The 55931-nt window shown below is 50.7% G+C and carries 57 protein-coding genes, 1 other RNA gene and 2 pseudogenes (2 of these 60 cut by a window edge); 34 read left to right on the plus strand and 26 right to left on the minus strand.

What is annotated here, in order from left to right:
- The 9 genes from alsK to EX31_RS21600 form a co-directional block, all read left to right on the plus strand.
- Positions 1-733, plus strand: the 3' portion of a protein-coding gene (gene alsK, locus EX31_RS21560) for an allose kinase (protein WP_037036691.1). Its footprint begins 212 nt before the window's first position; 733 of the gene's 945 nt are visible here — the last part of the coding sequence; its start codon lies off the left edge, out of view; it ends in the stop codon at positions 731-733.
- On the plus strand, positions 730-1662 hold the full coding sequence (gene rbsK, locus EX31_RS21565) for a ribokinase (protein ID WP_037036693.1): 933 nt from the start codon (positions 730-732) through the stop codon (positions 1660-1662). The genes alsK and rbsK overlap by 4 nt, the downstream gene beginning before the upstream one ends.
- A 379-nt stretch (positions 1663-2041) precedes the next feature.
- Complete coding sequence (locus EX31_RS21570) at positions 2042-2362, plus strand: hypothetical protein (protein ID WP_013576771.1); 321 nt, start codon at positions 2042-2044, stop codon at positions 2360-2362.
- A gap of 265 nt (positions 2363-2627) precedes the next feature.
- Positions 2628-3029, plus strand: a complete 402-nt coding sequence (locus EX31_RS21575; RefSeq protein WP_037036695.1) for a hypothetical protein — start codon at positions 2628-2630, stop codon at positions 3027-3029.
- 162 nt (positions 3030-3191) lie between these two features.
- Positions 3192-4064: a carbohydrate ABC transporter permease gene (locus EX31_RS21580; protein WP_037036696.1), complete on the plus strand. Its 873-nt coding sequence runs from the start codon at positions 3192-3194 to the stop codon at positions 4062-4064.
- Complete coding sequence (locus EX31_RS21585) at positions 4054-4953, plus strand: carbohydrate ABC transporter permease (RefSeq protein ID WP_037036698.1); 900 nt, start codon at positions 4054-4056, stop codon at positions 4951-4953. Before EX31_RS21580 ends, EX31_RS21585 begins: the two co-directional genes overlap by 11 nt.
- Positions 4954-4964: 11 nt before the next feature.
- Positions 4965-5792, plus strand: coding sequence for a phosphodiesterase (locus EX31_RS21590; RefSeq protein ID WP_037036700.1), 828 nt, complete (start codon positions 4965-4967; stop codon positions 5790-5792).
- A complete protein-coding gene (locus EX31_RS21595; protein ID WP_197060755.1) occupies positions 5792-6898 on the plus strand; it encodes an ABC transporter ATP-binding protein in 1107 nt (368 codons plus the stop codon). Before EX31_RS21590 ends, EX31_RS21595 begins: the two co-directional genes overlap by 1 nt.
- The gene (locus tag EX31_RS21600; RefSeq protein WP_037036703.1) at positions 6891-8198 is read left to right on the plus strand and encodes an ABC transporter substrate-binding protein; all 1308 of its coding nucleotides are present in this window, start codon (positions 6891-6893) and stop codon (positions 8196-8198) included. Before EX31_RS21595 ends, EX31_RS21600 begins: the two co-directional genes overlap by 8 nt.
- A 44-nt stretch (positions 8199-8242) precedes the next feature.
- Here EX31_RS21600 and EX31_RS21605 read toward each other — a convergent pair whose 3' ends face one another.
- Complete coding sequence (locus tag EX31_RS21605) at positions 8243-8851, minus strand: HD domain-containing protein (protein WP_013576764.1); 609 nt, start codon at positions 8849-8851, stop codon at positions 8243-8245.
- A gap of 338 nt (positions 8852-9189) precedes the next feature.
- Here EX31_RS21605 and EX31_RS21610 point away from each other — a divergent pair, with 338 nt between their 5' ends.
- A complete protein-coding gene (locus tag EX31_RS21610) occupies positions 9190-9840 on the plus strand; it encodes a PAQR family membrane homeostasis protein TrhA (RefSeq protein ID WP_037036705.1) in 651 nt (216 codons plus the stop codon).
- A gap of 61 nt (positions 9841-9901) precedes the next feature.
- On the opposite strand, the gene EX31_RS21615 is transcribed toward EX31_RS21610, so the two are convergent.
- Positions 9902-11194, minus strand: coding sequence for a lysine N(6)-hydroxylase/L-ornithine N(5)-oxygenase family protein (locus EX31_RS21615; protein WP_013576762.1), 1293 nt, complete (start codon positions 11192-11194; stop codon positions 9902-9904).
- 155 nt (positions 11195-11349) lie between these two features.
- On the opposite strand from EX31_RS21615, the gene EX31_RS21620 reads away from it, so the two are divergent.
- Entirely contained in the window at positions 11350-12231 is an 882-nt protein-coding gene (locus EX31_RS21620; RefSeq protein WP_037036707.1) for a PhzF family phenazine biosynthesis protein, read from the plus strand.
- Here EX31_RS21620 and EX31_RS21625 read toward each other — a convergent pair whose 3' ends face one another.
- Positions 12232-13101: a LysR family transcriptional regulator gene (locus EX31_RS21625; protein ID WP_037036709.1), complete on the minus strand. Its 870-nt coding sequence runs from the start codon at positions 13099-13101 to the stop codon at positions 12232-12234.
- Between the two features lie 195 nt (positions 13102-13296).
- Here EX31_RS21625 and EX31_RS21630 point away from each other — a divergent pair, with 195 nt between their 5' ends.
- The 3 genes from EX31_RS21630 to EX31_RS21640 are packed head-to-tail and all read left to right on the plus strand — an operon-like array spanning position 13297 to position 17024.
- Complete coding sequence (locus tag EX31_RS21630; protein ID WP_037036712.1) at positions 13297-14499, plus strand: M20 family metallopeptidase; 1203 nt, start codon at positions 13297-13299, stop codon at positions 14497-14499.
- A 42-nt stretch (positions 14500-14541) separates the two neighbouring features.
- Positions 14542-15336: a transporter substrate-binding domain-containing protein gene (locus tag EX31_RS21635; protein WP_037036714.1), complete on the plus strand. Its 795-nt coding sequence runs from the start codon at positions 14542-14544 to the stop codon at positions 15334-15336.
- Positions 15337-15338: 2 nt separating this feature from the next.
- Entirely contained in the window at positions 15339-17024 is a 1686-nt protein-coding gene (locus tag EX31_RS21640) for a M28 family peptidase (RefSeq protein ID WP_037036716.1), read from the plus strand.
- Here the strand turns inward: EX31_RS21640 and EX31_RS21645 are convergent.
- On the minus strand, positions 17008-17562 hold the full coding sequence (locus EX31_RS21645) for a helix-turn-helix domain-containing protein (RefSeq protein ID WP_037036718.1): 555 nt from the start codon (positions 17560-17562) through the stop codon (positions 17008-17010). The two genes, EX31_RS21640 and EX31_RS21645, sit on opposite strands and share 17 nt — an antisense overlap.
- A gap of 86 nt (positions 17563-17648) precedes the next feature.
- On the opposite strand from EX31_RS21645, the gene EX31_RS21650 reads away from it, so the two are divergent.
- The 3 genes from EX31_RS21650 to EX31_RS21660 all read left to right on the plus strand — a co-directional run bounded on the left by EX31_RS21650 (position 17649) and on the right by EX31_RS21660 (position 19951).
- Positions 17649-18170 (plus strand): GNAT family N-acetyltransferase, encoded by a 522-nt coding sequence (locus EX31_RS21650; protein WP_037036720.1) that lies wholly within the window; start codon positions 17649-17651, stop codon positions 18168-18170.
- Positions 18171-18266: 96 nt separating this feature from the next.
- Entirely contained in the window at positions 18267-19364 is a 1098-nt protein-coding gene (gene ada / locus EX31_RS21655) for a bifunctional DNA-binding transcriptional regulator/O6-methylguanine-DNA methyltransferase Ada (RefSeq protein WP_037037460.1), read from the plus strand.
- Positions 19365-19417: 53 nt separating this feature from the next.
- The gene (locus tag EX31_RS21660) at positions 19418-19951 is read left to right on the plus strand and encodes a GNAT family N-acetyltransferase (protein ID WP_013576753.1); all 534 of its coding nucleotides are present in this window, start codon (positions 19418-19420) and stop codon (positions 19949-19951) included.
- 53 nt (positions 19952-20004) lie between these two features.
- On the opposite strand, the gene EX31_RS21665 is transcribed toward EX31_RS21660, so the two are convergent.
- The 7 genes from EX31_RS21665 to gatZ all read right to left on the minus strand — a co-directional run bounded on the left by EX31_RS21665 (position 20005) and on the right by gatZ (position 26286).
- Positions 20005-20709, minus strand: coding sequence for a GNAT family N-acetyltransferase (locus tag EX31_RS21665; RefSeq protein WP_037036722.1), 705 nt, complete (start codon positions 20707-20709; stop codon positions 20005-20007).
- Between the two features lie 121 nt (positions 20710-20830).
- Positions 20831-21685: a tagatose bisphosphate family class II aldolase gene (locus EX31_RS21670; protein ID WP_037036724.1), complete on the minus strand. Its 855-nt coding sequence runs from the start codon at positions 21683-21685 to the stop codon at positions 20831-20833.
- A 4-nt stretch (positions 21686-21689) separates the two neighbouring features.
- Entirely contained in the window at positions 21690-22739 is a 1050-nt protein-coding gene (locus EX31_RS21675) for an alcohol dehydrogenase catalytic domain-containing protein (protein ID WP_037036726.1), read from the minus strand.
- A gap of 45 nt (positions 22740-22784) precedes the next feature.
- Positions 22785-24152, minus strand: a complete 1368-nt coding sequence (locus EX31_RS21680) for a galactitol-specific PTS transporter subunit IIC (RefSeq protein ID WP_037036727.1) — start codon at positions 24150-24152, stop codon at positions 22785-22787.
- A 3-nt stretch (positions 24153-24155) separates the two neighbouring features.
- Positions 24156-24440 carry a PTS galactitol transporter subunit IIB gene (gatB, locus tag EX31_RS21685; protein ID WP_013576748.1) on the minus strand — a complete coding sequence of 95 codons (285 nt, stop codon included), beginning with the start codon at positions 24438-24440 and terminating at the stop codon, positions 24156-24158.
- Positions 24441-24515: 75 nt separating this feature from the next.
- Positions 24516-24998 carry a PTS galactitol transporter subunit IIA gene (gene gatA, locus EX31_RS21690; RefSeq protein ID WP_037036729.1) on the minus strand — a complete coding sequence of 161 codons (483 nt, stop codon included), beginning with the start codon at positions 24996-24998 and terminating at the stop codon, positions 24516-24518.
- A complete protein-coding gene (gene gatZ / locus EX31_RS21695; RefSeq protein ID WP_037036731.1) occupies positions 24991-26286 on the minus strand; it encodes a tagatose-bisphosphate aldolase subunit GatZ in 1296 nt (431 codons plus the stop codon). Before gatZ ends, gatA begins: the two co-directional genes overlap by 8 nt.
- A 278-nt stretch (positions 26287-26564) precedes the next feature.
- On the opposite strand from gatZ, the gene EX31_RS21700 reads away from it, so the two are divergent.
- Positions 26565-27347 (plus strand): DeoR/GlpR family DNA-binding transcription regulator, encoded by a 783-nt coding sequence (locus tag EX31_RS21700; RefSeq protein ID WP_013576745.1) that lies wholly within the window; start codon positions 26565-26567, stop codon positions 27345-27347.
- Between the two features lie 190 nt (positions 27348-27537).
- Here the strand turns inward: EX31_RS21700 and EX31_RS21705 are convergent, their stop codons facing one another.
- From EX31_RS21705 to EX31_RS21725, 5 genes and pseudogenes are all read right to left on the minus strand, one after another.
- Positions 27538-28317 (minus strand): ABC transporter substrate-binding protein, encoded by a 780-nt coding sequence (locus tag EX31_RS21705; RefSeq protein ID WP_037036734.1) that lies wholly within the window; start codon positions 28315-28317, stop codon positions 27538-27540.
- Between the two features lie 353 nt (positions 28318-28670).
- Complete coding sequence (locus EX31_RS21715; protein WP_037036738.1) at positions 28671-31553, minus strand: glycosyl hydrolase family 18 protein; 2883 nt, start codon at positions 31551-31553, stop codon at positions 28671-28673.
- A 278-nt stretch (positions 31554-31831) separates the two neighbouring features.
- A pseudogene (locus EX31_RS25615) lies at positions 31832-31967 on the minus strand (helix-turn-helix transcriptional regulator); the annotation flags it as partial.
- Positions 31968-32384: 417 nt separating this feature from the next.
- The gene (locus EX31_RS21720; protein ID WP_037036741.1) at positions 32385-32915 is read right to left on the minus strand and encodes a rhodanese family protein; all 531 of its coding nucleotides are present in this window, start codon (positions 32913-32915) and stop codon (positions 32385-32387) included.
- Complete coding sequence (locus EX31_RS21725) at positions 32912-33229, minus strand: ArsR/SmtB family transcription factor (RefSeq protein WP_037036743.1); 318 nt, start codon at positions 33227-33229, stop codon at positions 32912-32914. Before EX31_RS21725 ends, EX31_RS21720 begins: the two co-directional genes overlap by 4 nt.
- A 352-nt stretch (positions 33230-33581) precedes the next feature.
- On the opposite strand from EX31_RS21725, the gene EX31_RS21730 reads away from it, so the two are divergent.
- A complete protein-coding gene (locus EX31_RS21730) occupies positions 33582-33929 on the plus strand; it encodes a DUF6404 family protein (RefSeq protein WP_013576740.1) in 348 nt (115 codons plus the stop codon).
- 331 nt (positions 33930-34260) lie between these two features.
- On the opposite strand, the pseudogene EX31_RS26480 reads toward EX31_RS21730, so the two are convergent.
- The 3 genes and pseudogenes from EX31_RS26480 to smpB form a co-directional block, all read right to left on the minus strand.
- Positions 34261-34665, minus strand: a pseudogene (locus EX31_RS26480) (integrase); the annotation flags it as partial.
- Between the two features lie 98 nt (positions 34666-34763).
- Positions 34764-35127, minus strand: a transfer-messenger RNA (tmRNA) gene (gene ssrA / locus EX31_RS25620).
- Positions 35128-35176: 49 nt separating this feature from the next.
- Complete coding sequence (gene smpB / locus EX31_RS21740; RefSeq protein WP_013576739.1) at positions 35177-35659, minus strand: SsrA-binding protein SmpB; 483 nt, start codon at positions 35657-35659, stop codon at positions 35177-35179.
- A gap of 156 nt (positions 35660-35815) precedes the next feature.
- On the opposite strand from smpB, the gene EX31_RS21745 reads away from it, so the two are divergent.
- Together EX31_RS21745 and EX31_RS21750 are read left to right on the plus strand one after the other, a co-directional pair.
- Complete coding sequence (locus EX31_RS21745) at positions 35816-36250, plus strand: type II toxin-antitoxin system RatA family toxin (protein WP_013576738.1); 435 nt, start codon at positions 35816-35818, stop codon at positions 36248-36250.
- A complete protein-coding gene (locus tag EX31_RS21750; protein ID WP_037036745.1) occupies positions 36243-36527 on the plus strand; it encodes an RnfH family protein in 285 nt (94 codons plus the stop codon). The genes EX31_RS21745 and EX31_RS21750 overlap by 8 nt, the downstream gene beginning before the upstream one ends.
- Positions 36528-36603: 76 nt before the next feature.
- On the opposite strand, the gene bamE is transcribed toward EX31_RS21750, so the two are convergent.
- From bamE to nadK, 3 genes are all read right to left on the minus strand, one after another.
- The gene (gene bamE / locus EX31_RS21755; protein WP_015690323.1) at positions 36604-36948 is read right to left on the minus strand and encodes an outer membrane protein assembly factor BamE; all 345 of its coding nucleotides are present in this window, start codon (positions 36946-36948) and stop codon (positions 36604-36606) included.
- Positions 36949-37060: 112 nt separating this feature from the next.
- The gene (gene recN / locus EX31_RS21760; protein WP_013576734.1) at positions 37061-38722 is read right to left on the minus strand and encodes a DNA repair protein RecN; all 1662 of its coding nucleotides are present in this window, start codon (positions 38720-38722) and stop codon (positions 37061-37063) included.
- Between the two features lie 96 nt (positions 38723-38818).
- The gene (gene nadK, locus EX31_RS21765; protein ID WP_013576733.1) at positions 38819-39697 is read right to left on the minus strand and encodes an NAD(+) kinase; all 879 of its coding nucleotides are present in this window, start codon (positions 39695-39697) and stop codon (positions 38819-38821) included.
- 137 nt (positions 39698-39834) lie between these two features.
- Here nadK and grpE point away from each other — a divergent pair, with 137 nt between their 5' ends.
- Positions 39835-40422, plus strand: a complete 588-nt coding sequence (gene grpE / locus EX31_RS21770; RefSeq protein WP_013576732.1) for a nucleotide exchange factor GrpE — start codon at positions 39835-39837, stop codon at positions 40420-40422.
- 60 nt (positions 40423-40482) lie between these two features.
- On the opposite strand, the gene ung is transcribed toward grpE, so the two are convergent.
- The gene (gene ung, locus EX31_RS21775; RefSeq protein ID WP_037036748.1) at positions 40483-41163 is read right to left on the minus strand and encodes a uracil-DNA glycosylase; all 681 of its coding nucleotides are present in this window, start codon (positions 41161-41163) and stop codon (positions 40483-40485) included.
- Between the two features lie 339 nt (positions 41164-41502).
- Here ung and grcA point away from each other — a divergent pair, with 339 nt between their 5' ends.
- Complete coding sequence (gene grcA / locus EX31_RS21780) at positions 41503-41886, plus strand: autonomous glycyl radical cofactor GrcA (RefSeq protein ID WP_013576730.1); 384 nt, start codon at positions 41503-41505, stop codon at positions 41884-41886.
- Positions 41887-41978: 92 nt separating this feature from the next.
- Here the strand turns inward: grcA and srmB are convergent, their stop codons facing one another.
- Positions 41979-43307 carry an ATP-dependent RNA helicase SrmB gene (gene srmB, locus EX31_RS21785; protein ID WP_037036750.1) on the minus strand — a complete coding sequence of 443 codons (1329 nt, stop codon included), beginning with the start codon at positions 43305-43307 and terminating at the stop codon, positions 41979-41981.
- Positions 43308-43550: 243 nt separating this feature from the next.
- Here srmB and EX31_RS21790 point away from each other — a divergent pair, with 243 nt between their 5' ends.
- Positions 43551-44210, plus strand: a complete 660-nt coding sequence (locus EX31_RS21790; protein ID WP_231576112.1) for a tRNA1(Val) (adenine(37)-N6)-methyltransferase — start codon at positions 43551-43553, stop codon at positions 44208-44210.
- Between the two features lie 63 nt (positions 44211-44273).
- Here EX31_RS21790 and nadB read toward each other — a convergent pair whose 3' ends face one another.
- Positions 44274-45875, minus strand: coding sequence for an L-aspartate oxidase (gene nadB, locus EX31_RS21795; protein ID WP_015690322.1), 1602 nt, complete (start codon positions 45873-45875; stop codon positions 44274-44276).
- Positions 45876-46089: 214 nt separating this feature from the next.
- Between nadB and rpoE the strand changes: the two genes are divergently transcribed.
- From rpoE to rseC, 4 genes are read left to right on the plus strand one after another with little or no spacing between them, the layout of a single operon-like run.
- Positions 46090-46665, plus strand: a complete 576-nt coding sequence (gene rpoE / locus EX31_RS21800; RefSeq protein WP_013576726.1) for an RNA polymerase sigma factor RpoE — start codon at positions 46090-46092, stop codon at positions 46663-46665.
- A gap of 30 nt (positions 46666-46695) precedes the next feature.
- The gene (gene rseA, locus EX31_RS21805) at positions 46696-47343 is read left to right on the plus strand and encodes an anti-sigma-E factor RseA (protein WP_013576725.1); all 648 of its coding nucleotides are present in this window, start codon (positions 46696-46698) and stop codon (positions 47341-47343) included.
- On the plus strand, positions 47343-48293 hold the full coding sequence (gene rseB, locus EX31_RS21810; RefSeq protein ID WP_013576724.1) for a sigma-E factor regulatory protein RseB: 951 nt from the start codon (positions 47343-47345) through the stop codon (positions 48291-48293). Before rseA ends, rseB begins: the two co-directional genes overlap by 1 nt.
- 48 nt (positions 48294-48341) lie before the next feature.
- Positions 48342-48818: a SoxR-reducing system protein RseC gene (rseC, locus tag EX31_RS21815; RefSeq protein WP_037036752.1), complete on the plus strand. Its 477-nt coding sequence runs from the start codon at positions 48342-48344 to the stop codon at positions 48816-48818.
- A gap of 60 nt (positions 48819-48878) precedes the next feature.
- Here the strand turns inward: rseC and EX31_RS21820 are convergent, their stop codons facing one another.
- Positions 48879-49697 (minus strand): hypothetical protein, encoded by an 819-nt coding sequence (locus EX31_RS21820; protein WP_013576722.1) that lies wholly within the window; start codon positions 49695-49697, stop codon positions 48879-48881.
- Between the two features lie 424 nt (positions 49698-50121).
- On the opposite strand from EX31_RS21820, the gene lepA reads away from it, so the two are divergent.
- The 6 genes from lepA to pdxJ form a co-directional block, all read left to right on the plus strand.
- Positions 50122-51921 carry a translation elongation factor 4 gene (gene lepA / locus EX31_RS21825; RefSeq protein WP_037036754.1) on the plus strand — a complete coding sequence of 600 codons (1800 nt, stop codon included), beginning with the start codon at positions 50122-50124 and terminating at the stop codon, positions 51919-51921.
- 28 nt (positions 51922-51949) lie between these two features.
- Positions 51950-52927 carry a signal peptidase I gene (gene lepB, locus EX31_RS21830; protein ID WP_013576720.1) on the plus strand — a complete coding sequence of 326 codons (978 nt, stop codon included), beginning with the start codon at positions 51950-51952 and terminating at the stop codon, positions 52925-52927.
- A 211-nt stretch (positions 52928-53138) separates the two neighbouring features.
- Positions 53139-53819, plus strand: coding sequence for a ribonuclease III (gene rnc / locus EX31_RS21835; RefSeq protein ID WP_015698392.1), 681 nt, complete (start codon positions 53139-53141; stop codon positions 53817-53819).
- Positions 53816-54721 carry a GTPase Era gene (era, locus tag EX31_RS21840; protein WP_013576718.1) on the plus strand — a complete coding sequence of 302 codons (906 nt, stop codon included), beginning with the start codon at positions 53816-53818 and terminating at the stop codon, positions 54719-54721. Before rnc ends, era begins: the two co-directional genes overlap by 4 nt.
- An 11-nt stretch (positions 54722-54732) precedes the next feature.
- The gene (recO, locus tag EX31_RS21845; protein WP_013576717.1) at positions 54733-55470 is read left to right on the plus strand and encodes a DNA repair protein RecO; all 738 of its coding nucleotides are present in this window, start codon (positions 54733-54735) and stop codon (positions 55468-55470) included.
- A 103-nt stretch (positions 55471-55573) separates the two neighbouring features.
- Positions 55574-55931: the 5' end (the start) of a pyridoxine 5'-phosphate synthase gene (pdxJ, locus tag EX31_RS21850; RefSeq protein WP_013576716.1), read on the plus strand. It continues 374 nt past the right edge of the window; the window shows 358 of its 732 coding nt (coding positions 1-358); the start codon lies at positions 55574-55576; its stop codon lies off the right edge, out of view.

The following is a 55931-nucleotide window of genomic DNA, read 5'->3' on the forward strand; positions in this document are numbered from 1 at the left end:
GGGCGTACTTTCCCGCGACCGCCAGACCGTGCTGTCACTGCCGTTTGTCTCCGCGCTGGATAATCAGCCGGTGGCGGCGCTGCTCTCGCAACGTTTACACCTGCCGGTGGCGATGGACAAAGACGTTAACCATCTGATGTGGTGGGATTTAACCCAGCACAGCGCACTGCCGGACGTCGCCGTCGGGCTGTATCTCGGCACCGGGCTGGGCAACAGTTTGTGGATCCACGGTGATTTTTACCACGGTGCGCACGGTGGTGCGGGTGAACTGGGGCACATCCCGCTGGCGGGGAATCCGCTGCTTTGTCCGTGCGGCAAAACCGGCTGCGTCGAAACGCTGACGTCCGGCAACTGGCTGACCGGCTGGGCACGGCAACATGCGCCGCAGACACCGTTCGCCGACCTGTTTGTACGTCATGCGGAGCATGTGGATTTAACTGAATTTGTGGCACGACTGGCGCGCACCGTCGCCAGCGAAATGAACATTCTGGATCCCGAATATCTGGTGCTGGGCGGTGGCGTGCTGGCGATGGAAAACTTCCCGCTGGCCGAACTGGAACAACAGTTACGCAGCCATTTACGCAGCCCGTATCCGGCGAACGGTCTGACCATTCATTTCAGCGCCGTCACCGACGAGACTGGTTGTCGTGGCGCTTGTTTAGCCGCACAGCGCGTTTTTCCGTCGCAGCCAGCTCTGGCCGCCGGAACATTTTCCTTCAGGAGAGAGGCATGAACAAAGGCAAGGTATGCGTATTTGGGTCTTTCAACCTCGATATCGTGGCAGGCATGGCGCGTTTCCCCAAACCGGGAGAATCGCTGATTGCCCGCAACAGCATGATGGGCGCGGGTGGCAAGGGCGCCAACCAGGCGGTCGCCGCACTGCGTGCCGGTGCGCGGGTGCATTACATCGGTAAAGTTGGCCGCGACGATTTCGGCATGTTTGCCCGCCGCCATCTCGACAGCGCCGGTTTCGACGCCGTTACGTTATTTTCCACCAGCGAATGCCCGACCGGCAACGCGCTGATTTATGTCGCCGGAGCCGATGCAGAAAACATGATTGCCGTTGATCCGGGCGCCAACCTGACGGTCACCGACGAAGAAGTCGAACAATGCCGTCCGGCCGTCGCCGCCGCTGATATCCTGCTGACGCAGCTCGAAAATAACCTGCCTGCGATTGAAAAACTGATCGGTATCGCGAAGGAAAATGACACCTACATTATCCTCAACCCCGCGCCGTTCCAGCCGGTGTCCGACCATCTGCTGTCGCAGGTTGATTTACTGACGCCGAACGCCACGGAATGCACGCTGCTGACCGGTATTGAAGTCCGCGATATTCCCTCTGCCCAACGCGCCGCCCACGCGCTGCACGCTAAAGGGATCCAGGCACTGATCATCACGTTAGGCACGCAGGGCGCATTGCTTTCAGTGAACGGCGAAACGCAGATTATCCAGGCCTGTCCGGCGACCCCGGTCGACACCACCGGCGCAGGTGACGCCTTTAACGGCGCGCTGGCCTCCCAGCTTGCCGCTGGCGCCACACTCTCCGAAGCCGCACAATTCGCATCCGCTTATGCTTCTGTATGTGTGGAACGCGCAGGCGCGGCGGCATCGATGCCGACGTATGAAGAAGCGCGGGAGAGGATGGGGGTTGTGGTGGTTTGAAGCGGGTTTTCTTTACTACTCCCCCTGCGAAGGGGGATGTTGGGAGAGGGCCGACCGGCGTTATTCCTGCGAGACATCTTCCAGATTTCAAAGTAACTCCCTGTAATTCCATCCAGCTCATTTCATTCGAAAAATGGCAGGAATATAGTCGCTTCGCTGCGGAAGAACCGTAGTCAGAATTAGCGTTCTGGATCAGATTTACTCGATTGCACTGTGGCATAATGCCGCAGGTTTTGAGTCACCTGTAAATTATGGTGGTTCAGGCAGGGGCTTCTCAGAAGCGCCGGTTTTCGAGTCCGGTAACGCTAACTCTGTCTGAGCCACCACCCGAGGTTAGCGTCTCGTGTGGGGCAAAACATAATTTACTCGAGACTTTAAAATGACCGATTCAATTACCGAAACCACCCATCCCGAAAATTCCCTCACCGTTTTCCGTGCCCTGATTGCCGATTTGGATCTGAGCCATTTCACCGATCCCCAGCTTTACGATCTCGGCGCTGTCGCGTCTGAATCCGCTGAAGGGCTTTGCCAGGGTTTGCTGTGCCTGAGTGAAGGGCTGGAAAATAGCGAACTGTTGCCGCCGGAAGGCGTTTCGCAGGTGAGCGCCTATCTGAAAGCCTCTGCGCATTTGCTTCCGGCACTGTTTGAGTTGTCAGAGAAGGCGGGGATTGCGCTCGGGATAGCAAAAATACGGGTTTAATCTTTTTCTCCTTCCCCTCTCACGAGGGGAAGGCTGGGAGGCCGGGTGTTGGTTTCGTGTAGATCTTAAGATAAATATAAAATATACCCCCCACGTGGGTTAATATGTTTTTTGTATGGTTGAAGTTAATGTGTTTATATTTAAAAGGTTTGTTTTTAATATCAAAGTGATTAATATCTGCGTGGTTTAAAATGTAGTTATGAGGGACCAAACTCCCATTGGGATGATCCTAAAGATCAGACATGGATAAGAGCAGGAATTGATTATGCAAAAAGAACGGGTTTTTAGGAAAATATATATTTTCATCGTGTTGGTTATAGCTTTCCTGGGGTATTTAATTAAGGTGGTATTAGATTTTTCACCTTATGAACAAACGATTATACGAAAGGAAAGTATAGGCGAGTTTAATACCCTTTATGTGACTGAAGGTAGTGCGGGTGCAACGACCCAAAATACGTATAAATATTATCTTTATCCATCTGTAAAAACAGAGAAAGAGTTTCTGGCGGATGTCAGAGATTATCCTTCTGTTCTTTTTACTTCAGATTCAAATGTCCAAATGCAATTGAAGGGCAGATATCTCTATTTTACAGTTAAAGGAACTATTTATAGTTTTACCAACCAATCTGATTCTGTCTTTATATACCTCAACTCAACCCCATTTTAGTGGGGGTTTATCCGCATGTTACCGTTCAATCTTAAACCCAACCTCTATTTTGTTCAGTAACAATGCTCATATTTCATTCAAATAACCATCACATTCCCGCCATGTGGCTGACACAAATGCAGGACAGGATAGGCACCTTATTTCGCTGACCGGTACCCTGTAATGCGCCGCACGTTGTTCCCTTATCTGATTTTGCTGCCGACGCTGATTTTTCTGTTTTTATTCACCTATTACCCCTTATTTCAGTCAGCGACGGACAGCCTGTTTGACAGTCGTCTGTCGTCAGACGCGCCGCCGTTTGTTGGTCTGCAAAACTATTTGCGCCTGATCCAGGATTCAGTCTTCTGGCGCGCGCTGCTCAATAATCTGGCGTACATCCTGATGACCGTGGTGCCCGGCATTATGCTGGCGCTGCTGCTGGCGGTTGCGCTGTGGGAAAACACCTCGCTGAACCGCTGGCTGCGTACTGCGTTTTTCTTCCCGATGATTATCCCGCTGGTCAGTGCCGCCACCTTGTGGTTGTTCATTTTCATGCCCGGTATGGGGCTGCTGGATTACTACCTGGCGAAAGCATTCGGGCCGATGAATAACAATTATCTCGGTATGAGCAACAGTGCGCTGATTGCGCTGAGCGTGATCGGCGTGTGGAAATTCGCCGGTTATTACATGCTGTTTTTCCTCGCCGGATTGCAGTCGATCCCCGCCTCGGCACGCGAAGCGGCGCTGATGGAAGGGGCGTCGCGCCCGCAGGTTTTCTTCTATATCACGCTGCCGCTGCTGCGCCCGACCATCAGTTTTGTGGTCACTATCGCGCTGATTTATTCGATTACCCAGATAGATCACGTCGCGGTGATGACGCAGGGCGGGCCGAATAACGCCACCACCGTCTTGCTGTATTACATCCAGAGTCTGGCGAATGACACCCATGATTTAGGCAAAGCTTCGGCGGCGACATTCCTGACGCTGGTGCTGCTGTTTGGTTTTTCGATGCTGAATCTGCGTGTGCTGGAAAGAGGAGCTCACTATGAGCGTTGAAACGTCTGAAGCGCCGGTGATGACCGGTAAAAAATTGCGGGCGGGCGTGCGTTCGCCATCGATGTTATTGCGCGGTGCGCGCCGTTCGACACTGCCGGTTTTACTGCTGTGCGCGGCCTTTTTATGGATGGCGCCTTTCCTGTGGATGCTGTCGTCAGCATTCAGTGAAAGCAGTTTTTCGCCGGATATGGCCTCGCTGTTGCCGCGCTTCCCGCTGACGTTGCAAAACTTCCGTGATGCGTGGGACAGCGCCGACTGGCTGCGGCTTTACGCCAATACCCTATTCTTCTCCTTCGGCACCTTTCTGGTTCAGCTGGTGACGATCACCACTGCCGGTTACGTGTTCGCATATCACGAATTTCGCGGCAAACAGACACTGTTCTACCTGCTGCTGATCCAGCTGATGATCATGCCGGTGATTATGATGGTGCCGAACATGATGATCCTCAAACAGTTCGGGCTGCTCAATACATTGACCGGCGTGATGATGCCGTATTTCGCCTCAGCGTTTGGCGTATTCCTGATGCGTCAGGCATTTCTCAGCATTCCCCGTGAAATCGAAGAAGCCGCGCTGATGGAGGGCTGCCGCTGGTGGCAGGTGGTGTTCCGCGTGCTGATCCCGATGTCGTGGCCCGCCATCCTCGCCTTTGCCACGGTCAGCATTACCTATCACTGGAATGAATATCTGTGGCCGCTGATGGTGCTTAACGATCCGGACAAACAGGTGCTGACCGTCGGACTGGTGTCTTTCGCGATGGGTGCGGAATCGGGCGGGCAGTGGGGCTTAATTACTGCCGGAACGCTGATGGTGTGCCTGCCGCTGATGCTGGCGTTCATTATTTTTCAGAAACAGTTCCTGAAAAGCTTCGGCTTCTCGGGCATCAAATAAAGGAGTCATCCATGTTTTTAGCTCAGATTTCTGACATGCACTTTCGCAGCCACGGCCGCAAACTGTATGACTTTATCGATGTGAACGGCTGTAACGCCGAAGTGGTCAGCCAGCTAAACGCGCTGGAAGAACAACCGGATGCGGTGGTGATCACCGGCGATATCGTTAACTGCGGTTTGCCGCAGGAATATGAAGTGGCGCGCCGCACGCTGGGCAACCTGCGCTATCCGCTGTTTATCATTCCCGGCAACCACGACGACAAAGCGCAGTTTCTGGAAGCGCTGCATCCGCTGTGCCCGCAGCTCGGTACTGATCCGCAAAATATGCGTTACGCCATCGATGATTTCACGATGCGTCTGCTGTTTGTCGATTCCAGCCTGGCCGGAGAATCGAAAGGGTACCTGACGCTCGAAACGCTGGCGTGGCTGGAAGGTCAGCTGGAGCAGGGCGGCGATAAACCGACGGCGGTGTTTATGCACCATCCGCCGGTGAAAGTGGGTTCGGCGCAGATGGACGCGATTTCCTGCGAAAACGGCGATCAGCTGCTGGCGCTGATCGACCGCTTCCCGTCGCTGGTTCGCGTGTTCTGCGGCCACACGCACCGCCTGATTTTCACCCAGTACAAACAGGCGATCATCACCACCATTCCCGGCACGGTGCATCAGGTGCCGTATTATCATCACAATCCGGCACCGTTTTATAACCTCGAACCGGCGGCCTGCGTGATGCACCGTCTGGTGGATAACACCGGTCTGGTCAGCTATCTGCATCCGCTGTCGCAATATCCGGGGCCGTATCTGTATGACGCGCAAATCAGTTGCCCGGCGGATGAGCAATGATGTCTGGCATTCGTCTGGAAAATATTACCAAACAGTTTGAAGGCAGCACGGCGGTGAATCAGTTGTCGCTGGAGATTGCCGACGGCGAATTTCTGGTGCTGGTCGGGCCGTCGGGGTGTGGCAAAAGTACCTTGCTGCGCCTGCTGGCGGGTCTTGAAGAGGTCAGCGACGGGCGCATTATGCTCGACGGCAATGACATCTCCGGGCTGTCGCCGCGCGAACGAAATTTCTCAATGATCTTCCAGAACTACGCGCTGTTTCCGCACATGACCGTGGAACAGAACATCACCTTTGGCATGCGTATGCGCAATGAGCCGAAAGATCAGCACCAGGCGCGGGTGGATCGTGTTGCCGGATTATTACAACTGGAGCCGTTGCTCAAACGTAAACCCGGTAAGTTATCCGGCGGCCAGCGTCAGCGTGTGGCGATGGCGCGCGCCATTGTGCGCGATCCGAAGCTGTTTCTGATGGATGAACCCCTGTCGAATCTTGATGCACGGCTGCGCACGGAAGTGCGTGACGGCATCATGCAACTGCATCAGCAACTGAAAACCAGCACCGTTTATGTCACTCACGATCAGATGGAAGCCATGACCATGGCGGATCGGATCGCGGTGCTGGATAAAGGCCATTTGCAACAAATCGGCGCGCCGGAAACGCTGTACGCGCACCCGGCCAACCTGTTTGTCGCCGGATTTATCGGCACCCCGTCGATGAATCTGTTTCTGCTGCCGTGCGCCGCTGGCGTGCTGACAGTCGAAAACCAGCCGGTCCGTCTGCCGCAAACTGAACATGCGCAGGCGCTCGATGAGGTGTATCTGGGCATCAGACCCGAACACATCTGCGACCGGCCGGTGGAAGGCGAAAGCCTGCAATTGCAGGCGACGCTGACCTATCGCGAGCTGCTCGGCGCGGAGTATCTGTGCCATGCCGACACGCCGCTCGGGAAAATCCGTTACGTACGTAAAAACCAGCTGCGGGAAAACAGCGGGGACATTCCACAACCCGGCGACCGCATTACTTTGTATTTCTCTTTGCACGACCTTCATCTTTTTTCAGGCCAAAACCAGCAGAATCTGCACCGGGAGAATCACCATCATGCGTAAAGTATCTGTGCTGGCGCTCGCCATCGGCTTTATTGCCGCAGGCACGGCGTCCGCCAAAGAAAATATCGATTTCATGTTCCCTGCGCCGGTTGACGGCAAGCTGACCATGGAAATGACCCGCGTTATCAAAGAATTTAACCAGTCACAAAATGATGTGGAAGTGCGCGGGATATTTACCGGCAGTTATGACACCACCAAAGTGAAAGCCGAAGCGGCAGCGAAATCCGGCCAGCCACCGGCGCTGGTGATCATGTCGGCTAACTTCACGGCGGATCTGGCGATCAAAAACGAAATTCTGCCGATGGACGAACTGTTCAAATTCGGCGACCAGAAAGCCACGCCGTTCCTGACGCAAAACTTCTGGCCCGCCATGCGCCAGAACGCTCAGCTTAACGGCGTCACTTACGCAATCCCGTTCCATAATTCGACGCCTATTCTCTATTACAACAAAGACATGTTCGCCAAAGCGGGCATTACCGCGCCGCCGAAAGACTGGGATGAATTGCTGGAAGACTCGAAAAAGCTGACGGATTCGGCGAAAGGTCAGTGGGGGATCATGTTGCCATCGACCAACGATGACTACGGCGGCTGGATTTTATCGGCACTGACCCGCGCCAATGGCGGCCAGTATTACAACGCCGATTATCCGGGCGAAGTGTATTACGACAAACCATCCACCCTGGGCGCGCTGCGCTTCTGGCAGAATCTGGTATACCGCGACAAAGTGATGCCGTCGGGTGTGCTGAACTCCAAGCAAATCAGCGCGGCGTTCTTTTCCGGCAAACTCGGCATGGCGATGCTGAGCACCGGTGCACTGGGCTTTATGCGTGAAAATACCAAAGATTTTGAGCTGGGCGTGGCGATGATGCCTGCCAAAGTGCGTAACGGTGTCACCATCGGCGGGGCGAGTCTGGTGAGTTTTAAAGGCATTTCCGATGACCAGAAAAAAGCGGCTTATACCTTCCTGCAATATCTGGTCAGCCCGAAAGTGAACGGTGCCTGGAGCCGCTTTACCGGCTATTTTTCACCGCGTATGGCGTCTTATGACACACCGGAAATGAAAGAATATCTGGCGAAAGATCCGCGTGCGGCGATTGCGCTGGAGCAGCTGAAATACGCCTATCCGTGGTATGCGACGTATGAAACCGTGGCGGTGCGTCAGGCGATGGAAAATCAGCTGGCGGCGCTGGTTAATGATGAGAAAGTCACGCCGGAAGCGGCGGCGGCACAGGCACAGAAAGACGCCGACACCATCATGAAACCTTATGTGGAATCAACGGCACTGACTGTTCCAAAGTAGGTGATCTCGCTCCTTCCCCTTTACGAGGGGAAGGAGCAAAAAAATTACTTCAGCCAGCCCTGCTGGTGGGCGTTGTCCAGATGGCTGCGGATATGCAGCCACAGTTCAGGATGGATATCGGCGATAAAGGCATTACGGGCTAACACCTGCTCCAGACGGATATTGTTCTCCACCCAGCTCTGCCCCTGATTATTCAGGTTCATGATCATCGGCATCACGCGGTCGATCACCAGCGCAAAGCGCGCTTCCGGGGTTTCACCCGCTTCGTATTCATTCCACAAATCCAGGAATTGTGTGTTCAGCGGTGCAGGCAGCAGGCCGAACAGGCGTTTCGCGGCAATGATTTCCTGATCATGAACTGCTGCGCGGGCAGCGAGATCGTAAACCAGCACATCACCGGCATCGATTTCGACGATGTCGTGGATCAAAGCCATACGGATGACTTTATTGATATCAACGCCTTCCGGTGCGAAAGGGGCCAGGGACATTGCTGCCACGGCGAAATGCCAGCTATGTTCTGCGGAGTTTTCCTGACGCTCAGTGCCTAACACTTTGGTGCGACGTTGCACGCTTTTCAGTTTGTCGATTTCCATCAGGAACTGAAAAACTTCGGTCATTGCGCCGAAATTCAGCGGGGTAGTGGCTGCAGACATACTAAAACCTTAGTCATATTGACGGCATGGTAAACGGCGTTATTTCACTTTTCCGCTACACCTTAGTCGCTTGATATAAAAAAATCATGTTTTTGGGTGCGGAAAATGCATGTGTCTCAAAAATGTAATCTGAATAAATTATAAACAAATTGAATGAATTGAAGGGCTTCACACAACGGGGTGAATGAAATGATGATCTGCCTAAGAGACTGTTACATCAGATAATACTCATTTTAAGCTTACAGATGTACACTGGAATGGTTCTCAGTTAATCTGACTCTGTTGGACCGTTTTATTAACAATCATTTTCCCTTTTTTGTCTTGAGGATTCTCAACGTATGGGTAAGTTGTCTCCATCCCCACAGGGATATCCGTGGGCCGAAGAAATTGCCAACAGCCTGAGTCACGGCGTTGGTCTGGTTTTCGGGATTGTCGGACTGGTGTTGTTACTGGTTCAGGCGACAGGCGATAACGCCAGCGCCATGGCGATCACCAGTTATAGTTTGTACGGCGGCAGCATGATTTTGCTGTATCTGGCCTCCACGCTGTATCACGCGATACCGCATCAGAAAGCCAAATACTGGCTGAAAAAACTTGATCACTGCGCGATTTATTTGCTGATCGCCGGAACCTACACGCCGTTCCTGCTGATCGGGCTTAACTCCCCGCTGGCAAAAGGATTAATGGCGGTGATCTGGGGGCTGGCACTGTTCGGCGTGATTTTTAAACTGGCATTCGCGCACCGTTTTGAGGTGCTTTCGCTGGTCACCTATCTGACGATGGGCTGGCTGTCACTGATTGTGATTTATCAGCTTGCGACCAAACTTTCTCTTGGCGGTGTGATATTGCTGGCGCTGGGCGGCGTGATATACACGCTGGGCGTTATTTTCTACGCCTCGAAACGCTTTCGGTTCGGCCACGCGATCTGGCACGGATTTGTGCTCGGCGGCAGCGCCTGCCACTTTTTAGCCATCTATTTTTACGTCTGATGTGTTTAATTCAATTCAGTAAAAGGAAAGCGGAGCCTGATGCTCCGCTTTTTTGTGCCTGCTATTTCTTACCCGCGTCGTCCGACCACCATTGCACCAGTGAAGGCACCGGCCGCAGATCGTAATGCGCTTCGCCCAGCAGATGATTGAGGATTTTCGCCGATCGCCACGCAGTCAGTGTCAGTTGCCCCTCGGCGCTGCCGTGGCTGTGAATACCGGCATTCACCGCGTAAATGCGGTTCTGCTCCGGGCCGTCCCAGCGCAGATTGAAATTCGGCTGCAGCGGCAGATGCTGCTCGCGGTCATAAGGAATACGATCCAGCAATGGCTCGAGATAATCCGGCAAACCGGGACGATAGCCGGTTGCCAGGATCACAATATCGGCACTGAAATGTTCCTCGCATTTTTCCAGCCCGTGTTTTGCCTGCAAACTGAAATCGCCAGCCGCATTACGCACGATATGATCCAGTGCACGGTGCGGCAACAAACGCACGTTACGCCGCTGATGCAGCACGTCGAAACGGTGATAAAGCTGCTTGTAGATGTCTTCCAGCGTGTGATAACTGATGCCATCAGAGGGCAGTTTTTGTGTTTCGATTTCCTGCTCGCGCACCTCTTCCGGCAGCGTATAAAAGTAATTCACATACTCCGGCGTGAAATATTCATTGGTGAAAATGGATTCATCCAGCGGCTGAAAATTAGGGCGTCGTGATATCCAGCTCAGTTCGGTGAACTCGCCCCAGTGGCCGCTCAGCGCGTTGAGAACGATGTCGGCACCGCTTTGTCCGCCGCCGACAACAACCACACGTTTACCGGTGAAATCTGGCTCACGTAGTTCTATTTCTGCGGCGTGAAAACAGTTATCACCCAGCGCCGCCCGTGCCGGTTTTGGGATCCACGGCGCATGGCCGGTGCCGAGGCAAATATTGCGCGCGCGGTGCTCGCCTTTTTCACTCTGTACGATAAATTCCTGTCGCTTATCGTCGAAATCAATGCGCTCAACCGGTTCGGAAAAATGCAAACCCGCAATGCGGTCACACGCCCAGCGCAGATAGTCGGAAAACTCATCGCGGCTGATGATCAGCTGTTCCGTGGCCAGAAAACGGTAAATCTTCTTCTGATCAACCAGATAATTAATAAACGAAAATTCGCTGCGCGGCGCAACGGTAGTGACCAGATCCTGCAGGACGTAGGTCTGCATGGTCGCCGTGGGTAATAACATACCGGGATGCCAGCTAAATTCCGGGTTAGCATCAAAGAAAGCGGCGTTGAGTTTTTCTGTGTCTTTTGCCATGGCGGCGAGACTTAAATTAAAGGGGCCGATACCAATACCAATTAAATCCTTCACGGGCATCTTTCTGTTCCTTATGTTTTTAGGATATTTTGGAAACGACGTTATTAAGCATAGGTCAGCCGACAGCGGCTGACATTTTTCTCGATAACTTATCGAAATATTCCTAAACTCAGTCAGTTCGCCCTCTCTTTCTTAATGATTTAAAAGGATTTGCTATGACCCGCCTGCGCCGTTTTAAACAAGTTGATGTGTTCACCGCTGAGCCACTCAAAGGCAATGCATTGGCCGTGATATTGGATTCGGAAGGACTGACGGATGCCGAAATGTTTGCGATGGCCCGCTGGACCAATCTGGCGGAAACGGCGTTTGTGCTCAAACCGGTTTCACCCGAAGCGGATTACCGTGTGCGGATTTTTACGACCGACAAAGAGCTGCCGTTCGCCGGACATCCGACGCTGGGCACGGCGTACGCGCTGTTGCAAAGCGGGCTGAAGCCAAAAAACGCGGGATATCTGGTGCAGGAATGCGGTGTCGGGCTGGTGCAGGTGAAGCAACTGGCAGATGGCGGTCAGGCATTTTCCGCGCCGCCTGCGCAGATGAAACCGCTGGCGGCTGAACATCACACCTTGCTGGAAACCGCGCTGCGCGGCGGCAATATTCAGGCTGATGTCATGCCGGTTGCGGTTGATATGGGCATCATCTGGCTGGTCGTACGGATGGAAAGTGCGCAGGATTGCCTGAACATCACCGCCGATGCCGCGGCAGTCAGCCAGCTACAAAAACAACTCGGGATTAACGGTATCGCGGTCTATGGTTTACACGATAAAAATGGCCCGGCAGATTATGAAGTGCGGGCGATTATCGATGAGGACGGCGTGCTGAAAGAAGATCCGGTCACTGGCAGCGCCAATGCCTGTCTGGCCCGGGTGCTGAAAGCGGCGAATTTCCCGGATGGCGCTCAGATGGCACAAACCTACCGCGTGCGGCAGGGCACCAAACTCCAGCGCGATGGCCGCGTGACGGTCACGTTTGTGGATGGCGAACCCTGGATCGGTGGCGATACCTGTACGCTGATCGACGGCACGTTAGATCTCTGATCAGCGGGGCGTCAGCCCGTGCTGTGCCGTCTGTAACAGATGAATAAACGCCTGCATGTACGGCGTGGCGTTCAGGTTATGGCGGTGCAGCAGCCAGGTGCGGTTTTTTACCGTCGCGCCGTCCACGTTAATCGGGCGGCGGTAAAAATGCTCCGGCAGCGGTAAATAAGTGGCGACAATCGCGTAACCCAGCCCGTGTTCCACCATCGCCATGCACACTTCCAGTTTATCGACTTCCATCGTGATAGTCGGCGCATGGGAAAAGTTGGCATTCCACCAGCGCTCAATCAGTTGTGTCACGTGCGGGCCGTGATGAATTTTTATCTGCGGCATGTGCGGCAGCAGGGCGAAATCAAAATCCTGACGGTTGATCAGTACGTAATCATCTTCCTCAATCAGATGCTTGCCTTCCTTCCAGTTAAAATCGTCCTTGACCAGCGCCATATCAATTTCCCCGCGCAACAGTTTCTGAATGATTTCCTCGCTAAAACCACTCATCAGATTCACGCGGATCCCCGGATGTGTCTGCCGGAACTGGCTGAGTAACGGTGGCAGACGGTAGGCTGCATAGTTGCTCGACACGCCCAGCGAAATCTCTCCCTGCTGTTCCTGATCCAGACTGTGCAGATTGAGTTTCAGTTGCTGTAAATCGTTGAGCACGGTCAACGCGTGTTGCGCGAGATATTCCCCCTGCGCGCTGAAGACCAGTCCTTTTTGTCCTTCTTCAAACAGACGGATCGCCAGCTTGCGTTCAATCTGGCGCAAACGGTAACTGAGCGCGGGCTGCGAGGTATAAAGCTGCTCTGCCGCCCGGGTAATGTTTTTATGCTGATATACCGCCCGCAATATCAGCCAGTCTTTCTCGTTCATCGTTTTCCGCCGCCAGTAAAATCCCTCAGTCATAAAATAATTTTTGCGTAAAAGACGCAACAGATAAAAAGGCTCAATTTGACCGAAAACGTCAAAAGCCCTATTTCTGTAAGGCACAGAGACGACTTATCGCAGTGCCAGATTGTATTCATCCGAAAATAATTTTTGGTTTTTGCACCATCGCAGGGAATAAACATGTCGAATTGCACTACATCAGTTCATCACGCCGGGGAACAGAAAACTCAGATTATTGCGGCTGTGGATTCACTCGCCGCGCAGGCCAGCGCGCTGGCGATGAATATTCATGCCAACCCTGAACTCAGCTTTGAGGAAGTCGAATCTGCGGCGGCACTGATTGCACCACTGCGCGCGGCGGGGTTTGAGATTGAGGAACAACCTGGCGGCCTGGCGACGGCGTTTCGCGCAACCTATGACAGTGGCAAGCCGGGTCCGGTGGTCGCGTTGCTGGCGGAATACGATGCGCTGAAGGATCTGGGGCATGCCTGCGGACATAACCTGATTGGCACGGCATCCGTGACGGCCGCGCTGGCGCTGAAGCAGCAATCGCATCTGCTGACCGGCAGGCTGGAAGTGATCGGCACACCGGCAGAAGAAGAGGGCGGCGGCAAAATTATTCTCAGCGAGAAAGGCATTTTCGACCATGTGGACGCCGTAATGATGTTCCATCCGCGCGACAAAACCATGGTGGTGCGCGGCGGGCTGGCGTGTGTCGATGCGGTGTTTAAATTCTATGGCAAAGCGGCGCATGCGGCGTCGGCACCCCAAAATGGCATCAGCGCACTCGATGCGGTGATCCACACTTTCAACGGCATTAACGCCCTGCGTCAGATGTTCACCGACGATGTGCGCGTGCACGGCATCATTTCCGATGGCGGCAGCGCGACCAATATTGTTCCGGCTTATGCGGAGGCGAAGTTCCTGATGCGGGCCAGTACGGTCAGAGGGCTGAGCATTGTTAAACAAAAAGTGTTTGATGCGGCACAGGGCGCGGCGCTGATGGCGGGTGCGCGGCTGGAAGTTGAAGAAGGGCTGACCTACGCCGAGCGCAATAACAATCTGACGCTGGCGGAATACTTTAAACAGAATCTGGACATTCTGGGTGTGGAAGTGGTTCCGCCGCCGCTCAGTGGCGGGATCGGTTCTTCGGATATCGGCAATGTCAGTCAGATAACAGCGGCGATCCACCCGTATATCCGTATCGGTGATGTGCTGCCGCATACACCGGAATTTGCCAAAGCGGCCGGTTCCGGGGCCGGTTTGCAGGCCATGTTGCAGGCGGCAAAAGCGCTGGCGATGACGACAGTGGATTTGTGTCAGGACGGCGCAAAACTTCAGGCCGTGCGGGAAGAGTTTTTAAGCTGGAAGTCTCATTTTTAACTTAACAATCAAAATAATAACCTTGGGTAAGAGGACAGGATAATGATGAAAAAAACACTGGTGGCTGCCGTTATGGCACTGACGTTTGGCAGTGCGCTGGCACATGCTGAAGGCGAAACTTTGCGTGTCGGCGCAGATTTAAGTTATCCGCCATTCCAGTTCCGTGATGCGGCGGGCACGCCGACCGGCTTTGAAATTGATGTCACCAACGCCATCTGCAAAGAGATGAAAGTGAAATGTGACTATGTGGTCAGCAGCTTTGACGCTGAAATTCCTTCGCTGATCGCCAAAAAAGTGGATTTTATTTCGCCGCAGGGCGCGACCGAAAAACGCCGTAAAGTGATCGACTTCAGCGATTTTGTGTATCACATCCCGACCAAACTGGTGGTGCAAAAAGGCAGTCCGCTGTTGCCGACGCCGGAATCGTTGCAGGGCAAACGTATCGCAGTTCAGCAGGGGTCGATTCAGGAAATGTATGCCAATACTTTCTGGCAGCCGAAAGGGGTGGATGTGGTGGCATATGCCGATCAGGACACCATTTATCAGGATCTGGTGGCCGGTCGTTTAGACGGCGCGCTCAGCCCGGCGGTGGCGGTGACCTTTGGTTTCCTCAACAAACCGGAAGGCAAGAATTTTACCCTGACCGGCCCGGAAGTGCGTGACGACAAACTGTTCAGTATCGGTTCGTCGTACGGTCTGCGTAAAGGCGACGGCCATATCAAAAAACTGCTCAATGACGGGCTGGCGAAAATCATTGCCGACGGCACCTGGGAAAAAATTAAGACACAATACTTCGGTCCGCTGGATATATCCGTTCATCAGGAAAAGGCTAAATAATCATGAGCTTGCGCCCGCCTGTTCGTGAACGTTTGTTACCGCTGATGGATGACCTGTTGCGCGAGTTTTCCGGGTTGCACCGGCTTTCCGGCTGCGATGATGCACAACGGGCGGCGCAGCACATGGTGTCTGTGTTGCAGGATCACGGACTGGATGCGCGGCTGATGCAGTGCCCGCTGTATCTCAGCGATCCCCTGGCCGGAAGATTGCGGCTGCCTGAATTCCCGCAATGGCAGTGCGACGCCAAAACCCGTTCGTTCTCGGCCCATTGCCCGCAGGGCGTGGAAGCACAGGGTTATCACGATGACGGTGCCTGTCAGCCGCGTACCGATCTTGAATGGCAACGTTGGGCGCAGGACGTAAAAGGCAAAATTGTGATTGCGGGGCAGGGCTTTGAAGATTACGTGCAACGCCTGTGCGCTGCAGGTGCCGCCGGACTTATCCATATCTGGGGGGCGGCTGAAACCGCACTGCATGAAGAAACCGTCGGGCCGGTCTGGGGGACGCCGGAACCGGATGATTTTCTGCGTTATCCGCGCTTGCCGGTGATTTCCGTTAATCATCAGGATGGTCAGCGTTTGCTGGCGCAGTGTCAGCAACACCCGCTGATGACGCTGGAAATCGCCACGGAACTGAATTTTCACGTTGCTGAATGCGGCATGCCGGTGGTGGAGATTCCCGGCCATTCGCCGGAGTTCGTTCTCCTTTCCTCACATTATGATTCCTGGCACGAAGGCGTCACGGATAACGCGACCGGTAATGCGCTTTGTCTGGCGATGGCAATTCATATTCATCAGCAACCACAAACGTTGCTGCGCGGACTGCGGATTATCTGGTGGCCCGGCCATTCCAATGCCCGTTATGGTGGCTCGGCCTGGTACGCTGACAACTACCGCCAGCAACTGAAACAGCATTGCGTGGCGCATATTAACGTCGATTCACCGGGGTGTAAGGATGCGGTGAATGTTGTGCTCAATGTCAGTGGTGCGGAATCACAGACCTTTTTAAATGCGGCGGTGAAAGCCGTGACCGGTGAACCGGCGCAGCGCATTACCCCCCTGGGCAAAGGCGGCGATCAGTCATTCTGGGGCTGCGCTCTGCCATTGCATTTTGCTTTTCGCGAAGTCCCGCTGGAAAAAAACAGTCAGTCGCCGGGCAGCGGCGGCGGCTGGTGGTGGCACACGCAAGACGACACTTACGATAAAGTGGATCTGAATATTCTCTGGCGCGATACGCAAATCCACGCGCACTGGCTGGAAGGCCTGCTGACACAACCCGCGCTGCCGCTTGATCCGCTGGCTTACCTGAACGGTTTGCAGCAATCGCTGGCAGAACTCGCCGCCACAATTTCACCTGAATTTGATCTCTTTACCGTGGCTGAAAAATTACAACAATTACAGCCTGTTTTGAGCGAACTGACCACGAACTGGCAGGCGGATCCGCAGACCTGGCAGCGGCAACTGAAACAGGCGATCGCCGGTTTACATCGCCTGCGTTACAGCTCCGTGGATGACTTCCATTACGATCTGAGTTATCGCGGCGGTGCGTTCCCCGGTTTTCAGGAACTGGCTGCACGGCGGGAAGATACCTCGCCGGAAATGTGGCTGATGATGGCAACCCGCTTTCGCCGTCAGCGTGACCGTGCACTGGCGCTGCTGGACAGCGTGGAGGCTATTTGTCGCTCATGACCAGCAGATACCGGCAGGGCTTGGTGCCGGGATTACTGAATGTGATGGGCAAATCAACGCCGAACGTCAGCGCATCACCCGCGGTTAACGCATATTTTTCATCACCATAATCAATCGTCAGCGACCCCTCCACCATCCATAAACGTTGTTTATAGGCCTGATGGCTCCAGCCCGGATAACTGACGCGAGCCGCCGCTGGCAGCGTAATTTCGACCAGTTCCGCGCCGCCGTTTTCCTCATGCGCCGTCACCTGACGGCGCAGATAACCGATATCTGGATCCTGCCAGACTTCCTGCTGCGCCAGCGGGCGAAAGGGTGCAGGCTGCTCGTTATCTTCTGACAGCAACTGCGCCAGCGACACGCCCAGACTGGCCGCGAGGCGGCCTAACAGACTGGCGCTCGGGCTGCTGTCCTGCCGCTCAATTTTCGAAATCATTGCCTTACTGACGCCCGAACTGCTGGCCAGTTGTTCGAGGCTTAAACCCTGAGATTTTCGCAAAGCCTGCAGGCGCGTGGCGATCAATTGGTCGATTGACATGAGGTAAGTTCCGTTGTTTACTTTTGTGGAAATAATTCTACTATAGTGGAATTGAGTGCATAACGGAAGCCACCGGGGAACGACTGATGAAAATGATTACCTGCACTGAACGCCAGCATGCTGTCGCAATTTTGGATATCTTTAATGATGCGATTCTGACATCTACGGCGCTTTATGATTATAAGCCACGCCATATCGACAGCATGACATCGTGGTTTGCCACTAAACTGACCCATAATTTTCCGGTGATCGGGCTGGAAGACGCGCAGGGGACGTTACTGGGTTTTGCCAGTTATGGCACGTTCCGCGCCTGGCCTGCGTATAAATATTCGGTCGAGCATTCGATTTATATCCATAAAGATCATCGTGGAAAAGGGTTGGGAAAAATCCTGCTAAGCGCACTGGTGGAAGCTGCCCGTGAACGGGGTGTGCACACGCTGATTGGCGCCATTGATGCGGCTAACAGTGGCAGTATTGCCCTGCACGAAAAAAATGGATTCAGCCATACCGGCACGATTAAACAGGCGGCTTTCAAATTTGATCGCTGGCTGGATCTGGCTTTTTATCAGATGATCCTCGAAACGCCCTTAAAACCGGTTGCAGGCTGAGGGCGCCGCGCTGAATGAGAAAGCAAGAGCCGGAGGGCGCGGGTGTTCACGGCGATTTATGCTGGCAGTTATCCAGTCGCAAACGTGAGGCATAAAATGTCAGGTAAAACAGAAGTCATCAAAGATAAGGCATGGGGAAATATTGCCTGTGTGCAGAGCCAGGATCCTCGCTGGCAAGCGGTCGTCAACTGTGATGCGAATGCGGATGGCAAATTTGTTTATGCGGTAAAAACCACCGGAATTTACTGCGCACCGTCGTGTCCGTCGCGGCAGCCTAATCCGGAAAATGTTATCTACTTTGATGATGCCGAAGCCGCAGAACAGGCAGGATTCCGTCCCTGCAAGCGTTGCCGTCAGGGGCTGATTTCACTGGCGCAGTTTCATGCTCAGCGTGTGGCTCAGGCCTGCCGGTTGCTGGAACAATCGGCCGACATGCTGACGCTGAATCAGCTGGCTGCCAAAGTGGGCATCAGCGCATATCATTTTCATCGCCTGTTTAAAGCACAAACCGGCGTGACACCTAAAGAGTACCAACAGGCGCAGCGAGCACGCCGGGTACGTGAAAAACTGACAGATTCTGCGACGGTCACCGAGGCGATCCACGCGGCGGGCTATCCTTCTGATGGCCGGTTTTACGAAACCTCCGTGGCGACACTGGGTATGACGCCGCAAAATTTTCGCTCGGGCGGCCGTGATGTACGCGTCTGGTTTGCCATCGGCAAATCTTCTCTCGGCGATATACTGGTCGCCGAAAGTCAGCGGGGGATCTGCGCCATTTTGCTGGGAGATGACCCTGAAAAGCTGATTAATGAACTGCAAAACAGTTTTCCGCAGGCAGAATTACTGGGCGGTGATCCGGATTTCGAGCAGCGTATTGCCCTGGTCGTCGGCTTTGTGGAAGCGCCAGAGATGGGTCTGGATTTGCCGCTGGATATTCGCGGCACGGCTTTCCAGCAGCGTGTCTGGCAGGCATTGCGTGATATTCCGCCGGGAACAACAGCCAGCTATGCCGAGATCGCCAACAAAATTGGCTCGCCGAAATCAGTCCGCGCGGTGGCCGGGGCCTGCGCCGCGAACCTGCTGGCGGTCGCCATCCCGTGCCATCGGGTGGTGAAAACCGGTGGCAATATTTCCGGTTACCGCTGGGGGGTAGAACGAAAACGCAGTTTGCTGGCGCGGGAAGAGAAGGGCTGACTATACTGTGCAGACTTTATGATCTCATGAACTTTTTTATAACGAGGGATGCCGTGCCAGCCTGCACTTTACGGATTGCTGAACCCAAAGATATCGATGCTCTTGCTCAATTACATGTTGCCATCTGGCGTGATACTTATCGTGAGCTTGCTCCTCCGGAGGCTTTTGTGGCTCTCGATGTACCGCGTCGGCAAGCGTTCTGGCAGGATAAATTTGCACATCCTGCTGACGGTCAGGGCATTTTTATTGCGGAAACTGATGGAGCATTCGCCGGATTTTGTCTGGCTTCGGCTTCCTCAAACCCGGAATTTGGCGACATGGCAGAAATCAAATTTCTGTATGTTTCTCCGGCATTTAAACGTCGGGGAATTGGCCGACTGTTGATCGCCAAAGCCGCAAAGCATCTTTCCGCTGAAGGTTTTCGCAGCGCAGGGTTGGGTGTTGTCGAAGGAAACGAACCGGCCATTCGTTTTTACCAGGCTTTAGGTGGCCGCGAAGCCGGACGATATACCGATGCCGGGCCACTCTGGCGCTCGCCTAACATAATCTATGCGTGGCCCGATATTACCGTGCTGACTGCACTGTAAATCCCCCTGGCGGTCAAACCCCCGCCTGCGTCAGTGAATAGCGCAGGCAATATTCACCCACGCAGTGTTTCCAGCCGTTGTTTTTGCTGACCTTCCGGCGTGAAATTATCTGCGCTTAACCAGCGTTCAAACGCGGCTTTCGACGCTGGCCATTCATAGTCGAGAACGGAATACCAGCAGGTGTCACGGTTGTGGCCTTTATTGATGATGGCCTGACGGAACATACCTTCATAGTGGAAACCAAAACGCTGTGCGGCCAGTTTTGATGGCTCATTCAGGCTGTGGCATTTCCATTCGCAGCGGCGATATTTCAGCGTATCGAACAGATAGCGTTGCAGCAGATAAATTGCTTCAGTGCCAAAACGCGTGCGTTTCATCAGCGGAGACCAGTTCACCCAGCCAATTTCGGCAACGCCATTCACCGCATCAATGCGCATCAGAGAAACGCTGCCGACTGCGCGTTGTGTCTGCATATCGACAACCGCAAAGAACAGGGGATCCTCACTTCTGGCCTGTTGAGAAATAAACAGATCGCAATCAGCCTGGGTCGCAGGACGATCGACGGAGAGATATGTCCAGTCGCGATTATCATCAATGCTGTGCCAGGCCCTGAAGAGATCCTGACTATGGCGTTCAACGTTCAGAGGCTCCAGACGACACCAGAGGCCGTCAAGCTGAACATGAGAAGGTCGTTCGCGGGGTTGCCAGTCGGGAAGGGCATCACCAATGGGTTGGCCGAAGTGGTTAAGGGTGGTCATAGCGTTTCCATTTTACTCTCAATGAACTTCCATAAAATCAGAATGGAATGACGCCTGCAACCGGCGCTTTAATAAAAATCCGGAAAGCGGGCGCTTAGCCCGCTTCGTTAATACAGGCCAGTTATAAGCATCCGGCACTGCCACAGATCCTGATTTTTTCCTCAACAACTTTTTGCATCGCCAGTTTTCCAGGCACGATGTATTTGCGGGGATCATTAGCATCCGGATGTTGTGCAAAATACTCTTTTACCGCGCCGGCAAATGCGATTTTCAGCTCGGTCGCAACATTGACTTTGCAGATCCCAAGTTCTATTGCCTGACGGATCATGCTTTCAGGAATACCGGACGCACCATGCAGGACCAGCGGGACATCGACCTGCTGACGGATTTGCCCAAGGCGGCAGAAGTCCAGTTTCGGTTCGCCCTGATACAGACCATGCGCGGAGCCAATCGCAACGGCCAGCGAGTCAATGCGTGTGGATTCAACAAAGTGCCTGGCCACAACGGGATCGGTGAAAAAACTGTCGCCTTCGTCTACCACCAGATCGTCTTCCTGCCCGCCAAGACGGCCGAGTTCTGCTTCGACACTGGCATCAAAGGCATGACACAACCGTACAGTTTCACACACGTGTTGGATGTTTTCTGCCAGCGGGAAATGTGAAGCATCAATCATTACGGAGCGGATCCCCGACCGGACTTTGTTTTCGATATCGCCCTGATCTTCATGGTGGTCCAGATGCAGCGCCAGTGGAATGCGATACTTCCGCGCAGCCTCATGGCATATCGAGATCAGGTAGTCTGTACCTGCATAACTGAATGTCCCCGGCGTTCCGGCAAGGATCACCGGAGAACTCATGGCTGCCGCCGTTTCTGCCACGACTTGTACCGTCTCGAGGTTGTGAACGTTGAAAGCCGGGACGGCGTAACCTCCGCGCTGAGCTGCGAGCAGCATTTCCCTGTTTGAAATCAGATACATTTTCTTAGCCTCCCGTCATATCCAGCAAAATCTTTCCCGTCATCGGCTTGCCAGCCAGTGCCGTGACGTCCCTGACAAACTCTGTGGGACGGGCAACGCTGGCGATCAGGGGGGCCAGGTTTAGCTTATTCTCAGCAAAAAGCTGTATGGCAAGTCGCCACTCACTGCCCGGCCACGGAGAGGAATAGTTCATCCAACTGCCGAGCAAGGTCAGCTCTTTGCGCAGGATATGGCCGAAAGTAGTGACGTCTAAAGTCAGGTCTTTGTGTAAGGTGCCGACCAGCGCGATTTGCGCTTTGGGGCCTGCGATATTGAGAGACAAGGCCACGGTTTGCGCTGTGCCTGCTGTTTCAATAATCAGCTGATTAAAGCGCCGTTCATGAGTTTGCTGGCGGATTTCATCGGCGTTGCATATTGCGCTGTTATAAACGTGGCTGGCACCTGTTTCCTGCGCCAGGGAAAGGCGCTGCGGATTGATATCGATCGCTGTCACCGATTTAGCCCCCAGGGCGCTGGCTGCCTGAATAAGCAACTGCCCGATGGTGCCAGCTCCAATGACTATCACTTCTTTACCCTCACAGCCTCCTGCCAGCTTCAGGGCATGCAAGCCAACGGTGAGCGGTTCCAAAAAAGCGCCTTGCAGAAGTGAGAAATTCTCCGGCAATTTAAATAAGTTTTTACGCGAAACCACAATGAATTCAGCATGGCCGCCACTCCGTCGGGAGCCAATAAATTGATAATGCTTACATTGGGAATACGCTGTTTTGCGGCACTCTTCGCACTGAAAGCATGGCAATAAAGGTACGCAGGCCACGGCATCCCCCTCATATAAATCGCTGACTTCTTCTCCGGTGCTAACGACGTGACCACTGAATTCGTGGCCTAATGTGATGGGATAAAAATGTGAACTGCTGGCGAAAATACGCGGGATATCGGATCCGCAAAGCCCGGAGTAGGCAATGCGAACCAGAACCTCATCGGGTGCACTCAGCGTAGGAGCAGGTTGCTCTTCAATAGTTATCCTGCTGTCAGCATGCACAACGACTGATTTCATAGTCAGATTCCTTAAGCGGGGGATTTCCCCCCGCCGCGATGAAAGTTAAGAGTTAACCAGTGAAGCGGCTGCCCGCTTTTCTGTTTGTGTGAATTGACGGGCGCGACGCCATGTCAGGAATACACCGATGGCGTAAATAACGCCGATGATGCTGAGCCCGGCGATGTTTTTGAGCGTGCAAAGTTGGATGAGTAAATACGTGATCGGCGAGCCGCCCTGATCCATTGAAGCTACTCTTCCTCCAGCCGTGAGTGCACCCGCATTTTCAGCCAGTTGGGTATGTAAATCAATGGTCTGCGTCGCTATCCACAGTGTGATGCTCATGATGATGCAACCCGAAATCAGCGTGCGGAACAGGTTGCCCTGATGCACGGCCACCGCGATGGCAACGAAGAAACCGATAGTGGCGAGGTCACCAAATGGCAAGACCTGATTTCCCGGGACAAGCACGGCGATAAGGATTGTCAGAGGAATAAAAATCAGGCTGGCTGAAACAACGGCGGTATGACCGAGTAATAAAGCCGGATCCAGACCAATCAGGAACTCCTGTCCACCAAAGCGGGCTTGCAGACGTGTACGGGCATGGCGGGCAATGGGCGTTAAACCGTCCATTATCGGTTTGATGACCCGTGGCATCAGAAGCATGACCGCAGCGGTTTTAACGGCCAGCTGCAATACGCCTTTGACGTCGTATCCCGCGAGGTAACCAATAATCAGCCCCATCACGAAACCGACGGTGACGGGTTCACCGAACGGACCGAAACGCTTTTGCACATCATCAGCGCTGAAGTGAATTTTGTTCAGCCCTGGAATCTTCTCAATGAGGGTATCAACCAGTACCGCAATCGGGCCGAGATACGCCGAGGAACCATGGGGGATGGCAATACCGTCCAGATTAAAGAAATCACGCGTATCCTTTGCAAACCAGTCGCCCAGCTTGTAGATGAATGCCGCATGCAAAACGACCCCCATGATCCCCAGCCAGTAAGAACCGGTGGCGAGGTGCAACATGGCACCGGTGAAAGTCATGTGCCAGATATTCCAGATATCCACATTGACGACACGTGTCATACGCGTCAGCAACATGACGATGTTCACACCGATCGCAATCGGAATAGCGACCAGCGCGATTTGTGATGCCCAGGTCATTGGCGACGAACCCGGCCAGCCAATATCGACGACCTGCAGGTTAATTTCGAAATGCTCTGCCATGGCTTTTGCCGCAGGGCCGATGGAATCGAGCATCAGGCCAATGACCAGACCGATCCCGACAAAGCCAATACCAATATGAATCGCAGATTTAAATGAATCCCCCAGTTTCATCCCTAATATCAGAGAGAAAACGATGATCACCCCAGGCAGCATGACTGTCGGGCCGAGATCGAGGATGTAGCGCATGATGTCGGTAAACATGACTTACTCCTGTAACAGGGTCAGTATTTGCTGACGTAACGTATCCATACCCACGCCGGAGATAAACGGCATGCCGTGCACCACCGGAATGTTGCCAAATGTCCGGTCAACTTTGGCGGTGGTACAAATCAGATGGGCACCGTCCATATAGGTTTCGATTTCCGTTACCCGGCACTGAACGAGATCCACATGTATGCCATGCGCCTCACACAATTCTTTGATTTCCTCCGCTGCCAGCGTAGAGGTGGCAACGGCTCCGCCACAGGCGACTATAATTTTTCGCTTCACGGTAAGGCTCCTTAACAGATTGTTTTAAATATTATTTTTCTAGGTAAGACGTCGGGTTTATTGCTGAGAACATTTTCAGGTACAAACGGCGGATCGTTTCTCAGGTGCCGGGATAAAAATGTGCCGTTCAAAAAGCGCGGATAACTGTTCTTCAGGCGCTGTCAGTAAGCTTTCGAAAAAAACAGGATCCTGTAGCTGGCTGAATAACTGACGTAACAACATCAGCTGTTCAGAAGGATGAGTGACAATCAGGGCAATAATGAGTGTCGCGGGAATCGTTCCCTCATCATCAGCCTGAAAGAATTCCACCGCTGTATCTGGCCTGATCAGATAAATGGCCGGGCTGCGGGCATGGGTGGCTTCGCAATGAGGAATGGCGACGGCGTGGTGTTCAAGCTGAATGCCGGTGGGATATTCAGCCTCGCGATTGACCAGCGCCTGCGGATACGTCGATTCCACCACGCCCTCCTGCACCATGCGCTCACCGATATGCATGAGTGCTTCGTGATAATCCACAAAGCTGATACCTGTTTTGACGAAGATTTCGCAATTATGCATGGCAGGCTCCTTCGCATATCGTTTGCAACGGCGTGCAGCCGAAGTGATATGCGCGTAAAACGTCCTGAATTTTATCGATGATAAGTTCATGTGGATCGCTGGCGAGTTCGCCGTTCATCACCCGTTCAAACTGAGCAGGAAGATATTGGCTCAACAGACCAAGCGGGATATCTGTTGAACGCAGGTTGGCCATTAAAACGTCCATCGCCCGGTTGATGCGTGTATGAGGCCAGTAGTAGCGAATTCGATCGGATAAGCTGAAATGCAGATCAATAAGCGAAAGGCTGAATGTTGGGTTGTAATACTTTTTCCAGTAACCGGGTTCATCCAGCATGACGCCATCAATGACCGTCAGGATCTGGCTGCGGCATTCTGGCGCAATCAATACCTGTTCAATGTTGGCCAGGGCAAAGACGGCTTCCCGCAAAGCGAAAGTCAGCGCGGGACCCACTTTCAGGATAGCGAAGTGATCTTTCACCAGGTTGCGGTAGGAATCACGGGTCTGGTAATCGGTGGAATGTGCCTCATAAACCAGTGGTGTAGCCGCAATATAAGCTGACAGATCCTGAGCAAGATCAGACTGATAGTGAATCACGCGGCTGTGATCGAATTCAACGCCGGGCTGAACCACGATGGCGACGATCCGATCTATGGCATCATTGAGCCCGAGTTCACGAAATGCCTGATGGTGCATATCCAGAGTCGCTTTTGCATCTTTGGCTTCAGTGACATGAACGTGCTGAATCGCCGATGACTCACCGCCTGGAACCGGAACTTCAGTACCGATGACATAGGTCAGCAACGCTTTCTGCTGTGCAGTTGCCACTTCTTCTGCGACCTGACATAAACGCGCCGCGCGCTGCGCCACGACGAAAGGATCCAGAGGAACAGGATCGTCTGCACAGGACATGGATGCATCCAGATGAATTTTGCTGAATCCGGCTTCGACATAACGCGCGATAAGCTCTTGTGCTTTTGCCATCGCTGTTTCGGCGTTTTCGTGCTGCCAGCAGTTTGGCCCCAGATGATCGCCCCCTAAGATCAGACGTTGTAATGGGAATCCGATTTTCTCGGCAATGGCGAGAACGAAATCCCGAAAATCAATTGGCAGCATGCCGGTATAGCCGCCAAACTGATTTACCTGGTTGGAGGTTGCCTCGATGAGCACTTTTCGGCCAGTGTGCAAGTCTTCCCGTAATGCAGCTTCAATCACCAGCGGGTGCGCAGAGCATACTGAGCAGATCCCGATCCTTTCGCCTGTCTTGTGTTTAGCAATAATGTCTTTCATTTTATGCCTCCGTTTATTTCCGAAGAGGATCATACCTTTCCGAAAGGCAAACAATAGCGTTTTCTGCATTATGTGATGGTGATCGAAATGTTTCGTAAGTTTATTGCATTCGTTTTCTTTCGTTTTAGGGGCATCTCGGGGATTGAAAAGATAACGTCTGAGAATGCAGCAAAGGCACATGCGGAGTTGCTATGCTTCACAGCGCAGGGAATTTTTACTCCTCATTAAGGTGCCTTTTGTTTACACTGTGAGGAATATGACCTTTCGGATTACTCATAATGAATACTTATGAACGTCGCAATAAAATCATTGATTTAGTGAATGAAAATGGCAGTGTTCTGGTCACTGACCTTTCGACTGCTTTCGAAGTTTCAGAGGTGACAATTCGGTCAGACTTGAGTTTGCTGGAACAAAAAGGTGCGCTCAGTCGTTTTCACGGAGGGGCGGCAAAGTGGATCGCAAAGGAAACGCCTGGTCACGAAAAACCACTGGATGAAATGGTTCTGGAAGAACGTTATCTTCACGCCAGCGACCCGAAAAAACGCATTGCTCAGACCGCCGCAGGGTTGGTTAAACCGGGGGATACCGTGATCCTCGACAGTGGCAGCACGACCATGCTGCTGGCTGAGGAGTTAGTGAAAGCGGGTGATATCACTGTCATTACTAACAACTTACCGGCTGCGTTTGTATTATCAGAAAACCCGGATATCACTCTGGTCGTTTGCGGCGGAACACTACGCCACAAAACGCGTTCGCTACATGGCAACATCACGGAATATGCGTTGCAGGGCATCGTCGCTAACCTCATGTTTGTCGGCGCTGATGGCCTCGACGCGGCCACAGGGATCACCACATTTAATGAAGGCTATAGTATCAGCGGTATTATGGCTGATGCCGCTCAGCGTGTTGTCGTGGTGACTGATTCGACTAAATTTGGCCGACGCGGATATAACCTGGTGCTGCCTATGGAAAAAATCGACACTATCATTACTGACTCCGCTATCAGCGATGATGTGCAACAGGCGCTCCAACAAACATCGACAGAGATTATTGTTGTTTAATCTTTATCCGGTTTCTGGCTTCAACCTGTGCTGACTTTATGGCCGATGATGATTAAAAGATACTGGCATAACAGAGGGTTGCGCAGACGCGCAAGAAAATTTTTATCTGTTTCAGTAACAGCTATTGATAAGTGGAAGCGGTATTCAAAAAAGGCCGCAGAGCAAGATCCCTGCGGCGACGGAAAAGCAATCAGGATTTTTTGTTATAAACTTCAAAGGTGAAGTATTTCTTTTCCAGCGTCTGATAAGTGCCGTTTTTGTGTATTTCTGCCAGTGCATTATTGATCACTGTCAGATGTGCCTGATCATCCTTACGCAGTCCGATGGCCGTGCCTTCACCCAAATAACGGGTGTCGTTTAATGGCTCCCCGGCGAAGGCATAACCCGTGCCTTCCGGGGTTTTCAGGAAGCCCGTTTCTGCGGCGGCGGCATTGGTCAGCGTCACGTCTATGCGACCTGATGCCAGATCCTGGTTCACGAAATCCTGATTCTGATAGGAAACCACATCCACGCCTTTTTTCTGCCATTCGCCCTGGGCGTAGGCTTCCTGCGTAGTGCCCTGAGCAACACCCACCGTTTTTCCTTTCAGTGAATCGGCTGTGGGTTGCAGGCCGCTCCCTTTCTTCGCGATCAGCACACTGGGTACGTGGTAAAGCATGTCGGAGAAAGTGACCTGCGTTTTACGTTTTGGTGTCATGGACATTGCAGAAAGTACCGCATCAAACTTTTTAGCATTCAGCGCCGGGATAATGCCGTCATAGGCGGTTTCGACCCACTCACATTTCACTTTTGCCTGCTGACAAATGGCGTTACCTAAATCGATATCAAAACCGACCAGCTTGCCATCTGGCGCTTTTGATTCAAAAGGTGGAAATGACGGATCCACACCGAAACGCAATGTCGTCTCCGCATGTGCCAGCCCGCTGGTGGCCGATAATGCCGCGATGATCAGCAAGGGGATTTTATTCACAATTGTTCTCCGGTGATACTCAACAATAAACCCCCGCCTGGCTTTGGCGAGGGTAAAACAGGGTTCTCTGTTTTGAATATGACGACCGTGCCCGTTGTGGTCAAGCGGCAAGCTTATGTTCAAAACGGGCAGTGGCGTGATATAGGGATGATTGGTTTTTGGGGAGAACAAGTAAGGGTTTTTTTGGGGTATATAGCAGGGTAAGTTCTGTTTTTCATATTAGAAACAACAGGATAAATTTTCCGATGTCTGAGGCTAACCGGCAAAAAAATCGCCTTTACCCACAGGGATAAAGGCGATTTAAGCTTTAACTTTGACTTAATATGACATTGTCAAAGGCTGTTCATTGAAGATTACTTAGTTTTATCGATGGAGAATTTTATTGAAAGGGCTTTGTTATCAAATGACAATTTTTTAAGATCGGGGATCTGTTCGCCTGACTTCACATCAATATAAGACCCACGATAGTCACGTTCAGAATATATGCGGGCGTTATAACCCTCAGCAACCTTTATTGAGGACATCTTACTACCGAAATTAGGCATATATTCCCAATATTCATAACCCCCATCGAGCAATGGAGTATCACCCATAATGTTTATCGATTGGCCATTATAATAACCGTCATAAGCAATCGCTTTAACGACCTGAACAGATGATGCTGCTTTGTTCATGTCGATGCCTGACTGGGTCATATCATAGAGAGGTTTAGATTTAAAATATATATATGAGTAACTACTTCCTTTGAAATGACAGTCTGTGAATAAATATATCCCCAACGAACTTTTTGGCACCTTTACGGACGACACTTCGTCATTGGCTTCAAAACCGTTTTTCATCTTCACATCGGCTAAGCAATCGATGTCCCCGGTGATATCCAGGCTATCACCAGTAGCATTACCGTTCTGGAACAGTGTGGCTTTAAGACCGTGCACCTGTTCTGGCTCTGGTTCTGGCTCTGGCTGCGGTTCTGGCTCAAAGCTGGTGACCACCATTTGGGCCACAACTGCCGGATTAGGTGACACACGCTGAATGACAATGGTTTCACCGATAGAAATGTCTTTTTCATCCGACTTAACGTGTGAAATAGCGCCATCTACAGTCTCGGTACTGTAATCACATTTGCCATTATCGCAGTTGAAAATATAGTTGCCTCTCTTGCTATCATCAACGATTTTAGCAACATAAGAAGAACCATCTGCGCTGTGAAGTTTCGCGTTATCAAAATCAACGAAAATATACGGCACGTTATTGATTTTCGACACGGTCATCGACTTCACGCTGCCATCAGTGATCACTGGGCTAATACCATCAAGCATATCCTGGGTGACCGTAATCTGACCGAGAACAGCCTGATTCGGATACTCACGTTTAACCGAAATGACAGACCCTACTGCCAGGCGGCTTTCAACATTCCCGGTACGGAATGAAGCTTCTTTACCTAAACTTTTCTTGTTGCTGTAGTAATAGTGAGTGCCTTCTGTGCCGAAAAGATATTTCCCGTCAACATAGGCTGTATATGCCGTGCCACTCGTAATTTTGCTGGAATCGAGATTCATGTAAACACGAGTCTGACCATCATCCACACTGACCAGAATAGCTTTCAGATCGGTCTTATCGATAACCGGATCTTCATCTGGTACTGGCACATCGGAATCATCCGGCAGTGGCGTGTTTTTCACTTCTTTAACGATATTACCCAGTTCGTGTTCCGGAGTATCGCCACTGATATCCCACAGGATCGCACCACCGAAGCCCTGATCGAGAATGTAATCCACTTTTTCGCCAATAGATTGCGGATCGTCATAGGTCAGGAATTCTTGCTTGGTTTTGCTGTAGAGATACGGAACGTGCGACTCTGAGTCCCAATAGCGCGTATATTCGCCGCTGTTCAGTTTTTGTTTCAGCACATACCACGGGTTGGTGCCGGTGAAGTCTTTAGCATCATCCCATGCACCTTTCACCGTTGCCGCACCGGTGTTAAACATGCCCGGTAAACCAGGAATCAGCTCGGTTCCAGGGACATAACCCCAGCCACGACCATAATAAGGGATCCCCATCATCAGCTTGGTTTTTGGCACTTGCCAGGTGTTGACGTAAGCATTCATGGTGTCGGCCACGTTCAGGTCTTTATCTTCATCATGGCTGTTTTCATACAGCGGCGCGTTATGGCCGGTTAATGGTTCGAATGCACCGTGGATGTCATACGCCATCACGTTCACGCTATCGAGCAACGGTGCCGTCACGGCCGGGTTGATGAACTGAATATTGTTGTGGTTAGTGGTGACCGCCGCAGAAAGTTGATAGTACTTATCATCTTTTTTGCCCTGGGTATCCAGTTTGGTACGCAGTGACTGGAGCAGTTTAGTGAACTGATTTTTCTCCGTGTCGTTGTCCGGGTATTCCCAGTCAATATCCAGACCGTCGAAATGCCACTGTGCCATGTAGCTGACCATGCTGTTGGCCAGCTTCTCAATACCTGCATCCGTGGCGGTTGCCGCTTCGAAGACACCCTCCTGGGAATTATTCCAGCCACCGACAGAAATCATATGCGCGACATTCGCGGCATCAGTACGCTGCTCAAGGTCTTTCATCAGACCCGGAGCTTTGTCGGTGTCATGCATGGTGACAACCCCATTTTTTACTACGGCAAAACCATAGTTAAGGTGGGTCAGGCCAGAGTAGTCCACTTTATCCGGGGTAAAGAAGTTATGTGCTTCATACACGCCCCATTCCGGGAAGTAACCAATCACTTTACGTTGTGCGGCTACGTTGGCTTTTTCACGGTTCTGCAGGTCGATGGCGTCCTGACCGGTATACGGTGTGAACTGGAAAGTTGCATAAGGTTTGATGTTGATTGCATCGCCAGATACCCATACCGGATCGGTTCCCGGGCTAATACCCTGGTCAACCCACCATTGTGCAGTCCAGTAGTATCCCAGGAAGCGAACGGTATCGCCGCCTTTATAGGTGCGGTTTGGATCGTAATCCTCAGAAATAATAGCCAGTTCCTGTTTTGGCGCGACTTGTGCTAAGACAGTACCTGGGAAGTTGTTTTGCGATGCGTTGGTATACGCAGTCCAGGTGTGACCACCATCTTTGGTGATCATCATTGAGTAATCGAGGCCGGAGAAGGTGTTAGTCTGATCGCTTGCCGTCACAGTGGCAGCAGACGAAATTATTGGGAATCCAATAGCAGAAAACAGGATTGCTTTAGTTAATTTATTTAAGCGCATAGGTGACTTCCTAATTTGTCTATAAACTCGTTTATTAACAAGGATACAAGAAATACGCGCCTTTATATCATTTGCATTATTTGCATAGTATTTAATTATATATTAAGAATGAGTAAATTAAACTTACCCTTAACCATGTGTATTTAAATAATAAAGGTACTCGCATCATTTAAATAAATGTTTTAGCTTCCAATTATAAATAAATGTAATTATTGGGGAGAGGGATTGGAGCTGAACTCACGATCAGCCTCTCGCCATCCCACCAACTGACTCCCTCAAGACCTTGGTTTGGGAAACGTTGGGTCAAAGCGGGGGAGATTTTGGGTTCATCCGGTCATAAATTGTGGATCCGGAAAGACCCATTTTGAGCGCGACAGCGGGTAAGCGGAGAACCTTAACATTAGATGATGTCATGGCTTATTCTCCTGAATCATATTGGTTTGGATGCAGGAAGATTAGGGATGTGGTGGTTTTTAAAAATATTTGTGCCTTCTCATTTTTTTATTGAAAGCCGCAAGTACTTAATTTTTTATTTTAATGAAAATTAATTTCAAAGGAACTTACGGTTTTTTGATTAAAAGCTTCGACAATATACGTGGGATCATACCAGATTGGGTACAAAAAACGCCCTGGGAATCAGTGAGGTCCATGTTGGACTATGAAAATACTGATATTCAGCTTTTATCAGAACAGCTCACTGATGAATTCATCTCAACGAACCCTTTTTTCAGAGTGTAACTTTCATTCACTCCAGTTTGTCCAGCCATTGCCGGGTTTCCGTAAAAAATTGAATTCAATTTTTGTTTGTATACCTAAACGTATACCCAATCTTTAAGGCTTAAGCTTGTTCCATGGCATTTTGGAAAGCAAAACTGCCATTCCGCACCAACCACTTACACCAGCAAAAAGCAGGCCTGCACCCACGAATCCCGACAATAGAAAGAAGCTTTCATCTATTGCGTATCCCATCAATACCCCTGCGAGGATAAGTATTCCAGCTACAATCTGAACTTGCCTCATGATTGGAAGAGGATACTTCTTGTCTTCAATCGTCGGAAGATTTGCACTTTTCCAGGCATTAATGCCGCCAGACAACAATAAAACCGTTGCCGGGTCTGCTGTTCTGACCAGTGCATCTTCATTTTGAGCTGTGCGTGAACCCGCCAAACAGTGAAAAATAACAGGATGATTTACAGGCAGGTCCTTGATTTTTTTCCCCAACAAAATATCTGATAGTGGAAAAGAGATAGCTCCAGGAACGTGCTCGCGGAGAAATTCAGCAGGCTCCCGAATGTCGATCAGAGTGCTGCCATTTTTCATGAGTTCATGTGCTTCTGCAGGACTTACAGTTCTTGTGCTCATTTTAAATCCTCAGGGCAGTAAATGTCCTTTAACGTTGCGATAACTTTTCGAATCGATTCATTTTTAATGAAATAATTTCTTCGTTGCTCATCTATGGAACATTCAATCAAATCCTCTTCCTTCATTCTCGCCAGATGCTGCGATGTGGCTGAAGGACTTAATCCAGTCAGTTTACTTAGATTACCTGCTGAAGTTCCCGGTGAGTCAATGAGAGTACAAAGGATCAATAGTCGGTTAACGTTACTCATGGACTTGAGAAGCCTGGTCGCCTGAGCCGCACTATCTTGCAAAAATTCAAGGTCGGTATTTTCCATATTTTATTTTAGGTTTATCTAATTTAAGTAAAGTCTAAATCAAATGCAGGTATAGAGCAAAAAAATATTTATGAATAAAATGCTCAAACTGTTCACTACATGTTTGCTTTATTTTTCAAATGGTTAAATGGTGATGAGATTGCCCTGACGGGTCACTTACAATGAACCGTTGGCCAAAAAATGCAAAATTCCGGTTTGAACCGATTATTGAGGTGCTTTTCACGATGATGTCGGCTGCTCTGATTCTGATATAGGAGGCTGAGTGTTTAGTTTATTTCACTCTAATGGCTTACGTTGAATAAGGCATATCATTAGCAAGTCTTTATTGGTATCTAATGAAAGGAGTCGGATGATGGTATTTGAAGAAAAGAAGAAAAAGGCAATAGACCTGATGGAAAATAAAAAGATGTGGCGGAGCAATTATGCGCCCCCTATCTTGCGCTTGTTTTGGAAAATGGGGAGTAAAATGCCACCGCCTCCGTTTGCCCCTTTCTGGCTTAATACGATGTTCTTTGCCGCCTGGTACAGCCCTATATGGGGCATTTTCATGTGGTTCACTATCTGGAAAAATCAAGGCTTCAGCGTATTGCATGCGGTATTCATCGCCCTCTTTGCCGGTTTGCTGTTTGGTTTATTCATGGCGTTATTCCACTATTGGCGCAAGCGGTCCAACAAGTTGCCTGACTGGAAGAGCCTCTAAGAAGGCAACAATCTGAACATCAGAAAAAAGATTTATATAAAAACTGTTCACAGTGTTCACTTTTTTTTGTTTAATTTCATTATTTTATGTGGTGATTGGTTTGCCCTGAACTGTCTATAACTCATCACTTCAAGTGACCAGTTACTACTTCTCAATGAAAAAAACCGACCTGAGCCGGTTTCTTTTTAAGCATTCTTGATTTCGCACATTGGCAACCAGTCTGTCTCGCAGTCTTCACTTAAGATCAGATTGGTTTGCAGACCCTGATTGGTCTTTTTCTTCAAGAATTCAATCTCATACTCTTTCAACGTTTGCGGCACAGCCCGACCTTTCGGCTAGGGAAAATGTGCTGACGATTCCCGCTAATTGGAGGCATGATTTCCAGCAGCTCTAAAGTTTGTTCTGAGAGAGGGACTATATGATCACGTTTTGCCTTCATACGTTCTGCCGGAATACACTACTGCTTGTTCTCGATATCGGTCTCTGACCAAGCTGTTGCTGAGGCTTCTGCAGGGCGTATTGTAGGCATGTGCTGCTTCTTCGGGCGTTCGAAAGCATTACCTATACCTGAAGCTGGATTCGCCTCAATCAATCCCACATTCACCGCATAAATCATTATCTCATTGATGCGCTGAACTAACCTTCCGACAGCTTCTAACGCTCCACGCGCTTTGATTGGCTCTAACACCTGAATAAGTGTGCATGCTTTCAGCTCCTGAACAGGAATGTTCTCGATCTCGGACTTCTACAGACACAAAAAAGCCCGCAAACCTAGAAGGGATGCGGGCTTTCAGGACTTCTCCGGACTTATCTGGTAATAACCGGATCATTATTTGGTGGAGCTGGGGGGATTTGAACCCCCGTCCAGAATTACTACACCGTCGGCACTACATGCTTAGTCCAATCTTTACATTCGCCGGTTAGCTGCGGATGGACACGCCACTAACAAACTATCCTGATTGGGTTTAACGCTTTCACCCCAGGCAAGGTGTCCACGCGATCTCTTTTGGGTTTGACCTCTCTTGATCCCCGTCCTAAGAGCGGAGGCTAGGGAGAGAGGGCTCTAAGCAGGGTATTAAGCTGCTAGGGCGTAGTTTTCGTCGTTTGCGACTATTTTTTTGCGGCTTTTTACGAGGCCAACCGCCCCTCGGCATGCTCCTTGGGCTTCGCAAATCCTGTCGAATCCAGAATCAGCCCCAAGTACTATTTCGTAGTATACCAGCAAAACACCAAGCTACGCCAGAGGCTTAGCGATTTGCGTGCTTCATGATACGTGCCTTGTCTACTTTCCATTCGCGATCTTTAATGTCATCGCGCTTGTCGTGCTCTTTCTTACCTTTAGCCAGACCGATCTTCACTTTTGACCAGGCATTTTTCCAGTACATGGAAAGCGCGACGACGGTGTAACCATCGCGACTGACTTTACCGAACAGCGTTTCTAACTCACGCTTGTTGAGCAGTAATTTTCTTGTACGGGTCGGATCACACACAATATGAGTGGACGCCACGTTAAGAGGTTGAATGGTTGCGCCAAACAAAAAGGCTTCACCGTCGCGGAATGTGACGTAGCTGTCAGTGATGTTTGCTTTACCAGCGCGCATCGATTTGACTTCCCATCCCTGCAAAGCAAGCCCCGCCTCAAATTCATCTTCGATGATATATTCGTGGCGAGCGCGTTTGTTCATCGCGATAGTCGCGGAACCGGGTTTATGTGCTTTTTTCTTTGTCATAGTGATACTTATTATACTGTAAGCGATGCCGATTGAAATCCCCACGCAGTGAGAGTCGGGAGTTTTTCCTGTTTGTGGCAGCCTGTGCTTCGTTGTTTTTATTACCGCGTGGATAAATGGTATTATCTGTACGTTTTATGACACCTGGAAAATGATATGCCACAGATAAGTCGTTCTGCGCTTGTGCCGTTCAGTGTGGAGCAGATGTACACCTTAGTGAATGATGTCGACGCCTACCCGCAATTTCTGCCTGGTTGTACCGGCAGCCGTATCCTGGAAAACAGCGATACGTCGATGACCGCAGCGGTTGATGTTTCCAAAGCGGGCATCAGTAAAACTTTTACCACCAAAAATACGTTAATCAGCAACAAACGCATTGATATGCAACTGGTGGATGGTCCGTTCCGTAAGCTGACCGGAGGATGGGATTTCATCGAACTTAGCCCGGATGCCTGTAAAGTTCAGCTCAGTCTTGATTTTGAATTTACAAATAAATTGATTGAATTAGCATTCGGTAAAATCTTCAAAGAACTGGCTGGCAGCATGGTTCAGGCATTCACTCTACGCGCGAAAGAGGTCTACAGTGTCTGAGATCCGCGTTGAAGTGGTCTACGCGTTGCCGGAACGTCAGTATCTGCGAACGGTAAAACTGGCAGAGGGGAGCAGTGTCGAACAGGCAGTGAAGGCTTCCGGTTTACTTGAGCTGCGTCAGGATATCGATCTCAAACAGAATAAGTTAGGCATCTACAGCCGGCCGGTAAAGCTTGCGGATACAGTCAGTGATGGTGATCGCATTGAAATTTATCGGCCCCTGATTGCAGATCCGAAAGAGTTACGGCGTATACGCGCCGAACGTTCTAAAAAATAAGGCGCCTCAGGCGCCTTATTTTTTTACCCTGAAAGATGATTTTTGGTGGTAACCAGAGACCATCACACCGGGCGATTTACTTTTGATCGCTCAACTTAGGTTTGTTGTCGATGTTGGTCAGCGTATCAGACTCGTTGAAGGTCAGCGTTAAAGTCTGCTGAGTGATACCTTCATGGCCTGGTTCCTGACGGAACACGTAATACCAAACATTACTGCCAAACGGGTCGTGTAGCATCGGCGTGCCGAGAACATAAGCAACTTGTTGTTTAGTCATACCGGTATGAATTTTTTGAACATCAGCAGGAGACAAGTAGTTCCCCTGATTGATGTCAGGCCGATAAACCACCTTTTCCAGAGTGGAACAGCCCGCAGTAAGCATTACAAGAGCTACAGCGGCGGCAGTTAGCGTTTTACAGCGCATAGTCATTACATTCCTTTAGGGCATAAGATGCCGATGATAATAGACCTTTCATCAGTTTGAAACCTTTGCGGGGCACCTGTATGACCGCTGAACTGTAAAAAAGTTGAGCTTTTTACGCTGCGAGTAACTCTTTTGCGTTGGCCAGCGTGTTTCGGGTCACTTCACTTCCGCCCAGCAGACGTGCCAGTTCCTGCAAACGCGCCTTTTTATCAAGGCGATTCATTTGGGTTTCAGTCACTTCACCATCAGTTTCTTTGCTGACAAAATAATGCTGATGACCACAACCTGCAACCTGAGGTAAGTGAGTGACGCACATAACTTGCGTTGATTCGCCTAACTGACGCAACAGGCGGCCAACGATCGCAGCCGTCGGGCCACTGATACCGACATCCACTTCATCAAAGATCAGCGCCGGAGTTTCCATTTTCTGTGCCGTGATAACCTGGATAGCCAGCGCAATACGCGACAATTCGCCACCGGAAGCTACTTTTGCGAGAGCCTGAAGCGGTTGCCCCGGGTTGGTGGTGACCTGGAATTCGAGACGGTCTGCGCCTTCCATATTTAAATGTTCTGGTTCGAACTGAACCTGAATTTTAAATTTACCGTGTGGCATGGAAAGTGCCTGCATACTTTGGGTGATCAGATGCGTTAGCTCATCAGCAAAATACTGACGTTTTTCGTGCAGTTGTTCAGCAACCGCGACGGCTTGTTGGTAATGGCGTTGCACTGCTTCACTCAGCTCTGCCTGATTGGTTTCCTGATCATCCAGTTCCTGCTGTTCCTCAAGCAACTGACGATGCAGTTCAGGAAGATCTTCAGCGCTGACATGATGTTTACGGGCCAGGTTCATCTGGCGCGACAAACGCTGCTCCAGCTCGAATAGACGGTTTGGATCCATGTCCAAGCGTTCGCTGTAATGGCGTAATTCATCGCTGGCCTCGCTGACCTGAATGGACGCGTCATCAAGCATGACGATAAGATCATTCATTTTGCTGTCGAGTTCTGCGAGTTCAGTTAGCTGATTGCGGGCGCTATAAAGCAGACTGACAATATTCTGCTCTTCACCATCAGCCAGCAAATAGAGCGCATTTTGGCTCAGTGAAAGCAGTTGTCCGCTGTTAGCCAGACGTTTGTATTCTTCATCAATTTGCTCGTACTCACCTGCCTGAGGAGCAAATTCATTCAGCTCTTTCAACTGGTATTGTAACAACTGGCGGCGTGATTCTCGCTCACTCATCTGCTGTTGATATTGTGCCAGCTGGCGGCAGCTCTGATGCCAGTTTTGGTAAGCTTTGCGCATTTCAGACAGCAGTAAGGGCTGATCCGAATAAGCATCGAGTAAAGCTTTCTGATGCTCAGGTTTGAGCAGAAGCTGATGGGCGTGTTGTCCGTGAATTTGGATCAAATGCTGGCCCAGTTCACGGAGCTGTGACAGGGGAACGGGCGTGCCGTTTATAAAGCCACGCGAACGGCCATCGTTGCTGATCGTCCGGCGCAACAGGCAATCCAGCCCTTCATCAAGCTGATTTTCAGCCAGCCAGTGTTTCGCCGAAGGGGTATCCGCTAAGGTGAATCGCGCGCAGATATCTGCACGGCTGGCACCGAGACGCACCATGCTGCCATCGGCACGATTGCCCAGACAAAGCCCAAGCGCATCAATCGCGATGGACTTACCGGCACCTGTTTCACCGGTGATGGCCGTCATACCTGCATGAAAATCGATTTCTAATTCACGGACAATGGCAAAGTTACTGATAGTTAATTGCGCCAGCATGATCACCTTCCTGTACATAACAACAGACCTGTAATTACATACAGTATAAACTGGTTTTATATACAGTAAAGGGGCTGGCGAATTATTTTTATCAGATCAGAAGAGTTTTTTTGACCATCCAAGTTTTGTGCTTAATGTATTGAAATAACTGTAGTCTTTCGGATGGATCAGATTCAGATGAAACTCACTGCGACGGATAACCACTTCTTCGCCCGGCTGAATCGGCAGGGCGATCTGGCTGTCGCAGCTGATTTCAAGGTCATTGCTCATATGCGAAAACCGCAGACAAATCGTGCTGCTACTGTTGATAACCAGCGGGCGCGCCGAAAGGGTATGTGGGAACATCGGCACCAGTGCGATAGCTTCTAACGTCGGCGTCAGGATCGGACCGCCGCCTGAAAGTGAATATGCGGTAGAACCGGTTGGTGTCGAAATAATCAGACCATCGGAGCGCTGGGAAAAAGCGAATTTGTCATCAATATAGACTTCAAATTCAATCATGTGCGCGACTTTTCCCGGATGAAGGACGACTTCATTGATGGCGGTACTGACGCGACATTGCTGGTCCTTGCAGCGCACCATGGCTTCCAGCAGGAAGCGTTGCTCGCTGATGTATTCACCCTGCAGAACGTCATCGAGTTGCTGCAAAGCGTTATCCGGATCCAGATCGGTAAGAAAGCCAAGATTACCCCGGTTGATGCCGATGACTTTTATGTCATAGCGGGCCAGAACGCGCGCCGCACCCAGCATATTGCCGTCACCGCCGACGACCACGGCTAAATCCGCCAGCTTGCCGATCTCAGCCAGACTGCCCGTTTGTGCGCCTTCCAGGGCTAAATCTTGTGCCACCTGACGTTCGACGATCACCTGATAACCTTTTGAGATTAACCAGTGGTAAAGCATTTCATGGGTGGCAAGTGCGGAAGGATGGCGAGGGTGTCCGACAATCCCAATGCACTCAAATTTTTTATTCATCGCTGTGGTTATCCTCAGCAGGGTGTGATGACTCCTGCATTATGACCGGTTTCATTAAAAACCAAACCTTGAAACCCCGGTTTTGATCCCCATAATAAGCCAACTAGCAAGATTAATGCTAAAACGCGGAGAGATTCATGAGTAGTAAAGAACATAAGACACCTGACGAGCAAGTCTCTGAAGAACTGAATCAGGAACAAGAGCTGCATACGGAAGCGGAAACTCAGGCGGCAGATGTCGTTGACCCGCGCGATGAACGTATTGCTGAACTGGAAGCGCAGCTGAAAGAACTCCAGCAGCGTGAGCGTGACAGCTTGCTGCGTGCGAAAGCGGAAGTGGAAAATATCCGCCGTCGTACCGAGCAGGATATAGAGAAAGCGCATAAATTCGCTCTGGAGAAATTCTCTGGCGAATTGTTGCCGGTAATCGATAATCTGGAACGTGCGCTGGATCTGGCTGATAAATCGAATTCAGAACTGGCGGGTCTGATTGAAGGCGTCGAGCTGACCCTGAAATCCCTGCTGGATGCTGTTCGCAAGTTCGGTATGGAAGTGGTGGCTGATATCCACGTGCCATTCAACCCTGAACTGCACCAGGCGATGACTATGATGGAATCCGACGAGCTGGAACCTAATCACGTAATGATGGTGATGCAGAAGGGTTATACGCTGAACGGCCGTCTTTTGCGCCCGGCAATGGTTGCGGTTTCTAAAGCCAAAGCCTGATTCTGTTTTAAGCAGACTGACATAATGGAAGAGGCACCTTTGCGGGTGCCTCTTTTTTTGTTATTCCGGCAATCTGGGCACCCAGTCAATCGGTGCCAGACCTTGCTGCACCAGTAAGGCATTCGCCTGCGAGAAGTGCTTACACCCCAGGAAACCCCGGTGGGCGGAAAGCGGAGAAGGGTGCGGTGCTTTCAATACATGATGACGATTGCGATCGATAATATTGCCTTTTTTCTGCGCATGGGAGCCCCAGAGTAAAAAGACGATCCCTTCACGATTTTCATTCAACGCTGCGATGACCTTATCAGTAAACGTTTCCCAGCCCAGTTTGGCATGTGAATGCGCCTGACCACCTTCGACAGTCAGCACGGTATTGAGCAACAGGACGCCCTGATCTGCCCAACTCTGCAAATAGCCGTGAGTGGGTCGTTCGAAGCCTGGAATATCGGCGGCCAGCTCTTTATACATATTCACTAATGAAGGTGGTGCCGGAATGCCCGGGCGAACGGAGAACGATAATCCATGAGCCTGATTGGGGCCATGATAAGGGTCCTGCCCCAAAATCACGACTTTGACGTCTGCCAGTTCGGTAGAGCGGAATGCATTAAACACATCCTGCTGCGGTGGATAAATTGTTTTGCCCGCAGCGCGTTCAGCCGCGACAAACTTCAGCGTATCAACGAAGTAAGGTTGTTCTTTTTCCTGACCAATGACGTCATGCCAGGTGAGAGTGGTGGACATTGACGCTCTCCTTTTGATGATAATTTTAAACTGGCAGTAGCTTACCTGCTCATTCCGATGAGTGAAACCCGCACGCGCTTTTGCTGATGTTTATCTGCGACTTAACGTTCTATGCAAAAATTTGTTGATAATTTACAAAAATAATTTAATCCAGTGCCTTGGAAAAATTGATATAAAACATAAATATGCTGAGGGTAAGAAATACCCACAAGGAAAAGATTGATATTTATCAAAGAATGCGGGGTGTTCTGCTGTTATATCTGACAACAGGAAAACAGGTTGTCGTTCAACCTTACACCAATCAATTAACAGTATCGTAGCCAACAATGGAGGCAACATATGATCACCGGGATCCAAATTACTAAAAGCAACAACGAAGCGCTGAAAAACTCTTTCTGGCTGCTGGATGATGAAAAAGCGGAAGCGCGCTGCGTGTGTGCAAAAGCGGGTTTTGCGGAAGACCAGATCGTTGCTGTCAGCGAGCTTGGCCAGTTTGAATACCGTGAAGTACCAATGGAAATTCAACCGACTGTACGTGTGGAAGGGGGTCAGCACCTGAACGTTAACGTATTGCGCCGTGAAACTCTGGAAGATGCGGTTAAGCATCCTGAAAAATACCCGCAGCTGACCATTCGTGTGTCTGGTTATGCGGTGCGCTTTAACTCACTGACTGCTGAGCAGCAGCGTGACGTGATTACCCGTACTTTCACCGAAAGTCTGTAATCGCTTCCGAGCTTTTAAGATTCCAGCAGTTTCATGGATATAAAAAAACCGCCTTCAGGGCGGTTTTTCTTTGCATCAAATCAGGCTGATGTTTATTTAGCAGCGTCTTTTACAGCGTCAGGTTTAACACGGCGTTTGCCGACGTTTTTGCTGTCACGATGGCGAACTTTAACTTTCACCTTCGATTTTTCCTGATCCGCTTTCTGCTTCTCTTTGCGTTTCGCCAGCACTTTCTTCGACGGCTTACCGGTGACTTTCTCGCTCGGTGCTTTCGTTTTTGGACGGAACTCGTCCAGTACGCGTGCTTTCAACGGCTCGTTAAGGTAACGGCCGATCTTACCGAGCAGCAGATGGTCATGCGCTTCCACGAAAGAAATCGCGGTCCCTTTACGACCAGCACGGCCGGTACGGCCGATACGGTGCAGATAGATATCAGCGGTCAGCGGCAGGTCAAAGTTGAAGACATGGCTGATGTCGTTGATATCCAGGCCACGGGCAGCAATGTCGGTCGCAACGAGGACGTTAACGCGGTCTTCAACCATACGTTTGACGGCTTCGGTACGTTTCACCTGCACCATTTCGCCTTCAAGATAACAGGAGTTAATCCCTGCTTCGCGCAACCACGCAACCAGCTCATGCACACGCTCGCGTTTACGCACAAAGATCACGGATTTAGTGACATCTTCCTGTTTCAGCAAATGGATGAGCATCCGGGTTTTATGCGCCAGATCGTCGGCACGATAATACCATTGCAGGATTTTTTTGCGTTCGCGGCGTGACGGGTCAGCTTCGATTTCCACCGGCTCAGTCAGGATGCGTTCTGCGAATTCACGGATGGCTTCCCCTTCCAGCGTTGCGGAGAACAGCAACGTCTGTTTGCGCCAGCGTGCTTCGGCGGAAATCGTTTCGATGTCCTGAGCAAAACCCATGTCCAGCATGCGGTCGGCTTCGTCGAGGATCAGCGTTTCGATTGCGCGGCAGTCAAAGTTTTCTTCTTTAATGTATTGCAGCAAACGACCGGTGGTCGCAACAACGATGTCCTGGTTTGCGCTGAACACTTCGGCGTGGTTCATATAAGCCACACCGCCGGTGATGGTGGCGATATCCAGTTCGGTATGTTTGGCTAACTCACGCGCCTGCTCAGCAACCTGCATAGCAAGTTCACGGGTTGGCGTGAGGATCAGAATTCGTGGCGGACCAGATTTCTTACGCGGGAAATCCAGCAAATGCTGCAATGCAGGCAGCAGGAATGCCGCTGTTTTGCCGGTGCCGGTAGGAGCCGAACCCAACACATCGCGTCCGTCCATTGCTGGCGGAATGGCCTCTGCCTGAATGACAGTAGGACGGCTATAGCCTTTGTCGCCAAGGGCTTCAATCAGGCGTTCATCGAGTTCGAGTTCGGAAAAAGTGGTTACAGTCATGGTCTACCTCTACTTGGGGCGCCGATTATAGACGTGTTAGACGCGATCTTCACCTATTTAAGCGGTTTGCGTGGCTTTTACTCTGCTTCTCTTTGCCCTATGCTACGACAGTTTTCTTTTACAGGCCTGTTGGCTGGCGTAATTACGGTGAAATTAGTGACAAAAGTAGTCAGTTCCGCAAACCCTTTACGGCGTAATGGATTTACCTTTAAGCAGTTTTTCGTTGCACATGACCGATGCGCGATGAAAGTCGGTACCGATGGTGTCCTGCTCGGTGCCACGGCGCCGGTTAGCCATGCACGACGTGTTCTTGATATTGGCTGCGGCAGCGGCCTGATTGCCATGATGCTGGCGCAACGCAGTAATGCTCAAACTGTTATTGATGCCGTCGAACTCGAACCTTCCGCAGCGGCGCAGGCTGAGGAGAATTTCCGCAACTCAGTTTGGGCGCAAAGGCTGGCGGTGTATGCGCAGGACATTAATGCTTATGCCAGCGAACATCAGGCTGAATACGATCTGATTGTGAGTAATCCGCCTTACTTTGAATCGGCTGTTGCCTGTCGCGATGAAGCCCGAAATGCCGCCCGTTACACCGAAACTCTGACGCACGATGCATTGCTTGAATGCGCAAATAAGCTGCTTACGCCAGAGGGATTGTTTAGTGTTGTTTTGCCGTACGACATCGGGCTGGCGTTTGAAACTCTGGCTCATCGAAAAGGCTGGTTCAGTGCACGGCGGATGGCCGTACGCGACCGACCGGGAAAACCGCTTAACCGGCTAGTGCTGACCTTATCAAGGCAATCAGTTGAAAGGGTTGACGAGGAACTGGCACTGCGGAAATCGGAAGGCGTTTACAGCGAAGCATTCTGTGCGCTGATTACTGATTTTTATCTGAATTATTAGCGGATGGCTGGGCTTTCAAAAAGTGCGTTCCTTCGCACTTTCCCGATACCATTGCTGCAAATATTACGGCTGCAAAATGGTCGGCTGCGGATTTTCCTGTAGATCAGGATAGTCCAGCGTGAAATGCAGTCCTCGACTCTCTTTGCGTTCCAGGGCACTGCGGACGATCAACTCGGCAACCAGCACCAGATTTCTCAATTCCAGCAAATTATTGGAAATACGGAAGTTGGCATAATACTCGTCAATTTCCTGTTGCAGCGTCATGATGCGGCGCAACGCACGCTCAAGACGTTTTGTCGTGCGTACAATCCCTACGTAATCCCACATAAACAGCCGCAATTCATGCCAGTTATGCTGAATGACCACCTGCTCATCGGAATTATCCACCCGGCTTTCATCCCATTGCGGAATATTTGTCGCCAGTTTTGCATGCGGCAGACGTTTAATTATATCTTCTGCTGCCGACCAGCCATAAACCACGCATTCCAGCAGTGAGTTAGAGGCCAGACGGTTAGCGCCATGCAGGCCGGTATAACTGACTTCGCCAATCGCATACAAACCATCGAGATCGGTGCGCCCGTGCTGATCAACCATTACGCCGCCGCAGGTGTAATGCGCAGCCGGAACAATCGGGATGGCCTCTTTGGTCAGATCAATACCCAGTGATTGCAGCTTTTCATCAATCATCGGGAAATGATGCTTAATGAATTCCGGCGGGCGATGGCTGATATCGAGATACATGCAGTCGGCGCCAAGACGCTTCATTTCATGGTCGATGGCCCGTGCCACCACATCGCGCGGTGCCAGTTCTCCACGTTCATCGAAATCCGGCATAAAACGGGTGCCATCCGGGCGTTTGAGCAGGGCACCTTCGCCGCGCAGTGCTTCCGTCAGCAGAAAGTTACGTGCCTGAGGGTGATAGAGGCACGTCGGGTGAAACTGGTTGAATTCAAGATTGGCAACACGGCAGCCTGCGCGCCACGCCATGGCGACGCCATCGCCGGAAGAGATATCCGGATTGGTCGTGTACTGATAGACCTTGGCTGCGCCCCCTGTGGCCAGTACAACGGCCTTGGCACGGAGCGTTTCAACGTGCTCTTTATCGCGGTTCCAGACATACGCGCCAACGACGCGTTGTGTCCCCGGCAATCCAAGCTTGCTTGAGGTAATTAAATCAACGGCATTATAGCGTTCTTTCACGCAAATATTGGCGTGCGCCCTTGCTTTCCCAACCAGCGTAGTCTCTACTTCTTTACCTGTAGCATCAGCAGCATGCAGGATCCTACGGTGGCTGTGGCCGCCTTCACGTGTCAGATGATAACGCTCTTCTGAGCTTGTGTTGGTTTCGGTATCAAACAGTACGCCCTGGTCGATCAACCACTGGACACAATGACGTGCGTTGCTCGCGATAAATTCAACAGCTTCTTTATCGCATAAGCCCGCACCGGCAATTAATGTGTCATCAACATGTGAGGCAATGCTGTCTGCTTCGTCGAAAACGGCGGCAATCCCGCCCTGGGCGTAAAATGTTGAGCCTTCGTTGAGCGGGCCTTTACTGAGAACAGTGACATGACAGTGGTCTGCAAGTCGCAAAGCCAAAGAAAGGCCTGCAGCGCCACTTCCGATTATCAATACATCGCTAACAAATTCAGATGAAGGTTGCATAACGTATGATGTTTGCAGAAGAAGAGGGAAATTCATGTTAGCCTAAACTCCCGTGCAAAAGCCACGGGCTTGAGACTTCAATAGAAAAAACAACGGCGATGTGGAACTTAATGTTTCATGTGAACTCCAAGCAGTACTTGCTCAGGAATATAATGATGAAAGCTGGCAGTACGACTTTAAGCGCGGAGAAGATTTTGGGGAGATTTTACCTCGGATGAGCGAGCAGTTAGCCGATCAGGTTCTGGTTGAGCGGGTCCAGAAGGGTGATCAAAAATCGTTCAATTTACTGGTTATTCGTTACCAGCATAAGGTAGCGAGCCTTGTATCCCGCTATGTGCCACAAGGTGATGTGCCTGATGTGGTTCAGGAATCTTTTATCAAAGCATATCGTGCGCTGGAATCTTTCCGCGGCGACAGTGCTTTTTATACCTGGCTGTATCGTATTGCAGTCAACACAGCGAAAAACTATTTAGTTGCTCAGGGGCGACGCCCGCCATCCAGTGATGTCGACGCGAATGAAGCCGAAAATTTCGAAAGTGGCGGTGCACTGAAAGAAATTTCGAACCCTGAGAACTTGATGTTGTCTGAAGAGTTACGGAAGATTGTTTTCCGTACTATTGAAGCACTTCCTGAAGATCTTCGTATGGCGATTACCTTGAGGGAGTTGGATGGATTGAGCTACGAAGAAATAGCCGCCATCATGGATTGTCCGGTGGGTACGGTGAGATCCCGTATATTCCGTGCCCGGGAAGCAATTGATAACAAAGTTCAACCGCTCATCCAGCGTTAGAGATGACGGACACAGGAAGGATACTTAGGCATGCAGAAAGAAAAGCTTTCCGCTCTGATGGATGGTGAAGCCATTGATACCGAACTGTTAAGTTCGTTATCAACAGATACCAGGCTTCAGCAAGACTGGCAGAGTTATCATTTGATCCGCGATACCTTACGTGGTGATATTGGGAACGTTGTGCATCTGGATATCGCAGACCGTGTGGCCGCAGCGCTGGCTAATGAGCCGGTAAAACTGGTGCCGGGTTCAGCAACCGAATCACAACCTCAGCCTCATACCTGGCAAAAAATGCCATTCTGGCAGAAGGTGCGCCCTTGGGCGAGTCAGTTGACTCAGGTCGGCGTGGCTGCTTGTGTATCACTTGCTGTGATTGTTGGCGTTCAGCATTATAACCAGCCTGACGCATCGGGTGCTTCTCCGGAAACCCCAGCGTTCAATACGTTGCCTATGATGGGTAAAGCCTCCCCGGTGAGCTTCGGCGTGCCAAATGAAGGCAATACCACCAGCGGGCAACAGAATGTTCAGGAGCAACGTAAGCGCATTAATGCGATGTTGCAGGATTACGAATTGCAGCGTCGCTTGCATTCAGAGCAGCTTCAACTCGAACCAGTTACTCCTCAGCAAGCCGCTGTTCAGGTCCCAGGAACTCAGTCTTTAGGAACGCAAACGCAGTAATGAAGCAAATTTGGTTTGCCGTTTGTTTAGCTGCGGGCAGCCTGCTTACTCCAAGTATCGCCTCGGCAGATTCTTCTTCCGAGGCGTTACTGCAAGAGATGGGCAAAGCTTCCCAGACGCTGAATTATGAAATGGGTTTTATCAACATTACGAAGCAAGGGATTGATTCCTTTCGCTATCGTCATGCTGTCTCTCATCAAACTTCCCTCGCTCAACTGGTTCTGATGGATGGTCCGCGCCGTGAAATTGTCCAGCGTGGAAAAGACGTCAGCTACTTTGAGACCGGTTTACAGCCCTTTACGTTGGATGGCGATCATATCGTTGATTCCCTGCCTTCCATCGTGTTCAGCGATTTTTCTCTTCTGACCAAATACTACGATTTTATCGCCGTAGGCCGCGCACGCACAGCGGATCGCCTGAGTCAGGTGATCAGAGTTGTATCCCGCGATGGTACCCGATTCAGTTATGTCATATGGATCGATGAGCAGACGAAATTGCCGATGCGTGTCGATTTACTGGATCGTGACGGTGAAACGCTTGAGCAGTTCCGTGTGATCAGTTTTGATGAGGGAGAACAAGTTGTTGGAACGCTTTCTGATCTCGAAAAAGCCAGTTTACCGCCTGTGCTGTCTTTACCTGCGTCTGAGCAGGTGAAGTTTGACTGGCAAATAAAATGGCTGCCAGCTGGCGTGACAGAGGTGGCAAGTAGCCGCCGAAACTTGCCCAATATGCCCGTATCGATAGAATCGCGGCTGTACACTGACGGATTGTTCAGTTTCTCTGTCAATGTCAGTGCAACAACTAATGGCCCTTCTGAGCAGTTGATCAGGCAAGGGCGCAGAACTGTGCAGACTGAAATACGCAATGGCAATGAAATTACGGTCGTCGGTGAGCTTCCTCCTTCGACTGCCAAACGTGTTGCCGATAGCATCGTTTTCTCAGAAAAGTAGCTTTTAATCAGAAAAACTGCCTTCGCAATAGAAATACAGGGTGATTACATGATGAAAGAATGGGCCACGGTGGTGTCGTGGAAAGACGGTATTGCGACGTTGCGTTGTGAAACACAGGCGGGTTGCAGTAGTTGCCATTCACGTTCAGGGTGTGGCGCTCGCGTATTGAATGAGTTAGGGCCGCAGACTGAACATAATCTTCAGGTCAGCGTTAACGAGCCTCTTGCACCTGGTCAGAAAGTTGAACTGGGGATACCGGAAGGAAGCCTGTTGCGCTCGGCGTTGCTGGTTTATATGACGCCGCTCTTTGGTGTGATTGCGGGTGGTGGTGCGTTGCAGGCCTTGCTGAAAGCAGATGTATACGCGGTTATTGGTGCGGTGTTGGGTGGTGGATTAGGTTTCCTGATTGCTAAAGCACTGGCTGCGAAAGTCGATGGAAAAGCAGGTTACCAGCCAGTCATCTTGCAGGTGGGTTTGCCTCCTGATGCTTTCCGTTATTCGGTTGAAAGCAAACTCCCTTCTTAACTTTCTGCATCCTACAGTGCTTAAAAATGCCACAGTGTTCGCTAACCCTGTGGCATTTTTTTAGTTTCTGACCGGTATACGGTTTTGGATCATATGCTCGATCAATGCGATGAAAAGATCTGCGCTAGAAAGCGATGTATACTCTACAGAGAAAAGGATGCGGCCGTGTTTATCGAGCAGACGTATTAACGGGCTGTTGCTGCCGCCACTGATAAACTGAATATCCTCAACAGGCACTATTTTCCCTTCGTCGGTGGTTAACACCAACGCGCTCAGATGTATCTTTTTTTCGTTCAGCGCCAGAAGGTTAGCGCCGATAAATCTTTTCCACCCGCAATGTGGATTCACCAGATATGTAAAAAGAATATCTCCCCCCTGAGCCAGCCTGTTTAGGGCCCATGGGCCGCGATACATCAGGTGTTCGTTTTTAATGACTTCAATTAATCTTTCAGAATTGGCAATGTTTGGCGTAATACGATGCCAGGTTTTGCTATTTCCCTCACGGAAGATCATCGTATTTAAAATACGACGGGTGTATTTTCCGGTTCTGAATCGATATATATCCATGATGCGGTCAAAAGGAATAAAACGATTTTTTTTATCCGTTTGGCTTATAACTAAAATTCCATTTTCATGAAGCTGATAGAATTGATTGGGTCGTATCAGACGTCGCAGCAGAATGAGCACCACCCCCAGGGCAATACTGAGCAGAGCGGACAAAATTACGGTATGCAGCCCCTCAGCGGTGTGGCCAAAGGCCAGCAAAAATGCAATTTGCACTGCGCCGCCGATCAACAACAACACAGACAGGACCAGAGTGATCCAAGAGTTGGCTTTGGCAAAGCCATGCTGACTGAGCAGCCGCCCTTCATTGATCATATTGATAACCTTGTGACCGGATTGAATTAAAAATAAAAAAGATATTTGTGGAAGAAGTTGAATGAGAACTTTATGAGTTAGAAATTATGTAATTTCTTTTATAACAATATATTAAGTTTCAATACGCGTTTCTGTATATGGGGATTTTCCTAAAACCAAAAGGCAGGAAACCCATACATGGAATAACGGACTGAGACAAACCTAGGAAGCACACAGACGCTCCGGTAATGAAAACAAATGAAAATGTGGGGATTTCATCCTGAGAAAGCTCGCATAATCTGGAGTTAGGGTGTGCGGAGACTAGGTTTTCATGGTGCTGGCATGTAGAATGCTGCGACTTAGGCGAAAGACAGCCAACCTACAAACCGTCGCTGTATGTTCATGGCGAATGATTCAGAAATACCAAGGTAGAAAAACTTTTATAATGAAGCATATACGAAATTTCTCCATTATTGCCCACATTGACCACGGTAAGTCGACGCTGTCAGACCGTATTATTCAAATTTGCGGTGGCTTAGCCGACCGTGAAATGGAAGCGCAGGTCCTCGACTCAATGGATCTTGAGCGTGAACGCGGCATCACCATCAAAGCGCAAAGCGTGACGCTCGACTACAAAGCAAAAGATGGTCAGGTTTATCACCTGAACTTTATCGACACGCCGGGGCACGTTGACTTTTCCTATGAAGTATCCCGCTCTCTCGCTGCCTGCGAAGGCGCATTATTAGTGGTGGATGCTGGTCAGGGTGTTGAAGCCCAGACGCTGGCAAACTGCTATACCGCGATGGAAATGGATCTGGAGGTCGTGCCGGTTCTGAACAAAATCGACTTACCGGCCGCCGATCCTGATCGTGCAGCGCAGGAAATCGAAGACATCGTGGGTATCGATGCCACGGATGCTGTTCGTTGTTCCGCGAAAACCGGTGTCGGTGTGCCAGAAGTGCTGGAGCGTCTGGTGCGTGATGTGCCACCGCCGGAAGGTGATCCTGAGGCGCCACTCCAGGCGTTGATCATCGATTCATGGTTCGATAACTATCTCGGCGTTGTTTCTCTGGTGCGTATCAAAAACGGCACCATGAGAAAGGGCGACAAAATTAAAGTGATGAGTACCGGGCAGGTTTATAACGCCGATCGCTTGGGTATTTTCACGCCTAAGCGTGTCGATAAAGACATTCTGAACTGCGGTGAGGTCGGCTGGCTGGTATGCGCGATTAAAGATATCCTCGGCGCACCAGTGGGGGACACCCTGACTCTGGCTCGTCAGCCTGCTGACAAAGCGCTGCCCGGTTTCAAGAAAGTGAAACCTCAGGTTTACGCCGGCCTGTTCCCGGTCAGCTCCGATGATTATGAAAACTTCCGTGATGCGTTAGGCAAGCTTAGCCTTAACGATGCATCCCTGTTCTACGAACCAGAAAGTTCTACCGCGCTGGGCTTCGGTTTCCGTTGTGGCTTCCTGGGGCTGCTGCACATGGAAATCATTCAGGAACGTCTGGAACGTGAATACGATCTGGATCTGATCACCACAGCACCGACTGTTGTTTATGAAGTTCTGACGACCGGCAATGAAACTGTCTATGTGGACAGTCCGTCTAAACTGCCTGCACTGAATAACATTCTGGAACTGCGTGAGCCTATCGCTGAGTGTCACATGCTGATGCCACAGGAATATCTGGGTAGCGTGATTACTTTGTGTATTGAGAAACGTGGTGTCCAGACCAACATGGTTTACCACGGTAATCAGGTCGCACTGACTTATGAAATCCCGATGGCGGAAGTGGTACTCGATTTCTTCGACCGTCTGAAGTCAACGTCACGCGGTTATGCGTCGCTTGATTACAATTTCAAACGTTTTCAGACTTCTGACATGGTACGTGTTGATGTTCTAATCAACGGCGACCGTGTGGATGCACTGGCGCTGATCACTCACCGTGGCAATTCCCAGTTCCGTGGACGCCAGCTGGTTGAGAAGATGCAGGAACTGATCCCGCGTCAGCAGTTCGATATTGCTATCCAGGCGGCGATTGGTGCTCACATCATTGCCCGTTCAACCGTGAAGCAATTACGTAAAAACGTTCTCGCCAAATGTTATGGCGGCGACGTCAGCCGTAAGAAGAAACTCTTGCAGAAACAGAAAGATGGTAAGAAACGCATGAAACAAGTGGGTAATGTTGAGTTACCACAAGAAGCGTTCCTGGCCATTCTTCACGTGGGCAAAGACAGCAAGTAAATCCTTTATTGAGTCGTAGGGAGTATGCATGGCTAACATGTTTGCCCTGATTCTGGCGGTTGCAACGCTGGTGTCAGGGATTATCTGGTGCCTTGATCGTTTCAAGCTGGCACCCGCACGCCGGGCTAAAGTTGCTAAAATTAAGGCTGAAACGGGTGGTGCTGTTGACGATTCAACGCTGAACAAAGTGGCGAAGCAACCGGGCTGGGTGGAAACCTGTGCTTCGGTATTCCCTGTCTTGCTAGTTGTGTTTGTGGTGCGTTCATTTATTTATGAACCTTTCCAGATCCCGTCTGGCTCGATGATGCCGACGCTGCTTATTGGTGATTTCATCGTGGTTGAGAAATATGCCTACGGCCTGAAAGATCCCATTACTCAAACCAAGCTGATCTCAACCGGTGAACCGAAACGTGGTGATGTGGTGGTATTTAAATATCCGCAAAACCCGAGCGTGGACTATATTAAACGCCTGGTAGGCTTGCCCGGTGACCGGGTGACTTACGATCCGTTCAGCAAGCAGGTGACCGTTCAGCCTGCTTGCGAAACGGGCAAAAATTGCAGCACCGCGCTGGCTGTGACATATGATTCCGGTGTTGCCAGTGATTTCGTGCAGACTTTTGGTCAGTCTTCGGGCGGCGAAGCGAGCAGTGGTTTCTTTGAAACGCCGCCGTCCGCTAACGTGCCGCAAGACGGTATTCGTCTTGTACAGCGCAATGAAACGCTGGGCAATGTGACGCATCGTATTCTGACCGTGCCAGGTGCACGTGACCAACTGGGGGCTTATTATCAGCAACCGGGTCAGCCACTGGGGACATGGGTGGTGCCGGCTGGCCATTATTTCATGATGGGTGATAACCGTGATAATAGCGCTGACAGCCGTTATTGGGGTTTTGTGCCGGAACAGAATTTAGTGGGTAGAGCTTCTGCAATTTGGATGAGCTTTAAAAAACAGGAAGGTGAATGGCCTACCGGTGTTCGTTTAAGCCGTATTGGTGGAATTCATTAATTTAATGATGCCTATTAGCGCAGCATTATATTTCCACTCGTTGTAGAATATCCTTTCGGGCGATAAAAGTTGGCTCCCCTGATTTTAAATTTTAATTTAAGACGAACAGAGGGAGCCACTGCAAACGAAACAGCTTTGGATTGGCTTAGGGCGAAGCAGGCCTGTTCCGTATGCTGAAGTTTTTGACGCATTCTTAGTCTATTGGTAACTCATGAATCCCATCGTAATAAACAGGCTTCAGCGGAAGCTGGGCTACACTTTTCAACAGCAGGAGCTTTTATTGCAGGCACTGACTCACCGCAGCGCAAGCAGTAAACACAATGAGCGTTTAGAGTTCCTGGGTGACTCAATTCTTAGTTATGTCATTGCTAACGCGCTGTATCATCGTTTTCCTCGCGTAGACGAGGGCGATATGAGTCGCATGCGTGCCACGTTAGTACGTGGAAATACGCTGGCGGAAATGGCGCGTGAATTCGATCTCGGCGAATGCTTACGCTTAGGGCCGGGCGAATTGAAAAGTGGTGGTTTCCGCCGCGAGTCGATTCTTGCGGATACGGTGGAGGCACTCATTGGCGGCGTGTTTCTGGACAGTGATATCCAGACCGTCGAAAAGCTGATTCTCGATTGGTACCGTAGTCGTTTAGACGAAATCAGTCCCGGTGATAAGCAGAAAGACCCAAAAACCCGTTTACAGGAGTTTTTGCAAGGTCGCCATCTGCCGTTGCCTTCTTATCTGGTTGTGCAGGTTCGCGGTGAAGCGCACGATCAGGAGTTTACCATCCACTGCCAGGTCAGTGGCTTGAGCCAGCCGGTTGTAGGAACCGGTTCAAGTCGCCGTAAAGCCGAGCAGGCGGCAGCGGAACAAGCGCTGATACAGCTGGAGCTTGAATGAGCGAAGAAAAGAATTACTGTGGTTTTGTTGCAATCGTAGGCCGTCCTAACGTCGGCAAATCTACCTTGCTGAATGAATTATTGGGGCAAAAAATCTCCATTACTTCCCGCAAACCGCAAACCACGCGTCACCGTATCATGGGTATCCATACCGAAGGGCCTTATCAGGCCATTTACGTGGATACCCCGGGGCTGCATATTGAAGAAAAACGGGCCATCAACCGTCTGATGAACCGTGCTGCAAGCAGCTCAATCGGTGATGTTGAACTGGTGATCTTCGTTGTTGAAGGCACTCACTGGACTCCGGATGACGAAATGGTGGTTAACAAACTGCGTGATTTGAAATCACCGGTTCTGCTGGCGATCAACAAGATTGATAACGTCACCGACAAATCTAAACTGTTGCCACATTTGCAATTCCTTAGTGAGCAGATGAACTTCGTCGATATCGTGCCTATCTCTGCAGAGAAAGGCACGAATGTTGATACTATCGCAGCTCTGGTGCGTAAACGTCTGCCGGAAGCGGTTCATCACTTCCCGGAAGATTACATTACTGACCGTTCACAGCGCTTTATGGCTTCTGAAATCATCCGTGAAAAACTGATGCGTTTCCTGGGCGAAGAGCTGCCGTATTCTGTGACCGTTGAAATCGAACGCTTTGTCAGCAATGAACGGGGTGGGTACGACATCAATGGCCTGATTCTGGTAGAACGTGAAGGCCAGAAGAAAATGGTTATCGGTAATAAAGGCTCTAAAATCAAGACGATTGGCATTGAAGCCCGCCATGACATGGAAAACATGTTTGAAGCGAAAGTCCATCTTGAGTTGTGGGTTAAGGTCAAATCCGGCTGGGCAGACGACGAACGTGCGTTGCGCAGTCTGGGTTATGTAGACGACTTATAAGGTCCGCGCCTATGGAAGGCTGGCAACGCGCATTTGTTTTGCATGGGCGACCTTACAGTGAAACCAGCTTAATGCTGGATCTGTTCACTGAGGGACAAGGGCGGGTTCGCATACTGGCTAAAGGTGCGCGTGGTCGCCGGTCCAATTTAAAAGGCTGCCTGCAGCCTTTTACGCCTTTACTGGTTCGCTGGAGCGGGCGGGGAGAAGTGAAAACCTTGCGTAATGCCGAACCTGTCTCCCTGGCACTTCCCCTTTCAGGTCTGATGCTTTACAGCGGTCTGTACGTCAATGAACTCGTTTCTCGGGTGCTTGAGCAGGAAGCTAATTACTCTTCGTTGTTCTTCGATTATCTCAATTGTCTGCAAAATCTCGCCAGTGCCAGCGGTTCTCCTGAGTATGCGTTGCGTCAGTTCGAACTCTCTCTTTTACATCATCTGGGTTACGGCGTGGATTTCCTGCATTGCGCAGGCAGCGGTGAAGAAGTCAGTGACACCATGACGTACCGTTACCGTGAAGAAAAAGGTTTTATCGCCAGTCTGGTGATTGATAATTCCAGTTTCACCGGCAGAGATTTGAAAGCACTGGCCAGCCGTGAATTCCCGGATGTCTCAACGCTGCGGGCTGCCAAGCGTTTTACCCGTATGGCGCTGAAACCTTATCTTGGCGGCAAACCCCTGAAAAGCCGCGAGCTCTTCCGCCAGTTTCAGGTCAAAAAACCTGTCTCACCTTCTGACAATTCTTCCAGCTAATTCGGACTCCGGGCTACACGCCGCCACTCTCAAGGGTGTAAACTGCAGAAATTAGCTTTTTGTTCCATTCATAAATCAATTCATTCTTAAATCTGGAGCTGTTATGGCTGAGTTGCTGTTGGGCGTTAATATTGATCACATTGCGACACTGCGTAATGCACGCGGTACGGCTTACCCTGATCCGGTTCAGGCGGCATTTATCGCTGAGCAGGCTGGTGCTGATGGGATCACCGTCCACCTGCGTGAAGATCGCCGTCATATCACCGACCGCGACGTACGCCTCCTGCGTCAGACTATCCAAACCCGCATGAACCTCGAAATGGCTGTCACCGATGAAATGGTCGGTATTGCCTGTGAAGTTTTACCGCATTTCTGCTGTCTGGTGCCGGAAAAACGCGAAGAAGTGACGACCGAAGGGGGGCTGGATGTGGCTGGTCAGTTGGATAAAATGACCGTTGCAG

Source organism: Rahnella sp. WP5, assembly GCF_000745615.1.
GTDB lineage: Bacteria > Pseudomonadota > Gammaproteobacteria > Enterobacterales > Enterobacteriaceae > Rahnella > Rahnella aceris.

Bases quoted from the DNA above. Each gene is read 5' to 3' on its own strand.
- EX31_RS21820 (WP_013576722.1), bottom strand. From the start codon at position 49,697: ATGATCAATGAAGGGCGGCTGCTCAGTCAGCATGGCTTTGCCAAAGCC.
- recN (WP_013576734.1), bottom strand. From the start codon at position 38,722: ATGCTGGCGCAATTAACTATCAGTAACTTTGCCATTGTCCGTGAATTA.
- nadB (WP_015690322.1), bottom strand. From the start codon at position 45,875: ATGCAACCTTCATCTGAATTTGTTAGCGATGTATTGATAATCGGAAGT.
- EX31_RS21570 (WP_013576771.1), top strand. From the start codon at position 2,042: ATGACCGATTCAATTACCGAAACCACCCATCCCGAAAATTCCCTCACC.
- EX31_RS21605 (WP_013576764.1), bottom strand. From the start codon at position 8,851: ATGTCTGCAGCCACTACCCCGCTGAATTTCGGCGCAATGACCGAAGTT.
- EX31_RS21585 (WP_037036698.1), top strand. From the start codon at position 4,054: ATGAGCGTTGAAACGTCTGAAGCGCCGGTGATGACCGGTAAAAAATTG.
- era (WP_013576718.1), top strand. From the start codon at position 53,816: ATGAGCGAAGAAAAGAATTACTGTGGTTTTGTTGCAATCGTAGGCCGT.
- recO (WP_013576717.1), top strand. From the start codon at position 54,733: ATGGAAGGCTGGCAACGCGCATTTGTTTTGCATGGGCGACCTTACAGT.
- grcA (WP_013576730.1), top strand. From the start codon at position 41,503: ATGATCACCGGGATCCAAATTACTAAAAGCAACAACGAAGCGCTGAAA.
- EX31_RS21645 (WP_037036718.1), bottom strand. From the start codon at position 17,562: ATGTCAATCGACCAATTGATCGCCACGCGCCTGCAGGCTTTGCGAAAA.
- EX31_RS21730 (WP_013576740.1), top strand. From the start codon at position 33,582: ATGGTATTTGAAGAAAAGAAGAAAAAGGCAATAGACCTGATGGAAAAT.
- rbsK (WP_037036693.1), top strand. From the start codon at position 730: ATGAACAAAGGCAAGGTATGCGTATTTGGGTCTTTCAACCTCGATATC.
- nadK (WP_013576733.1), bottom strand. From the start codon at position 39,697: ATGAATAAAAAATTTGAGTGCATTGGGATTGTCGGACACCCTCGCCAT.
- EX31_RS21630 (WP_037036712.1), top strand. From the start codon at position 13,297: ATGTCGAATTGCACTACATCAGTTCATCACGCCGGGGAACAGAAAACT.
- EX31_RS21675 (WP_037036726.1), bottom strand. From the start codon at position 22,739: ATGAAATCAGTCGTTGTGCATGCTGACAGCAGGATAACTATTGAAGAG.
- bamE (WP_015690323.1), bottom strand. From the start codon at position 36,948: ATGCGCTGTAAAACGCTAACTGCCGCCGCTGTAGCTCTTGTAATGCTT.
- EX31_RS21590 (WP_037036700.1), top strand. From the start codon at position 4,965: ATGTTTTTAGCTCAGATTTCTGACATGCACTTTCGCAGCCACGGCCGC.
- rnc (WP_015698392.1), top strand. From the start codon at position 53,139: ATGAATCCCATCGTAATAAACAGGCTTCAGCGGAAGCTGGGCTACACT.
- grpE (WP_013576732.1), top strand. From the start codon at position 39,835: ATGAGTAGTAAAGAACATAAGACACCTGACGAGCAAGTCTCTGAAGAA.
- ada (WP_037037460.1), top strand. From the start codon at position 18,267: ATGTCAGGTAAAACAGAAGTCATCAAAGATAAGGCATGGGGAAATATT.
- gatZ (WP_037036731.1), bottom strand. From the start codon at position 26,286: ATGAAAGACATTATTGCTAAACACAAGACAGGCGAAAGGATCGGGATC.
- gatA (WP_037036729.1), bottom strand. From the start codon at position 24,998: ATGCATAATTGCGAAATCTTCGTCAAAACAGGTATCAGCTTTGTGGAT.
- rpoE (WP_013576726.1), top strand. From the start codon at position 46,090: ATGAGCGAGCAGTTAGCCGATCAGGTTCTGGTTGAGCGGGTCCAGAAG.
- EX31_RS21665 (WP_037036722.1), bottom strand. From the start codon at position 20,709: ATGACCACCCTTAACCACTTCGGCCAACCCATTGGTGATGCCCTTCCC.
- EX31_RS21580 (WP_037036696.1), top strand. From the start codon at position 3,192: ATGCGCCGCACGTTGTTCCCTTATCTGATTTTGCTGCCGACGCTGATT.
- EX31_RS21575 (WP_037036695.1), top strand. From the start codon at position 2,628: ATGCAAAAAGAACGGGTTTTTAGGAAAATATATATTTTCATCGTGTTG.
- EX31_RS21725 (WP_037036743.1), bottom strand. From the start codon at position 33,229: ATGGAAAATACCGACCTTGAATTTTTGCAAGATAGTGCGGCTCAGGCG.
- smpB (WP_013576739.1), bottom strand. From the start codon at position 35,659: ATGACAAAGAAAAAAGCACATAAACCCGGTTCCGCGACTATCGCGATG.
- EX31_RS21635 (WP_037036714.1), top strand. From the start codon at position 14,542: ATGATGAAAAAAACACTGGTGGCTGCCGTTATGGCACTGACGTTTGGC.
- EX31_RS21640 (WP_037036716.1), top strand. From the start codon at position 15,339: ATGAGCTTGCGCCCGCCTGTTCGTGAACGTTTGTTACCGCTGATGGAT.
- EX31_RS21625 (WP_037036709.1), bottom strand. From the start codon at position 13,101: ATGAACGAGAAAGACTGGCTGATATTGCGGGCGGTATATCAGCATAAA.
- EX31_RS21670 (WP_037036724.1), bottom strand. From the start codon at position 21,685: ATGTATCTGATTTCAAACAGGGAAATGCTGCTCGCAGCTCAGCGCGGA.
- EX31_RS21615 (WP_013576762.1), bottom strand. From the start codon at position 11,194: ATGCCCGTGAAGGATTTAATTGGTATTGGTATCGGCCCCTTTAATTTA.
- rseC (WP_037036752.1), top strand. From the start codon at position 48,342: ATGATGAAAGAATGGGCCACGGTGGTGTCGTGGAAAGACGGTATTGCG.
- EX31_RS21790 (WP_231576112.1), top strand. From the start codon at position 43,551: ATGAAAGTCGGTACCGATGGTGTCCTGCTCGGTGCCACGGCGCCGGTT.
- EX31_RS21650 (WP_037036720.1), top strand. From the start codon at position 17,649: ATGAAAATGATTACCTGCACTGAACGCCAGCATGCTGTCGCAATTTTG.
- lepA (WP_037036754.1), top strand. From the start codon at position 50,122: ATGAAGCATATACGAAATTTCTCCATTATTGCCCACATTGACCACGGT.
- ung (WP_037036748.1), bottom strand. From the start codon at position 41,163: ATGTCCACCACTCTCACCTGGCATGACGTCATTGGTCAGGAAAAAGAA.
- EX31_RS21595 (WP_197060755.1), top strand. From the start codon at position 5,792: ATGTCTGGCATTCGTCTGGAAAATATTACCAAACAGTTTGAAGGCAGC.
- lepB (WP_013576720.1), top strand. From the start codon at position 51,950: ATGGCTAACATGTTTGCCCTGATTCTGGCGGTTGCAACGCTGGTGTCA.
- EX31_RS21700 (WP_013576745.1), top strand. From the start codon at position 26,565: ATGAATACTTATGAACGTCGCAATAAAATCATTGATTTAGTGAATGAA.
- EX31_RS21620 (WP_037036707.1), top strand. From the start codon at position 11,350: ATGACCCGCCTGCGCCGTTTTAAACAAGTTGATGTGTTCACCGCTGAG.
- rseB (WP_013576724.1), top strand. From the start codon at position 47,343: ATGAAGCAAATTTGGTTTGCCGTTTGTTTAGCTGCGGGCAGCCTGCTT.
- rseA (WP_013576725.1), top strand. From the start codon at position 46,696: ATGCAGAAAGAAAAGCTTTCCGCTCTGATGGATGGTGAAGCCATTGAT.
- EX31_RS21610 (WP_037036705.1), top strand. From the start codon at position 9,190: ATGGGTAAGTTGTCTCCATCCCCACAGGGATATCCGTGGGCCGAAGAA.
- EX31_RS21715 (WP_037036738.1), bottom strand. From the start codon at position 31,553: ATGCGCTTAAATAAATTAACTAAAGCAATCCTGTTTTCTGCTATTGGA.
- EX31_RS21600 (WP_037036703.1), top strand. From the start codon at position 6,891: ATGCGTAAAGTATCTGTGCTGGCGCTCGCCATCGGCTTTATTGCCGCA.
- EX31_RS21745 (WP_013576738.1), top strand. From the start codon at position 35,816: ATGCCACAGATAAGTCGTTCTGCGCTTGTGCCGTTCAGTGTGGAGCAG.
- EX31_RS21720 (WP_037036741.1), bottom strand. From the start codon at position 32,915: ATGAGCACAAGAACTGTAAGTCCTGCAGAAGCACATGAACTCATGAAA.
- srmB (WP_037036750.1), bottom strand. From the start codon at position 43,307: ATGACTGTAACCACTTTTTCCGAACTCGAACTCGATGAACGCCTGATT.
- EX31_RS21680 (WP_037036727.1), bottom strand. From the start codon at position 24,152: ATGTTTACCGACATCATGCGCTACATCCTCGATCTCGGCCCGACAGTC.